This is a genomic window from Pseudomonas sp. NBRC 111130, assembly GCF_001320485.1.
GTDB lineage: Bacteria > Pseudomonadota > Gammaproteobacteria > Pseudomonadales > Pseudomonadaceae > Aquipseudomonas > Aquipseudomonas vlassakiae.
This window is the reverse complement of sequence record NZ_BCBG01000025.1, coordinates 1-57671: the sequence shown is the minus strand read 5'-3', so window position 1 is coordinate 57671 and position 57671 is coordinate 1. Positions and strand designations below refer to the sequence as shown.

Below are 57671 nucleotides of genomic sequence, written 5' to 3'. Positions count from 1 at the left end.
GTGGGTGAAGTCATGGCCATCGGCCGCACCTTCCAGGAGTCCCTGCAGAAAGCCCTGCGCGGTCTGGAAGTCGGCGCCTGCGGCCTCGACCCTAAAGTCGACCTGGCCAGCCCGGAAGCCGCCGGCATCCTCAAGCGCGAACTGACCGTGCCGGGTGCCGAGCGCATCTGGTACGTGGCTGACGCCATGCGTTCGGGGATGACCTGTGAAGAGATCTTCGCACTGACCGGCATCGACATGTGGTTCCTGGTGCAGATGGAAGACCTGATCAAGGAAGAAGAGAAGGTCAAGACCCTGGCGCTGTCGTCGATCGACAAAGACTACATGCTGCGCCTCAAGCGCAAGGGCTTCTCGGACCAGCGCCTGGCCAAGCTGCTCGGCATCACCGACAAGAACCTGCGTCGTCACCGCCACAAGCTGGAAGTGTTCCCGGTGTACAAGCGCGTCGACACCTGCGCCGCCGAATTTGCCACCGACACCGCCTACCTGTACTCGACCTACGAGGAAGAGTGCGAGGCCAACCCGTCGACCCGCGACAAGATCATGATCCTGGGTGGCGGCCCGAACCGTATCGGCCAAGGTATCGAGTTCGACTACTGCTGCGTACACGCTGCACTGGCGCTGCGTGAAGACGGTTACGAGACCATCATGGTCAACTGCAACCCGGAAACCGTCTCCACCGACTACGACACCTCCGACCGCCTGTACTTCGAGCCGCTGACCCTGGAAGACGTGCTGGAAGTCTGCCGCGTCGAGAAGCCGAAGGGTGTCATCGTTCACTACGGCGGCCAGACCCCGCTGAAACTGGCTCGCGCCCTGGAAGAAGCCGGCGTACCGATCATCGGTACCAGCCCTGACGCCATTGACCGTGCCGAAGACCGTGAGCGCTTCCAGCAGATGGTTCAGCGCCTGAGCCTGCTGCAGCCGCCAAACGCCACCGTGCGCAGCGAAGAAGAAGCCATCAGCGCTGCTGGCGGCATCGGTTACCCGCTGGTCGTGCGCCCATCCTACGTACTGGGTGGCCGCGCCATGGAAATCGTCTACGAGCTGGACGAGCTCAAGCGCTACCTGCGTGAAGCCGTACAGGTTTCCAACGACAGTCCAGTGCTGCTCGACCACTTCCTCAACTGCGCCATCGAGATGGACGTGGATGCGGTTTGCGACGGCACCGACGTGGTGATCGGCGCGATCATGCAGCACATCGAACAGGCCGGCGTTCACTCCGGTGACTCGGCGTGCTCGCTGCCACCTTACTCGCTGAGCAAGGAAGTGCAGGACGAAGTCCGCGTACAGGTCAAGAAAATGGCCCTGGAACTGGGTGTTGTCGGCCTGATGAACGTGCAGCTGGCCCTGCAGGGCGACAAGATCTACGTGATCGAAGTCAACCCGCGTGCGTCGCGTACCGTACCGTTCGTGTCCAAGTGCATCGGCACCTCCCTGGCCATGATCGCTGCCCGCGTGATGGCTGGCAAAACCCTGAAAGAGCTGGGCTTCACCCAGGAAATCATCCCGAACTTCTACAGCGTCAAGGAAGCCGTCTTCCCGTTCGCCAAGTTCCCAGGGGTTGACCCGATCCTCGGCCCTGAGATGAAATCGACCGGTGAAGTCATGGGCGTCGGCGACAGCTTCGGTGAAGCGTTCGCCAAGGCCCAGATGGGGGCCAGCGAAGTGCTGCCGACCGGCGGTACCGCGTTCATCAGCGTGCGTGACGACGACAAGCCGCAAGTGGCTGGCGTTGCCCGCGATCTGATCGCCCTGGGCTTCGAAGTGGTTGCAACTGCAGGCACCGCCAAGGTCATCGAAGCGGCAGGCCTGAAAGTGCGCCGTGTGAACAAGGTGACCGAAGGTCGTCCGCACGTGGTCGACATGATCAAGAACGACGAAGTGTCGTTGATCATCAACACCACCGAAGGTCGCCAGTCGATCGCCGATTCCTACTCGATTCGTCGCAATGCGCTGCAGCACAAGATCTACTGCACCACTACCATTGCGGCTGGTGAAGCCATCTGCGAGGCGCTGAAATTCGGTCCCGAGAAGACTGTTCGTCGCCTGCAGGATCTGCATGCAGGACTCAAAGCATGAGCATTACCAAGTACCCGATGACCGTCCAGGGCGCCCGCGCCCTGGAAGAGGAGCTGGCCTTCCTGAGCAAGACCGAGCGCCCACGCCTGAGCCAGGCCATTGGCGAAGCGCGTGAGCTGGGCGACCTCAAGGAAAACGCTGAATACCATGCTGCCCGTGAAGAGCAGGGCATGGTCGAAGCGCGCATCCGCGATATCGAAGGCCGTCTGCAGAACTCGGTGGTGATCGATGTCACCACCATCGCCCACACCGGCAAAGTGATTTTCGGCACCACCGTGGTGCTGGCCAACACCGAGACCGATGACGAAGTGACCTACCAGATCGTTGGCGAAGATGAAGCTGACGTGAAAATAGGCAAGCTTTCGAGCAGTGCACCGATTGCCCGTGCCATCATTGGCAAGGAAGAAGGTGACACCGTGGTGGTGAAGACGCCAAGCGGTACGGTCGAGTACGAGATTGTCGAAGTCAAACACATCTGACCGGCGCCTGCGGGCGCCATCCCTAGAGGGGATTCTCTGGCAACTGGCCCAGGTTTTCTGGGTCGGTGGCTTATGGGTGTTCCATGTAGGGCTGGTGCCGGCGCTGAAAGTCAGTGGCCTGGCACCTTTGCTGGTGCAGGACGTCGCCGGGCAGATCGACCGCTGGTTGATCGGTGTGGCGTTGCTTGGCTTGTTGACCCAGCTGGCGGTGCTGGCGAGGGTGGACGGCCTGGTGGCCTGGTGGCGGCAGTTTCGCGGTCAGATGCTGCTGTTGGGCTTCGCAGCCTGTGTAGGGTATTACACCTTGCGCTACGGCATCTCGGTCGGCGAGCGCTGGCAGATGTTCTGTTTTCTCGTGTTGGGCTTCTCCGGCATCGTGCTGGTGGCCCAACCGGTCCCGGTCAGGGCGCGCCGCTAGCCAGTACGGAGCCTTGTGGGAGCGGCCTTGTGTCGCGAAAGGGTCGCAAAGCGACCCCAGGATGTCAGCTTTATCGCAAATACCGCTGGGGCTGCTTTGCAGCCCTTTCGCGACGCAAGGCCGCTCCCACACCCGTCACTTGTAACGGTGGATGTTGGACAGCTGCTTGTTCGGCTGCGGATTCTTGCGATAGATCAGTGCCTTCTTGCCGATGGTCTGTACCAGTTCGGCGCGGCCGGCCTTGCACAGTTCGGCAATGACGACGGCGCGCTCTTCGCGATCTTCCGAGCGGATTTCGACCTTGATCAGTTCGTGATCGACCAGCGCGCGCTCCAGTTCGGCGATAACGCCTTCGTTCAAGCCGTTGCCAGCGACGATCAGGACCGGCTTCAGGTCATGACCAATGGACTTGTATTGCTTCTTCTGCTCGTTATTGAGCGGCATAATCTGACCCTTTCCGTCTGATTCTGTAAAATTGACCGGCATTTTACCCGAGGGCCACCGGCTCCGCCCAGTCAATCACGACGCATATCATCGAGGTGCCCCGTGGTACAACGTTCCAAAAGCAGCGCAAACTGGCTGCGAGAGCATTTCAACGATCCTTTTGTGAAGCAAGCGCAGAAGGATGGCTACCGTTCGCGTGCGAGCTACAAACTGCTGGAGATTCAGGAGAAAGACCGCCTGATCCGGCCTGGCATGAGTGTGATCGACCTCGGCGCGGCCCCCGGAGGCTGGTCGCAGGTGACCAGTCGTCTGATTGGTGGTCAGGGTCGCTTGATCGCCTCCGATATCCTGGAGATGGACTCGATCCCCGACGTGACCTTCATTCAGGGCGACTTCACTCAGGATGAAGTGCTGCAGCAGATCCTGCAGGCGGTCGGTGATTCGCACGTAGACCTTGTGATTTCCGACATGGCCCCCAATATGAGTGGTACGCCTGCGGTGGATATGCCGCGAGCCATGTTTCTCTGCGAGCTGGCCCTGGACCTGGCGACCCGCGTGCTCAAGCCGGGCGGGGACTTCCTGATCAAGATCTTCCAGGGTGAAGGTTTCGACATGTACCTCAAGGACGTGCGCAGCAAATTCGACAAGGTGCAGATGCGCAAGCCGTCGTCTTCGCGGGACCGCTCCCGCGAACAGTACCTGCTGGGCAGGGGTTTCAAGGGAGCATGAGGCGTATTGCGGGGTGGCTGATAGTTAATTCCAATCGGCTGCCCCGTCTGGATTGTCCGAACTTCGTGTAGTCTAGGTTTCACAAAGGGTTACAGACGGTGCCTGCGGATGCGTAGGTAATGTAGTAAGTTAGGGCGATGAATATCATGCGAGGCACGGCTGCGTCGTGCGCCGGCCTCAGAGGGTAGCGAATTGAACGACATGGCAAAGAATCTGATCCTGTGGTTGATCATCGCAGCTGTCCTGGTGACGGTGATGAACAACTTCTCCAGCCCTAACGAGCCGCAGACCCTCAACTATTCCGACTTCATCCAGCAGGTCAAGGATGGCAAGGTCGAGCGTGTGACCGTCGATGGCTACATCATTACCGGCAAGCGCGCCGACGGTGACAACTTCAAGACCGTGCGCCCGGCCATTACCGACAATGGCCTGATCGGCGACCTGGTCGACAACCATGTAGTCATCGAAGGCAAGCAGCCGGAACAGCAGAGCATCTGGACTCAGCTGTTGGTGGCAAGCTTCCCGATCCTCGTGATCATCGCCGTGTTCATGTTCTTCATGCGCCAGATGCAAGGTGGTGCGGGGGGCAAGGGCGGGCCGATGAGCTTCGGCAAGAGCAAGGCGCGCCTGCTTTCCGAAGACCAGGTCAAGACCACCCTGGCTGACGTCGCCGGTTGCGACGAGGCCAAGGAAGAGGTCGGCGAACTGGTCGAATTCCTGCGCGACCCGGGCAAGTTCCAGCGCCTGGGTGGTCGTATCCCGCGCGGCGTGCTGATGGTCGGCCCGCCTGGTACCGGTAAGACCCTGCTGGCCAAAGCCATTGCCGGTGAAGCCAAGGTCCCATTCTTCACCATCTCCGGTTCCGACTTCGTCGAGATGTTCGTCGGTGTAGGTGCAAGCCGGGTGCGTGACATGTTCGAGCAGGCCAAGAAGCATGCTCCGTGCATCATCTTCATTGATGAGATCGACGCTGTTGGTCGCCACCGTGGCGCCGGCATGGGCGGTGGTCACGACGAGCGCGAGCAGACCCTCAACCAGTTGCTGGTTGAAATGGACGGCTTCGAAATGAACGATGGGATCATCGTCATTGCTGCCACCAACCGCCCGGACGTGCTCGACCCTGCGCTGCTGCGCCCTGGTCGCTTCGACCGTCAGGTCGTCGTCGGTCTGCCGGATATTCGTGGCCGTGAGCAAATTCTCAAGGTGCACATGCGCAAGGTGCCGATCGGCGAAAACGTCAATCCGGCCGTCATTGCCCGTGGTACCCCAGGCTTCTCCGGTGCCGACCTGGCCAACCTGGTCAACGAGGCTTCGCTGTTTGCCGCTCGCGCCAACAAGCGCCTTGTCGAAATGAAAGAGTTCGAACTGGCCAAGGACAAGATCATGATGGGTGCCGAGCGCAAGACCATGGTCATGTCCGAGAAGGAGAAGAAGAACACCGCCTATCACGAGGCCGGTCACGCCATTGTCGGTCGCCTGGTGCCTGAGCACGATCCGGTCTACAAGGTTTCGATCATCCCCCGTGGTCGTGCCTTGGGTGTCACCATGTTCCTGCCGGAAGAAGACCGCTACAGCCTGTCCAAGCGTGCGCTGATCAGCCAGATCTGCTCGCTGTACGGCGGTCGGATCGCCGAGGAGATGACCTTGGGCTTCGATGGCGTTACCACGGGTGCGTCCAACGACATCATGCGAGCCAGCCAGATCGCTCGCAACATGGTTACCAAGTGGGGTCTGTCGGAAAAACTCGGTCCGCTGATGTACGCCGAAGAGGAGGGTGAGGTATTCCTCGGTCGCAGTGCCGCCAGCCAGCACGCCAGCGTTTCTGGCGAGACGGCCAAGCTGATCGACTCTGAAGTGCGTAGCATCATCGACCAGTGCTATGCCACGGCCAAGCAGTTGCTGATCGACAACCGCGACAAGCTGGAGGTGATGACCGAAGCCTTGATGAAGTACGAGACCATTGATGCCGATCAGATCGATGACATCATGGCAGGTCGTACGCCGCGTGAGCCCCGTGACTGGGATGATGACAAGGATTCGGGCGCGCCGACTGCCCAGAATGATCGCCCGGAATCGCCGATCGGCGGCCCCGCAGCTCAACACTAAGGGCATCTATGAGCTCAGTGCAGTACCCGACCCGGTTGCCTTGTGGCAACCGGGTTCTTGATCTTTCCCGTACCCATGTCATGGGTATCCTCAATGTCACTCCCGACTCCTTCTCCGATGGCGGGCGCTTCAGTCAGCGCGACGAAGCGTTGCGCCATGCCGAGGCGATGATCGCGGCAGGGGCCACGCTGATCGACATTGGTGGAGAATCGACCCGCCCCGGTGCGCGTGCGGTTTCGGTCACCGAAGAGATCGAGCGCGTGGCGCCGATGGTCGAGGCCATCAACAGTCGCTTCGACGTGGTCATTTCGGTCGATACTTCAACGCCTGCGGTCATTCGCGAGTCGGCGCGGTTGGGTGCCGGCCTGATCAACGACGTGCGTGCGCTGGAGCGCGATGGCGCTCTGGATGCGGCGGCGGACACCGGCTTGCCGGTTTGCCTGATGCACATGCGCGGCGAGCCCGGGAACATGCAGGACGATCCGCATTACGACGATGTGACTGCCGATGTAACGCGCTATCTTGAACAGCGGATGGCCGCTTGCGCGGCGGTGGGTATCCCTGCCGAACGCATCATTCTTGACCCAGGCTTCGGTTTCGCCAAGACACTCGCGCACAACCTCAGCTTGTTCAAACACATGGAAGCGCTCTATCGCCTGGGGCGCCCGCTGCTGGTGGGCGTTTCGCGCAAGAGCATGATCGGCCTGACGCTGAATCGTCCGGTCGGTGAGCGACTGTATGGCAGCCTCGCGCTGGCGGCTCTGGCCATGACCAAGGGGGCCAGCATCCTGCGCGTCCATGACGTGGCCGAGACCGTCGACGTGGTGCGCATGATTGCCGCAGTACAGAACGCCGAATAAGAACATTGGAGTCCCTATGAGCAGAAAATATTTTGGTACCGACGGTATTCGTGGCCGCGTCGGCGAGTATCCGATCACGCCGGATTTCATGCTGAAGCTGGGCTGGGCGGCTGGCATGGCCTTCCGCAAGCAAGGCAATTGCCGAGTACTGGTGGGCAAGGACACGCGTATTTCCGGTTACATGTTTGAATCCGCGCTCGAGGCCGGCTTGTCTGCAGCCGGTGCTGACGTCATGCTGCTCGGGCCTATGCCGACGCCGGCCATCGCTTACCTGACCCGCACTTTCCATGCTGAAGCGGGCATTGTCATCAGTGCCTCGCACAACCCGCATGACGACAACGGCATCAAGTTCTTCTCCGGGCAGGGCACCAAGCTGCCCGACGAAGTCGAACTGATGATCGAAGAGTTGCTCGATCAGCCAATGACCGTGGTCGAATCGAGCAAGCTGGGCAAGGTTTCCCGTATCAACGATGCGGCCGGCCGCTATATCGAATTCTGCAAGAGCAGCGTGCCGAGCAGCACCAGCTTCGAAGGCCTCAAGCTGGTGGTCGACTGCGCTCACGGTGCCACCTACAAGGTTGCCCCGAGCGTGTTCCGTGAATTGGGTGCCGACGTGACCGTGCTGCATGCGCAGCCGGACGGCCTGAACATCAACGAGGGCTGCGGCTCGACCCACATCGAGTCGCTGCAGGCTGCCGTACTGGTAGGGCATGCCGACCTGGGCATTGCCTTCGACGGCGATGGCGACCGGGTACTGATGGTCGACCACACCGGCGCCATCGTCGACGGCGATGAGTTGCTGTTCATCATCGCTCGTGACTTGCAGGAGCGTGGCAAGCTGCAAGGCGGCGTGGTCGGCACACTGATGAGCAACCTGGGCCTTGAGCTTGCCCTCAAGGATCTGGATATTCCTTTCGTGCGGGCCAAGGTCGGCGATCGCTACGTAATGGCAGAACTGCTCGAGCGCGATTGGCTGCTCGGGGGCGAAAACTCCGGGCACGTGGTGTGCTGCAACCACACCACCACCGGTGACGCGATCATTGCTGCCCTGCAGGTGCTGATGGCGCTCAAGCGCCGCGGCGAAACCCTGGCGCAGGCGCGTCAAGCCCTGCGCAAATGCCCGCAGGTCCTGATCAATGTGCGTTTCGGGGCGAGCAAGGTCGACCCGCTGGAGCATCCGGCGGTCAAGGAAGCCAGCGCCAAGGTCACCGAAGCCATGGCGGGGCGTGGGCGTGTGCTGCTGCGCAAATCCGGTACCGAGCCCTTGGTGCGGGTAATGGTCGAAGGCGACGACGAAAACCAGGTGCGTGGGCATGCCGAAGCCTTGGCCAAGCTGGTCGCAGAAGTTTGTGCCTGAAAGAGGCTTGCCAGCGCAGATCGGGTTGGGTAAGATCTGCGCCCACTTTGACCGACGAGGTAAAGCATGCGTCGCCCCATGGTAGCTGGTAACTGGAAGATGCACGGTACCCGCGCCAGCGTCGCTGAGCTGATCCTGGGCCTGGGCAATATGTCCGTGCCAAGCGGTGTTGAAGTCGCGGTGTTTCCGCCGACGCTGTTCATCAATCAAGTGGTTGATGGTCTGCAGGGTAGCGGGATCGCTGTCGGAGCACAGAATTCTGCGATAAAGCCCGAGCAGGGCGCGCTGACCGGTGAAGTTGCACCGAGTCAGTTGGTTGAAGCAGGTTGCAAGTTGGTCTTGATTGGTCACTCGGAGCGTCGCCAGATCATTGGCGAAAGTGATGAAGTACTGAAAGAGAAGTTTGCAGCCGCTCAACTTAGTGGTTTAATGCCGGTGCTCTGCGTAGGGGAAACTCTTGAAGAGCGCGAGGCAGGCAAGACACTCGAAGTTGTCGGGCGTCAACTAAGCAGTATCATCGACGCGTTCGGTGTTAAGGCTTTTGCCAAGGCTGTAATTGCCTACGAGCCGGTTTGGGCTATTGGCACAGGTTTGACGGCTTCGCCTCAACAGGCTCAGGATGTGCATGCAGCCATCCGTGCCCAGTTGGCGGCCGAAGACGCCGAAGTTGCCGCAAGCGTGCAGCTTCTCTACGGCGGCAGCGTGAAGGCGGCCAATGCGGCCGAACTGTTCGGCATGCCGGATATCGATGGGGGGCTCATTGGTGGAGCGTCCCTGAACGCAGACGAATTCGGTGCAATTTGTCGCGCCGCAGGAAACTGAACAAATGCTGGAAACAGTTATCGTTGTTTTTCATCTGTTGGCAGCGCTGTCGCTTGTAGTGCTGGTTTTGCTGCAACAGGGTAAGGGTGCGGAAGCAGGTGCATCTTTCGGCGCAGGTGCCTCAAACACTGTGTTCGGAAGCCAAGGTTCTGCTACCTTCCTGAGTAAATTGACTGCTATACTCGCTGCCACTTTCTTTTTGACAGCACTTGGGTTAGGATACTTCGCGAAGCAACAAGCTCACCAGCTTAGCCAAGCAGGTCTTCCAGATCCAGCGGTGCTAGAAGTGAAAGAGCCGCAGAAACCGGCAGTTAATGATGATGTACCGGTGCTCCAGGAACAGAAGAGTGACACCACCACTAAAGGTGATGTGCCTCCTCCGGCCGAAGAGCAGAAGTAACGGGTTTCAAGTTGTAGTATTGCCGAGGTGGTGGAATTGGTAGACACGCAACCTTGAGGTGGTTGTGCCCATAGGGTGTAGGGGTTCGAGTCCCCTTCTCGGTACCAATTAAAGCTTGAGAGCCCGCTTTAGCGGGCTTTCTTGCAGGTGAAGGTTTGGGTTTGACCCATCAGCAGGTTAAGACTTATACTTTCGCCCCAGCTTTGTCGCGGGGTGGAGCAGCTTGGTAGCTCGTCGGGCTCATAACCCGAAGGTCGTTGGTTCAAATCCAGCCCCCGCAACCAGCTTCAGCGGAGCCCCTTTTCAGGGGCTTTTTGCTAGCTGAACGAAATTTACGGCGTCGTTGTCCTACGGCGCTTTCAGGGATGGGCGCTTCGCCCATTTTTTATTTGCACAGCATGCACGAGGGGGTTCAGGTGTCGAGCAAGCTAGAACAGTTGCAGGCCTTGTTGGCCCCGGTGGTCGAGGGTCTGGGCTATCAGTGCTGGGGGATCGAATTCGTATCCCAGGGTAAGCATTCGGTACTGCGCATCTATATCGACAAGGAAGACGGCATCCTGGTGGACGACTGCGAAGCGGTCAGCCGTCAGGCCAGCGCGATCCTCGATGTGGAAGATCCGATCAGCAGCGAATATACCCTTGAGGTCTCCTCTCCAGGCATGGATCGCCCACTGTTCACTCTGGAACAGTTTGCCTCGCATGCCGGCGAACAAGTGAAGATCAAGCTGCGTTCACCCTTCGAGGGGCGTCGTAACTTCCAGGGCCTTCTCCGCGGTGTGGAGGATCAGGACGTGGTGGTCCAGGTGGACAACCAGGAGTTCCTGCTGCCGATCGACTCGATCGACAAGGCCAATATTATTCCCAGTTTTGACTGAGACGTGCCGGGCCCGGCGGACTATCCGGGCCTAATGGCTTGCGCAAGGCGAGGCGTACGATGAGCAAAGAAGTACTGCTGGTTGTTGAATCGGTATCCAACGAAAAAGGTGTACCGCCCGGCGTCATTTTCGAAGCGCTGGAAGTGGCCCTGGCTACTGCAACCAAAAAACGTTTTGAGGACGAAGTCGATCTGCGTGTGGAAATCAACCGCCACACCGGTAGCTATGAGACGTTCCGTCGCTGGACCGTGGTCGACGAGAACGACCTGGACGATCCGGCGATCGAAACCTGGCTCGACAAGATCAAGGACACTCACCCTGAAGCGAAAGTCGGTGACGTGATCGAAGAAAAGATCGAGTCCATCGAATTCGGCCGTATCGCCGCGCAGACCGCCAAGCAGGTCATCGTGCAGAAGGTTCGTGAAGCCGAGCGCGCCCAGGTGGTTGACGCCTACCGCGAGCGGGTCAACGAGATCATCTCCGGCACCGTCAAGAAAGTCACCCGTGACAACGTCATCGTTGATCTGGGTAACAACGCCGAGGCCCTGCTGGCCCGCGAAGACATCATTCCACGTGAGACCTTCCGTGTTGGCGTGCGCCTGCGTGCGCTGCTCAAGGAAATCCGCACCGAGAACCGCGGTCCTCAGCTGATCCTGTCGCGCACCGCGCCGCAGATGCTGATCGAGCTGTTCCGCATCGAAGTGCCGGAAATCGCCGAAGGCCTCATCGAAGTCATGGCTGCATCCCGTGATCCGGGGTCGCGTGCCAAGATCGCCGTCCGCTCCAAGGACAAGCGCATCGACCCGCAAGGTGCCTGTATCGGCATGCGCGGTTCGCGCGTCCAGGCCGTATCCGGCGAGCTGGGTGGTGAGCGCGTGGATATCGTCCTGTGGGACGAGAACCCGGCGCAATTCGTCATCAACGCCATGTCGCCGGCTGAAGTCGCGGCGATCATCGTTGATGAAGATGCCCATGCAATGGACATCGCCGTTGCCGAAGACAACCTGGCACAAGCCATTGGCCGTGGTGGTCAGAACGTTCGCCTGGCCAGTCAGCTGACTGGCTGGACCCTGAACGTGATGACCGAAAAGGACATCCAGGCCAAGCAACAGGCTGAAACCGGCGACATCCTGCGTAATTTCATCGAAGAGCTGGAAGTCGACGAGGAGCTGGCCCAAGTGCTGGTCGACGAAGGCTTCACCAGCCTCGAAGAGATTGCCTACGTACCGTTGGAAGAAATGCTCAACATCGATGGCTTTGACGAAGAAATCGTCAATGAGCTGCGCGCTCGTGCCAAGGACCGTTTGTTGACCAAGGCCATCGCTACCGAAGAAAAACTGGCAGACGCCCATCCGTCCGACGACTTGCTCTCCCTTGAGGGCATGGACAAGGACCTGGCAGCGGAACTGGCGGTGCGCGGCGTGGTTAACCGCGAAGACCTGGCCGAGCAGTCGATTGACGACCTGCTCGACATCGACGGCATCGACGAAGAGCGTGCCGGCAAGTTGATCATGGCCGCCCGAGCCCACTGGTTCGAGTAATTAGGCGCGGCCTGAGGAGAGAAGTGCATGACGCAAGTCACGGTGAAAGAACTGGCCCAAGAGGTCGAGGCACCGGTAGAGCGCCTGCTGCAGCAGATGCGTGAGGCAGGTCTGCCGCACACCGACGCCGGTCAGGTAGTGACCGACAATGAAAAGCAGACTCTGCTGACCCATTTGAAGAGCAGCCACAAGAGCAAGGCGGAAGAGCCGCGCAAGATTACCTTGCAGCGCAAGACCACCAGCACCCTGCGTGTCGCCGGTAGCAAGAGCATCAGCGTAGAAGTACGCAAGAAGAAAGTTTTCGTTCAGCGCAGCCCGGAAGAAATCCAGGCCGAGCAGAAGCGTGAGCTGGATGAGCGCCGCGCGGCTGAAAATGCCGCTCGCGAAAAGGTCGAGGCCGAAGTTCGCCAGCGCAACGAAGAGCAGGCTCGCCGTCAGGCGGCCGATGCTGCTGCTGCAGCGCCAGCTCCGGCGCCTGTGGCAAAGGCCGAACCAGCGCCTGCTCCGGCCCCGGTAGTCGCCGACGCCCCAGCGTCCGAAGACGCCGCCGCCCGTGCTGCCGAGCGCAAGAAGGACGAAGCCCGTCGCAACGAAGGCCGCACCCGTGACGAAGACCGTCGTGGTGGCGAACGTCGTGGCGAAGCGCCGCGCGTGTCGATCAAGGTCAAGGTCAAGGAGAAGGAAAAGGCTCCGACTCCTCGTGCCGCACCGCGCACCACCGACGAAGAGAGCGATGGCGCTCGTCGTGGCCGTGGTGGCAAGAGCAAGCTGAAGAAACGTAACCAGCACGGCTTCCAGAACCCGACCGGCCCCGTCATTCGTGACGTGACCATCGGCGAGACCATCACCGTCTCCGAGCTGGCCAACCAGATGTCCGTCAAGGGCGCCGAAGTGGTCAAGTTCATGTTCAAGCTGGGTACCCCGGTTACCATCAACCAGGTGCTCGACCAGGAAACCGCTCAGCTGGTCGCAGAAGAGCTGGGTCACAAGGTCACCCTGATCAGCGATACCGCTCTGGAAGACTCCCTGGCCGAATCGCTGAAGTTCGAAGGGCAGACCGAGTCGCGTGCGCCGGTAGTTACCGTCATGGGTCACGTCGACCACGGTAAGACCTCGCTGCTCGACTACATCCGTCGTGCCAAGGTTGCTGCTGGCGAAGCCGGTGGTATTACCCAGCACATCGGTGCCTACCACGTGGAAACCGACCGCGGCATGGTCACCTTCCTCGATACCCCGGGCCACGCTGCGTTTACCGCCATGCGTGCCCGTGGTGCCAAGGCCACCGACATCGTCATCCTGGTGGTGGCGGCGGACGACGGCGTGATGCCGCAAACCCGCGAAGCCGTTCAGCATGCCAAGGCTGCTGGCGTTCCGCTGGTGGTTGCAGTGAACAAGATCGACAAGCCGGGTGCCGACCTCGATCGCATCCGCAACGAACTGGCCGTCGAAGGCGTAACCTCCGAGGACTGGGGTGGTGACACGCCGTTCGTCAAGGTTTCGGCGAAGATGGGTACCGGTGTCGACGAATTGCTCGAAGCCGTTCTGCTGCAGGCCGAGATCCTCGAGCTGACCGCCACCCCGACCGCTCCAGGTCGTGGCGTCGTGGTCGAATCGCGCCTGGACAAGGGCCGTGGCCCGGTGGCGACCATCCTGGTTCAGGACGGTACCCTGCGTCAGGGCGACATGGTCCTGTGCGGCTCCAACTATGGCCGCGTGCGTGCCATGCTCGACGAGAACGGCAAGCCTGTGAAGGAAGCCGGCCCGTCGATCCCGGTCGAGATCCTCGGCCTGGACGGTACCCCGGAAGCCGGTGACGAGCTGTCCGTGGTTGCCGACGAGAAGAAGGCCCGTGAAGTTGCCCTGTTCCGTCAAGGCAAATACCGCGAGGTCAAGCTCGCCCGTGCTCACGCCGGCAAGCTGGAAAACATCTTCGAGACCATGGGTCAGGAAGAGAAGAAGACCCTCAACATCGTCCTCAAGACCGACGTGCGGGGCTCCCTGGAAGCACTGCAGGGCTCGCTGTCTGGTCTGGGCAACGACGAAGTTCAGGTGCGCGTGATTGGTGGCGGCGTCGGTGGTATCACCGAAAGCGACGCCAACCTGGCGCTGGCTTCGAATGCAGTACTGTTCGGCTTCAACGTGCGTGCCGATGCCGGCGCGCGCAAGATCGTCGAGCAGGAAGGTCTGGATATGCGTTACTACAACGTGATCTACGACATCATCGAAGACGTCAAGAAAGCCCTGACCGGCATGCTCGGCAGCGATGTTCGCGAGAACATCCTGGGCGTCGCTGAAGTCCGTGACGTGTTCCGTTCGCCGAAGTTCGGCGCCATCGCTGGCTGTATGGTCATCGAAGGTACCGTGTACCGCAACCGTCCGATCCGCGTACTGCGCGAAGACGTTGTGATCTTCGAAGGTGAACTGGAATCGCTGCGTCGCTTCAAGGACGACGCTTCCGAAGTGCGTTCGGGCATGGAGTGCGGTATTGGCGTCAAGAGCTACAACGACGTCAAGGTCGGCGACAAGATCGAAGTCTTCGAGAAAGTCCAGGTTGCTCGTACCCTTTAAGGGTGAGCAGGGCGCCAGCCCCCGCCGCAGGGCGGTGGGCAGCGCCTCAGTAGGTAGCGCCCGGTCAGGCTTAAGCCTCACCGGGCGTTTGCCGCTTTAAGTTACAGGTAGCAAGAATGGCCAAAGAATACAGCCGTACCCAACGTATCGGTGATCAGATGCAGCGTGAGCTGGCCGAGCTGATCCGCCGTGAAGTCAAGGACCCACGCGTCGGTCTGGTGACCATCACCGCTGTGGATGTCAGCCGCGACCTGGGCCATGCCAAGGTCTTCATCACCGTCATGGGCGAAGAAGCGCCAGACGCCGTCCAGCAGTCGCTCAAGGCCCTGAACAGCGCCGCAAGCTTCCTGCGCCTGCACCTGGGCCGCTCGATGCAGCTGCGCAGCGTGCCGCAGTTGCACTTCCACTTCGATGAAAGTGTCAGCCGTGGTGTCCACCTCTCGGCGCTGATCGAGCGTGCAGTGGCCGAAGACCGCCTGCACAAGGATGCCGACGAGTCGGACGCCAAGGAGTAAGCGGTGGCCCAGGTCAAACGTATCCGCCGCAACGTCAGCGGCATCATCCTGCTCGACAAGCCGCTTGGTTTCACCTCCAACGCCGCGCTGCAGAAGGTCCGTTGGTTGCTCAATGCCGAGAAGGCCGGCCACACCGGCAGCCTCGACCCGCTGGCCACCGGCGTGCTGCCGCTGTGCTTTGGTGAGGCGACCAAGTTTTCGCAGTACCTGCTCGATTCCGACAAGGGCTACGAAACGGTCATGCAGCTGGGGCAGACTACCAGCACCGCAGACGCTGAAGGTGAAGTCCTGCAGACCCGCGAGGTGACCGTTGGTCGCGCCGATATCGAAGCGGTGATCCCGCGTTTTCGCGGTGAAATCCTTCAGGTACCGCCGATGTACTCAGCGCTCAAGCGTGACGGCCAGCCGCTGTATAAACTGGCGCGTGCAGGAGAGGTAGTGGAGCGCGAGGCGCGTTCTGTTACTATTGGCCGCTTGGAGTTGCTCGAGTGCGAAGGCGCCCGTGCACGGTTGTCGGTTGGCTGCAGCAAAGGCACCTATATCCGCACCCTGGTGGAGGATATCGGCGAGGCCCTTGGCTGTGGCGCCTATGTCGCCGAGTTGCGCCGGACCCAGGCCGGGCCTTTTGCCCTGGCCCAGACGGTGACCCTCGAGGAACTCGAGCAGGCCCATGCCGAAGGCGGCAACGAAGCGCTCGATCGCTTCCTGATGCCGTCCGACAGCGGGCTGCAGGACTGGCCACTGGTGTGCCTGTCCGAGCACAGCGCGTTTTACTGGCTGCATGGCCAGGCAGTGCGTGCGCCGGATGCACCGCAGTTTGGCATGGTCCGCGTACAGGATCACAATGGCCGCTTCATCGGTATCGGTGAAGTGAGCGAAGACGGGCGCATTGCGCCGCGTCGATTGATTCGGTCGGAATGACCGAAACCACAGGTCGAGGCTTTGGCTGAAACCGGTGGAACGAGGGTGGCTGTCAGTAGGCACGGTCACAGCTCATTTTATTAATACAGGGTTTTGTCCCTGGCCTATTGGAACCCGCTTGCGGGATCCGTTTGATTTGGAGAAGCCTCATGGCCCTCAGCGTTGAAGAAAAAGCTCAGATCGTTGCCGAATACCAGCAAGCCGCCGGCGATACCGGTAGCCCGGAAGTGCAGGTTGCTCTGCTGACCGCCAACATCAACAAGCTGCAAGGCCACTTCAAGGCCAACGATAAAGACCACCACTCCCGTCGTGGTCTGATCCGTATGGTCAACCAGCGTCGTAAGCTGCTGGACTACCTGAAGGGCAAAGACACCACTCGTTACAGCGCCCTGATCGGTCGCCTGGGCCTGCGTCGCTAATAGCGGCCTGGTCAGTGGTGTGCATGGCGTGTCGCAAGCTTCGGCTATGCTGCTTTGCAGCATCGTCGTCGGGCACGCCACGCGTATCTCCGAGGTTGGCAGCCTGGTTTTGCTGAGCGGTTTACCGCGCAGCAGCCAGGCTCCCAACCTCGTGTTGTATCTGGACGGTCAACGGGGCCGATTCCCCGTTCTGCCCAAGAATTCGCAAGAAACCAGTTCCCCCAGAGCCACTGAAAAAAGGTAGGAAACCGTGAACCCGGTAATCAAGAAATTCCAGTTCGGTCAATCGACCGTTACTCTCGAAACGGGCCGTATCGCCCGTCAGGCAACCGGCGCCGTGCTGGTGACCGTCGACAACGACGTCACCGTGCTGGTAACCGTGGTCGGTGCCAAGCAGGCCGACCCAGGCAAGGGGTTCTTCCCGCTGTCGGTCCACTACCAGGAAAAGACCTACGCCGCCGGCAAGATCCCGGGTGGCTTCTTCAAGCGTGAAGGCCGTCCTTCCGAGAAAGAGACGCTGACCTCGCGCCTGATCGACCGTCCGATCCGCCCGCTGTTCCCAGAAGGGTTCATGAACGAAGTGCAGGTTGTCTGCACCGTGGTTTCCACCAGCAAGAAGACCGATCCGGACATCGCTGCGATGATCGGTACCTCGGCTGCCCTGGCCATCTCCGGCATTCCGTTCGAAGGCCCGATTGGCGCTGCCCGTGTTGCCTTCCACGAAAGCACCGGCTACCTGCTGAACCCGACCTACGAGCAGCTGGCTGCTTCGAGCCTGGACATGGTCGTTGCCGGTACCTCCGACGCCGTTCTGATGGTTGAGTCGGAAGCTCAAGAGCTGACCGAAGACCAGATGCTGGGCGCCGTGCTGTTCGCCCACGACGAGTTCCAGGCTGTCATCCAGGCTGTCAAAGAGCTGGCCGCCGAAGCGGGCAAGCCGACCTGGGACTGGAAACCTGCCGTTGCCAATACCGAACTGTTCAACGCCATCCGTGCAGAGTTCGGCGAAGCCATTTCCCAGGGCTACACCATCACCGTCAAGGCCGACCGCTACGCGCGCCTGGGCGAGCTGCGCGATCAGGCCGTTGCCAAGTTCTCTGGTGAAGAAGGCCAACCTTCGCCTGCTGAAGTCAAAGAAATCTTCGGCGAAATCGAATACCGCACCGTTCGCGAAAACATCGTCAATGGCAAGCCACGTATCGATGGTCGCGACACCAAGACCGTACGTCCGCTGAACATCGAAGTCGGTGTGCTGCCCAAGACCCACGGCTCGGCCCTGTTCACCCGTGGCGAAACCCAGGCCCTGGTCGTCGCGACCCTCGGTACTGCGCGTGATGCCCAGCTGCTGGACACCCTCGAAGGCGAGAAGAAAGACCCGTTCATGCTGCACTACAACTTCCCGCCGTTCTCGGTGGGCGAGTGTGGTCGCATGGGGGGTGCCGGTCGCCGCGAAATCGGCCACGGCCGTCTGGCCCGTCGTTCGGTTCAGGCCATGCTGCCAGCCGCTGACGTGTTCCCGTACACCATCCGTGTGGTTTCGGAAATCACCGAATCCAACGGTTCCAGCTCGATGGCTTCGGTCTGCGGTGCTTCCCTGGCACTGATGGACGCTGGCGTACCGATGAAGGCGCCCGTTGCCGGTATCGCCATGGGCCTGGTCAAGGAAGGCGAGAAATTCGCAGTCCTGACCGACATCCTCGGTGACGAAGACCACCTCGGCGACATGGACTTCAAGGTTGCGGGTACCGCCAAAGGTGTTACCGCGCTGCAGATGGACATCAAGATCAACGGCATCACCGAAGAGATCATGGAAATCGCCCTGGGCCAGGCCCTGGAAGCGCGCCTGAACATCCTCGGCCAGATGAACCAGATCATTGGCGAGTCGCGTACCGAGCTGTCGGCCAACGCCCCGACCATGATCGCGATGAAGATCGACACCGACAAGATCCGTGATGTCATCGGCAAAGGCGGCGCTACCATTCGCGCCATCTGCGAAGAAACCAAGGCTTCGATCGACATCGAAGACGACGGCTCGATCAAGATCTTCGGCGAAACCAAGGACGCGGCAGACGCAGCCAAGCAGCGCATCCTGGGCATCACTGCCGAAGCCGAGATCGGCAAGATCTACGTCGGCAAGGTCGAGCGAATCGTCGACTTCGGCGCCTTCGTCAACATTCTGCCTGGCAAGGACGGCCTGGTTCACATCTCGATGCTGAGCGACGCTCGCGTAGAGAAGGTGACCGACGTACTGAAAGAAGGTCAGGAAGTCGAAGTGCTGGTACTGGACGTGGACAACCGCGGCCGTATCAAGCTGTCGATCAAAGACGTTGCCGCTGCCAAGGCTTCGGGCGTCTAAGCGACTGAAATGCGACAGGAAAAAGGGCCCCTCCGGGGCCTTTTTTTTATGGGTTGGGGAACCTTTTGCGGACTTGCATCTTGCATGCAGGTTTTTCGCACTGATTGCAAAATGCACGAATGTCGGTTGCTGCCTTGTTCTTTAAGTTGTTGATTTATAAGGAAACAAGCGAAGCGGAAAAACTGGCACAGCGCATGCAACTACAGTGTTACCTGCCGCCAGGACATACGGCGCAGACCTTTCGACAAACAGGAGTGACCCAAATGAAGAAGTTCGCCATTGCTGCCGCTACTGCTACCGCTCTGACCCTGACCATGGCCAACGGTGCCTTCGCTGCCCAGCCAACTCAGGCTCCGGTCATGTTGGCTGCCAATACCGTGGACAACGCCAAGCAGGAAGGCTCTGACACCTGGATCACCACCAAGGTCAAAGCTGACCTGATGACCGAGAAAGGCGTACCGGGTAGCGATATCAAGGTGGAAACCAGCCACGGTGTTGTTTCGCTGTCGTCTGACGTGAAGGTGACTGAATCGCAGAAGGCTGAAGCTGTTCGCATCACCAAAAATATCAAAGGCGTGAAAAGCGTGATGGCTGATGGCTTGAAAGCCGAATAAGGAATGTCCCGTCGGCCAAACGGATTTGGCCACCTCTATCAAAGCCCCGGCTACTGCCGGGGCTTTTTCATGTTGGCCTCAGTGCACAGGGTTACGAGCGATCACATTACTTTCAAAGCACTCCTGCTCTACGATCAGCGGTTCGACCAGCGGGCGACTATCGCGAAAGTGGGCGGTCTGGGTATGTGCCTCGTACGCATTATCGTCGCGGTAGATCTCGTACAAGTAGATCACGTCTGGATCCATGCGGTCCTGGGATACATCGAACACCAGGCAGCCGGGCTCGGTAGCGACAGAGGCAGCGGCATTGACCTTGATGGCAGCGAGAAATGCTTCGGCGCAGCCGGCTTTGACGCGGGTCTTGATGAACAGGCTATACACAGGGCGTTCCTTTTGTTTTAAATTCAGCTATGAATTGTATACAAAAATGGAGTTACACCAATGTCCGAATTGCCTGCCCGTCCTGGCCGCCTGAATGGTCTGCGCCATATCGCCTTGCTGGTGCCCAACCTCGAAGAGTGTGAACGTTTCTATGTCGATGTGATGGGCATGGAGGTGCTGAACCGGGCTAATGAGGACCTGGTTTATCTGACCTGTGGTAATGACAACCTGTCGCTGGGGCGTGGGGCAGGGGCGGCCAATGGCCTGCAGACCCTGGATCATTACGGGTTCATCGTGGACAGCGTCGAGGAGCTGGAGGCCTGGTACCAGTACTTCAAGGCGCGGGGCGTGACCTTGCTCGATAAACCGTTCAACCATGGGGATGGTGCGCGCAGCTTCCACCTCCTGGACCCGGCCGGGAACAAGGTGCAGCCGCTGTATCACCCATCGGTATCAGGGCAGCGGCTGGTGTAGGAGCGGCCTTGTGTCGCGAAAGGGCCGCAACGCGGCCCCTCGATCTCCGCACCAACATTGAATACCAGGGGCCGCTGTGCGGCCCTTTCGCGACACAAGGCCGCTCCTACAGGGCGCACGCAGGTTTGTTGACTACTCGGCATCCAGGTGCATCGGCGTAATCACCCGCCCATCGCTCTCGGCCTGCCCAAGGTTGGTATCGATGAAGTACACCCGGTCATCCTCGAGCTTGCCCTTGTCGACCAGGTAGTCCTTGATGCTGCTGGCCCGCTCCTGGCCAAGGGTACGCAGCAATGCAGTGCTTTCAGCCCAGGACTTGATCACCGCCTCGCGCAGCTTGGCGGTGCGCTCGTCACGGCCCAACTGCTCCCACTCGGCGGGAGGTTGTTGCTTCAGGCGGGTCCGGTAGATGCCTTCGAGCATCGCCGGCTTGTCGCGCTCATCGACCTGCAGCATCGAGGCATTGGCCGGTACCTTGTCGCCACGGCGTTGCAGGATCTTGTACCAGTTCGCCTGGTATTCACGTTCCAGACGTTGCTGGGCGATCAATGGGCCGTCGCTGCTCTGGGCACTGGTGCCTTCGATCTCCAGGCGCAGCTCCGGGCGTTCCTTGAGGGCGGACGCGAGCTTGTCCAGTGTCGACTGCGCATCGCCACTAAGTTCACTTGAGCCTGGGGCGAACGCCACGGTACCGAGGTCTTCCGAGCCACCACCGGAAATCAGCCCACCGATGAACTTGAACGGCGCCTGCGCCGCACGCAGTACCAGGTTGCGCAGGGTCTGCCAGACGATCGGCATGACGCTGAACTGCGGGTTGTTCAGGTCACCGGAAACTGGCAGTTCGATGGAGATCCGCCCCTCAGTGTCTTTCAGCAGCGCGATCGCCAGGCGGATCGGCAGGTCCACGGCATCCGGGCTGTCGACCTTCTCACCCAGTTGCAGCTGCTCGACCACCACCTTGTTCTCGGCCTTGAGCTGACCGTTGGTGATCAGGTAATGCAGGTCAAGGTTCAGCCGCCCCTTGCGGATGCGGAAGCCGGCGAACTTGCCGGAGTAGGGCGTCAAGGTGGTCAGTTCGACGCGCTTGAAGCTGGTGGCGATATCCAGGCTGGCCAGCGGGTTGAACGGGTTGAGTGCACCCTTGATGGTGACCGGGGCATAACGGTCGACCTTGCCTTTGACGTCGACCTTGGCCGGGGTCGGCTTGCGGTTGTCGATGGTGCCTATCTGGCCGTTGAGCTGCTGGATGGCGGTGGCAAAGTTCGGGGTGAGGGTCAGGTCGGCGAAGTTGGCCGAGCCATCGTTGATGTCGATCTGGCCGATGCGGATGCCCAGTGGCTTGCCGGCAGTGGCACTGGCCGGCTTGGCCGGGCTGCTGGCAGGCGCGCCGGCCGGTTGCGGGATCAGCAGGTCGTCGACGCTGGTGGTGCGGTCTTCGTTGATGATGAAGCGTGCGTAGGGCTGCAGCAGGGTCACCTTGTCGATCGATAGGGCATCACCGTGCACGTATGACAGGCCATCTACGTTCACTTGCTGCCATTTGACGAAGTCACGGCCCTTGATGGTGTCCAGGGTGTGCAGCTGGTTGACCTGAGCCTTGCCTGCAACGCTGAAGGCCAATGGCTCGGTGCTCGTGAGGTTGACCTTGAGGTCGCTGGCGAGCATGCCACTGCGCAGCTCAAGGCGAATGAACGGGCTGATGTAGGCTTGGGCGACGCGCAGGTCGATGTCACGGGTGCTGACATCGAGCTTGGCCGTGACCGGCGCCAGATTCACTTCACCTGCGGCCTGCAGCTTGCCTTGCTTGCCAATGCCGGTGTCGAGCTTGAGGGTGAAAGGCGACTGGTTGAGGCTGTCGAAACCTTGCATATCGAGGTTCAGCGGGCCCACGTCCAGCGCCACCGGCTCCTTCTGGCTGCGGTCGGCGAGGTGAGCCTGATAGTTGCGCAGCTGCACGTCCTTGAGCAGTACCTGCCAGGGCTTGCTCGGCGCTTTCGCGGCCTTTTCATCTGCGCTGGGCTCGGCAGTCGCCGGCTCGGCTTTTTCTTTCGGGGTGGGCTTGGCCGGCTGGCTGGCGAACAGCTTCTGCCAGTCGAGCTGGCCGTCCTTTTCCAGGGCTGCCCAGGTTTCCAGTTTTTCGCTGCGGACTTTGCCGACGGTGACCAGCTGCCTGGCCAGGTCGATGGACGTCTCACTCACCTCCAGGTTGGCCAGGCGCACCAATGGCCGGCCATCGGGTGCCTTGATGGCGAACGGCGCGACTTTGACCGAGGTGTTGTCCAGCAACAGCTCGGTTTCCTTGGACAGGTTGAGCGTGTAGTGGGTATCGAGGTTGACCACGCCGTCTTCGAGAACAAGGGGCAGGGCATCGCGGACATAGGGCCAGAACAGCTTCATCTTGCCGTCGGTGACTTTCAGCGTGCCTTTCGAGGCGATCGGCGCCAGGCTGAGGGTGCCGTTCCAGTCGACGCGGCCACCATTGGGACCGAGCGCCACCAAGGTCATGTCGGCGTTGTCGTCGGGCAGGGTACTGAGATTCTTCAGCTCCAGGTTCATGTCGTCGTAGAGGAACTCGATCGGTTCGCTCGGGCGCACGTCCTCGAAATGCAGGTAGCCGCCGCTGATCCTGATGCTGTCGATACGCAGCGGGAAGGGATCGCCGGCGGGAGTGTCCGGTCTGGGCTCGCTGGCTGGCAACTTGAACAGTTGGGTCAGGTTGAGCGTGCCGTCCTTGGCGAATAGCACCTCGTTGCGGGGCTTGTCGAGTTCGATCGCCTGCAGGTGCAGTGCACGTTTCCACAGGCTGTCGAGTGCCAGGTTCGCGTATAGCCGTTCGAAGCCGACCTGCTCCTTGCCGGGCTCGCCGAGTTGCAGTCCCCACAAGGTCAGCTCGAGGCTGAAGGGGTTGAGTTCGATGCGTTGCAGATGCGCGGGCACGGTAGCGTATTGCGCCAGCTGCTGGTTGGCGATCCGCAGGGCGACACCAGGGAGGATGAGGAAGCCGAGCAGGCTGTAGAGGGCCACGAGAGCCAACAGGGCGCCGAGGGCGCGAGTCAATCCTTTGTACATGTGTCGCTTCGTCTGTCTAAGCAGGAGTGCTTGGAGTATGGCACGTTAAATCGGTTCCGCTGAGGCGACCAGTTTCCCCTCACTCGATACCCATGCGCCGCCTGGCCCGGTGCGCCGAACCGTCACGCATGGCCCAGCGCAGGATCGGTGCCGTGCGCTGCAGGCCAAGGCGGATCATGTGTCGTTGCAGCGGCCCCTGTTGAAGGCCGAGCAGGGCCTGGGCCCAATCCGGCAGCAGGTCGATACCCGCCTGCAGCATCAACTTGCCCACTGGCTCGGCAAGGCGACTGGGTGCGGGGGCTTCGAGCAGGATCCCGACCACTTCCAGGCTACGGGCGCTGCATTGCAGCTGTGGGCGCATCTGCTGCAGATAGTCCTCGACCTGTTGGCAGGAGCGTGGCACTCCACGGGCACCGAGGCGTTCGGCAATGAGGGCGATTTCGGCGTAGTAAGCGTCCTGACCGGCGCGTGACAGTTGCGGATCACGGTAGCGCAGGTGGGCAGCAAGGAAGCTGCTGACTTCGGCCACATGCACCCAAGTCAGCAGGTCGGGGTCGCTTGCAGCGTAGGGACGGCCGTCCGGTGCAGTCCCGGTCACCTGCACGTGGATGGTCCGCACCTTGTCGATCAACCACTCGGCATCCCGGGTGGAGCCGAACGTGGTGCCGGAGATGAACTGGCTGGTGCGACGCAGGCGACCGAGCAGGTCTTCGCGAAAATTGGAATGGTCCCACACTCCGGCCAGGGCCAGCGGGTGCAACAGTTGCAGCATCAGGGCGCTGATCCCGCCAACCAGCATGCTCGGAAAGTCGCCATGCACCCGCCAGCTGATGCTGTGGGGGCCGAACAGGCCGGGGTCACCCTTGGGGGATTCAAGGTCGAGCTGGCCGAGGGCCAGCCCGGTGAGGCTCATGAGCTGGGTTTCGATGCGTCGGCGTAGGGCTTCCATGGCGTCCTGTGGGTCAGGACGGCCAGGGAAAGTGGCCGCCCGCTATTGATTGAGGCGTTTGTCGATCAGTCCCTGGACTACGCTCGGGTCGGCCAGGGTCGAGGTGTCGCCGAGATTGTCCAGTTCGTTGCAGGCGATCTTGCGCAGTATACGCCGCATGATCTTGCCCGAGCGGGTCTTGGGCAAGGCCGGGGCCCACTGAATCAGCTCTGGCTTGGCGAAACTGCCGATCTCCTTGCTGACCAGCGCCAGCAACTCGGCCTTGAGCGTATCGTCCGGGGTAATGCCATTCATGGGCGTAACGAAGGCATACACGCCCTGGCCCTTGAGGTCATGGGGATAGCCGACCACGGCAGCCTCGGCGACGCTGTCGTGCAGCACCAGCGCGCTTTCCACCTCGGCGGTGCCGATGCGGTGCCCGGAGACGTTGATGACATCATCGATGCGGCCGGTGATCCAGTAGTCACCGTCGGCATCGCGGCGGGCGCCGTCACCGGTGAAATAGTAGCCGGGCATGGGTTTGAAGTAGGTGTCGACCATGCGCTGGTGGTCGCCGTAGACGCTGCGTATCTGCCCTGGCCAACTGGCCTTGATCACCAGCAGCCCGGCGCCGGGGCCTTCTACCAGTTTGCCTTGTTCATCCAGCAGCGCAGGTTGCACGCCGAACATCGGCTGGGTGGCGCAGCCGGGCTTGAGCCGTTGTGCCCCGGGCAGCGGCGTGAGCATGATGCCGCCGGTCTCGGTCTGCCACCAGGTGTCGACGATGGGGCAACGCTTTTGTCCGACCTCTTCGAAATACCACTCCCAGGCTTCCGGATTGATCGGCTCGCCTACGCTGCCGAGCAGGCGCAGGCTTTTGCGCGAGGTTCCCTGCAGCGGCGCCGAGCCTTCGCGCATCAACGCGCGCAGCGCAGTGGGCGCGGTGTAGAAGATGTTCACCTGATGCTTGTCCACCACCTGCCAGAAGCGCGAGGTGTCTGGGTAGTTGGGGACGCCTTCGAACATCAGCGAAATCGCGCCGTTGGCCAGCGGCCCGTAGACGATGTAACTGTGACCGGTGACCCATCCAACGTCTGCCGTGCACCAGAACACCTCGCCGTCGCGGTAATCGAACACCACCTTGAAGGTCATCGCCGCCTGCAACAGGTAGCCAGCGGTGCCATGCAGCACCCCTTTGGGTTTTCCGGTACTGCCGGAGGTATACAGGATGAACAATGGGGCTTCGGCGTCCATCGGTTCGGGCTGGCAGTCGTCGCCGGCCTTTTCGGTCACTTCGTGATACCAGAGGTCGCGGCCTTCGCTCCAGGCGACATCGCCACCGGTACGACGTACCACGAACACGCTGCTGACCGCAGGGCAACTGCTCAGGGCCTTGTCGACGTTCTGCTTGAGCGGGATGCGTTTGCCGCCGCGTACGCCTTCGTCGGCGGTGATCACGGTGCGGCAGTCGGCATCGAGAATGCGGTCGCGCAGGGCATCCGGCGAGAAGCCGCCGAACACCACCGAGTGGATGGCACCGATGCGTGTGCAAGCGAGCATGGCATACGCGGCTTCTGGAATCATCGGCATGTAGATGCACACCCGGTCGCCCTTGTGCACACCTCTTGCCTTCAGCGCATTGGCCAGGCGGCAGACCTAGCGGTGCAGCTCACGGTAGCTGATGGCCTTGGAGTCCTTGGGGTCGTCACCCTCCCACAGCAGGGCGGTTTGCTCGCCGCGCTGGGCCAGGTGACGATCGATGCAGTTGAAGCTGACGTTGAGCTGGGCACCGTCGAACCAGCGGGCGCTGCCGGTCTTCAGGTCGCATTGCTGCACGCTCGACCAGGGTTTGATCCAGTCCAGGCGTTTGGCCTGTTCGGCCCAGAAGGTGTCGGGATCATCGACCGACTGGCGGTAGAGGCGCTGGTAGTCGTCGGGGGAAAGGCTGGCGGACTGGCTGACGGCCAGGGCCTGGGGATACTGCTTGATATCGAACATGGCGGGTGGTCCTGCTCTTGTCGGAGGGACGGCAACGGCTATTCGATGGACAGTGTAGCTGGGGAGAGTGTTCAACCTGCCCCGGCCTCTTCGCGGGTAAACCCGTTCCCACAGGTTTTGCACACATTTCAAGTATTGTGCAGTACCTGTGGGAGCGGGTTTACCCGCGAAGAGGCCGGGGCAGGTTAAAGGTCAACCGCGGTGACGGCCGCGGAAGTAGTTGATCAGGCCTTGGGTGGAGCCATCTTCGGCGCTGTCTTCGAGGCTTCCCACAAGACGCTGGTAAACACCTTTGCCCAGCTCCTTGCCCAGTTCCACGCCCCACTGGTCGAAGGCGTTGATGCCCCAGATCACGCTTTGCACGAACACCTTGTGTTCGTACATCGCCACCAGAGCGCCCAGGCGGCGCGGGCTGATGCGTTCGACTACCAGGGTGTTGCTCGGGCGGTTGCCCGGAATCACCTTGTGCGGCGCGAGCTTTTCGATGTCCGCGTCGTTCAGGCCCTTCTGTCGCAGTTCGGCTTCGGCTTCTTCACGGGTCTTGCCGAGCATCAGCGCCTGGCTCTGCGACAGGCAGTTGGCGTACAGCCACTGATGGTGGTCCGCCACCGGGTTGAAGCTGACCACTGGCACGATGAAGTCGGCCGGAATCAGCTGGGTGCCCTGGTGCAGCAACTGGTGGTAGGCATGCTGGCCGTTGCAGCCGACGCCGCCCCAGATCACCGGACCGGTATCGGTCTTCACCGGGGTGCCGTCCTGCAGCACGCTCTTGCCGTTGGACTCCATGTCCAGCTGCTGCAGGTGCTTGGTGATGTTGCGCAGGTAATGGTCGTACGGCAGGATCGCGTGGCTGCTGGCGCCCCAGAAGTTGCCGTACCAGATGCCCAGCAGGGCCAGCAGCACGGGCATGTTCTTGTCGAACGGCGCGGTCTGGAAGTGCTGGTCCATGGTGTAGGCACCGGACAGCAGTTCCTTGAAGTTGGCGGTCCCGATGGCCAAGGCGATCGGCAGGCCGATAGCGGACCACAGCGAGTAGCGCCCGCCTACCCAGTCCCACATCGGGAAGATGTTCTCTTCACGCATGCCGAAGGCCACGGCAGCGGCCTTGTTGCTGGAAACCGCGATGAAGTGGCGGTACAGCTCGGCTTCCGAGCCGCCTTGAGCAAGGTACCAGGTGCGCGCGGCCGTCGCATTCTTCAGGGTCTCGAGGGTGTTGAACGACTTCGACGAGACGATGAACAGCGTGGTTTCGGCGCGCAGGTTGGCCGATAGCTCATGGAACTCGCTGCCGTCGATATTGGCCAGGTAATGGCAACGCACGCCGCGCTGGGCGTAAGGCAGCAAGGCTTCAGAGACCAGCTCGGGGCCTAGGAATGAGCCACCGATGCCGATGTTGACCACATCAGTGATCGGCTTTTCGCTGTAGCCACGCCACAGGCCGTCATGGATTCGGCCGACCAGCTCGGTAATCTGGTTGAGTACCTTGTGGACTTCCGGCATCACGTTGACACCGTTGACGTTGAGCTTGTCGCCTACCGGACGGCGCAGTGCAGTGTGCAGCACCGGACGGCCTTCCGAGGCGTTGATGATCTCGCCGCTGAACATCGACTTGATTGCATCCTGCAGGCCAACCTGTTCGGCCAGGCTGACCAGAAGTCCACGGGTTTCGTCGGTAATCAGGTTTTTCGAATAGTCGAGGAACAGCCCGCAGCTGCTCAGGGAGAACTGGTCGAAGCGCTTGGCGTCGGCGGCAAAGGCTTCGCGCATGCTGAAGCCTTGCATGGCGTCGCGGTGTGTTTGCAGGGCCTGCCAGGCTGGCAGGGCCGTAACATCGTGGGGTGTACGGTAATACGCCATTGCGCGGAATTCCTTGATGCGAGATGTGCCTTGGACAGGGCAGTCATTGCCGGGTTCAGGCTGGCCATCATTATAGGCAAAGGCCGCGGGCAGGGAATGGGTATGCAGGGGGAATTTGGGGCTGCGAAGCAGCCCCGGAAGGTTATGCGGTCTTCTCGTCCAGATGCAGATACAGGTTGTCGATCAACCGGGTATTACCCAAGTAAGCAGCAACCAGAATCACCAGGTCCCGGTCACCGAACGCTGCCGGGCGCAGGTTCACAGCATGGCGCACTTCCAGATAATCCGGGCGCAGGCCGGCAGCGCTCAGCTGTGCCTTGCCTTGCTCGATCAATGCTGCGAAATCCACCTGGCCGCGGCCGAGCGCCTCACCGATCTGCTGCAGGGTGCGATACACCACTGGCGCCGTGGCGCGTTGCTCAGGGGTCAGGTAACCGTTGCGTGAAGACAGCGCCAGGCCATCTTCGGCGCGCACGGTCGGCTCACCGATGATCTGGATCGGCATGTTCAGGTCGCGCACCATGGCGCGGATTACCGCCAGTTGCTGGTAGTCCTTTTCGCCAAACACGGCCAAGTCTGGCTGGACCATGTTGAACAGCTTGCTGACCACGGTCGCCACGCCTTCGAAATGCCCAGGGCGGCTGGCACCGCACAGGCCTTCGGACAGGTTGGGCACGCTGACTCGTGTCTGCACGCTCATGCCGTCCGGGTACATCTCTTCCACGGTGGGTGCGAACAGCAGATTGCAACCGGCCTGCAGCAGGCGCTCCTGGTCGGCGGCGAGGGTGCGCGGGTATTTGTCGAGGTCTTCGTTGGCACCGAACTGCAAGGGGTTGACGAAGATGCTGGCGACCACGAAATCGGCACGTTGGGCAGCCTTGGTCACCAGCGCGGCATGGCCGCTGTGCAGGTTGCCCATGGTCGGCACGAAGCCGATGCGCTTGCCTTCGCCGCGTGCACGAGCGACGGCGGCACGCAGTTCGCGGACGGTCTTGACTGTGTTCATGCGCTGAATCCGTGTTCGGCAGCGGGGAAGGCAACGTCTTTGACGGCCTTGACGTAGGCGGTGAGCGCGCTCTGGATATCGGGCTGGCCTTGCATGAAATTCTTCACGAACTTCGGCACCCGGCCACTCAGCGACAGGCCGAGCATGTCGTGCAGGACCAATACCTGGCCATCGGTAGCGCTACCGGCACCGATGCCGATCACCGGAATGCTCACTGCCTGGGTGATTTCTGCGGCCAGTTCGCTCGGTACGCATTCGAGCAACAGCATCGCCGCGCCGGCTTGCTCCAGCGCAATGGCGTCGGCGCGCATCTGCCGGGCTTGCGCTTCCTGACGGCCTTGGACCTTGTATCCGCCGAGGACGTTGACGGTCTGCGGCGTCAGGCCCATGTGCGCGCACACTGGCACGCCGCGTTCGGCCAGCAGGCGAATGGTTTCGGCCAGCCAGGCGGCGCCTTCGAGCTTGATCATGTGGGCGCCGGCCTGCATCAGCGTGGCGCAGTTGGCAAACGCCTGCTCGGGAGTGGCATGGGCCATGAACGGCAGGTCCGCCAGGATCAGCGCGCCATCATTGCCGCGTTTGACGCAGGCGGTGTGGTAGGCCATCTCTGCAGTGGTGACGGGCAGTGTGCTGTCATGGCCCTGCAGGACCATGCCCAGGGAGTCGCCCACCAGCAACACGTCGACGCCAGCCTGGCTGCAGGCCTTGGCGAAGGTTGCATCGTAGCAGGTCAGCATGGTGATCTTTTCACCCTTGGCCTTGAGGCCATGCAGGGTGGTCAGGGTTACTTCAGGCATGTAGGAAAATCCTCGTTCAGGCGCTGTGAAAAACGACTGCATACAACGCGTGTAGTCATCTTCCGGAGCGGCACATCATCGCGCGTGATGTTCGGGCACAGGTCCGTCCGGGCCTAAATACGGGTATGCGGCACTTTGGTGCCACACGGGACGCCTATAGTCGTGAGCGAGGTGGGGGAAGTCAATCACCCTGTTACCGCATTGTTACTAACAGGGTGTTACTTGCGTTACCGTGCCTGAGTGACTATCTCAAACGCCCGGTTTACAGGCGTTCCAGGCCGACGAATGGGCAGGCTTGGAGCAGTTCGGCGAGGGCGCGGCCATCGGCCAGACAGAAGTCGTCTGCCACCAGCTCGGCCAAGGGGTACAGCACGAAGGGGCGCGCATGCATGTGGTAGTGCGGCACCTGCAGGCGTGGCAGATCGATGACCTGGTCGCCGAACAGCAGGATATCCAGGTCGAGGGTGCGCGGGCCCCAGCGTTCCTTGCGCACGCGGCCCTGGTCGTTCTCGATGGCTTGCAGGGCGTCGAGCAGTTGCAGTGGTGCCAGGGTGGTGTCGAGGGCGGCTACCGCGTTGGTGTAACGCGGCTGGCCGGGCAGCAGCGAGTCGCTGGTGTACAGCGCCGAAGCGCCCGCCAGGCGGCTGTCGGCAATCTGGTCGAGCGCCTGCAGGGCGCTGCGCAGTTGTTCTGCGGGGGCGTCCAGATTGCTGCCGAGGCCGATGAAGGCGCGCGTGGTCACTCGAACGCCTCGTCACCACCGCTGCGCTTGCGCTTGCCGCCACTGCGCTTGCGTTTGCGCGGGCCGGCAGCAGCGCCTTCGTCACGGCTGCCAAGCTCACGGATCATCTCGCGGCGCTCGCTGTCATTGGCATCCTGATAGTCGGTCCACCACTGGCCCAGATCGTCGGTTTCTTCGCCGGCGCTTTCGCGCAGCAGCAGGAAGTCGTAACCGGCACGGAAGCGCGGGTTGTCGAGCAGCAGGTCGGCGCGCTTGCCACTGCGGCGCGGCAGGCGTTCCTGCATGTCCCAGATCTCGCGGATGGGCAGGGTGAAGCGTTTCGGAATGGCGATGCGTGCGCACTGCTCGGCGATCAGGTCGTGGGCTGCGCCGTTCATGGCCGGAATCGGCGGCACGCCTTGGCTCTGCAGGTGCAGTACACGGCTTGGCAGGGCTGGCCAGAGCAGGGCGGCGAACAGGAAGGCCGGGGTTACCGGCTTGCCCTGCTTGACGCGCAGGTCGGTGTTGTTCAGCGCCTGGCTGATCAGGGTATGGGTGTAGGTCGGACGCTCTTCCAGGGCATGGGCACTGGCCGGGAACAGCGGTTCGAACAGCTCCAGGTCGACCAGCATCTCGAATGCGATGGCCCCTTGGCCGGAGAGGAACAGCTTGAGGCATTCCTCGAACAGGCGTGCGGGCGGGATCTCGCGCAGCAGCGGGGCCAGTTTGCGGATCGGCTGGAAAGTGTGCTTCTCGATACCGAAGTCCAGCTTGGCGGCAAAGCGCACTGCGCGCAGCATGCGCACCGGGTCTTCCTGGTAGCGGTGGGTCGGGTCGCCGATCAGACGCAACAGACGGTTGCGGATGTCGTGCACGCCATTGGCGTAGTCGAGAATGCGCTCGCTGACCGGATCGTAGTACAGGGCGTTGATGGTGAAATCGCGGCGCTGCGCGTCTTCTTCCAAAGTGCCGTATACGTTGTCACGCAGGATGCGACCGCTGGCGTTGTGGGACGAACGGTGGCTGTCACCCTGGTCGTCTTCGGAGTGGGGCGCACGGAAGGTGGCGACTTCGATGATCTCACGGCCGAAATGCACGTGGACCAGCTTGAAGCGCCGACCAATGATGCGCGCGTTGCGGAACTCGGCACGCACCTGCTCGGGCGTGGCGCTGGTGGCGACGTCGAAGTCCTTGGGCGTGATGCCCAGCATCAGGTCGCGGACGCAGCCACCGACCAGATATGCCTGGTAGCCCGCGCTCTGCAGGCGCTCGACGATGTTCACCGCGTGGCGGCTGAACTGGTGGCGCTGCAACGAGTGTTGGCTCTTGTTGATCACCTCAGGCGTGGTGCGCCTGTGGTGCTGGCCCGGTACGGGAGGGCGGAACGACTGGAACAGCTTCTTCAGCATGGGATGCACTGTTTGAAGGAATGTTCGGCCAAGAATAGGAGAATGGCCGCATGATGGGCGGGGATTCTAGCATTTACTCGGGGAATGGTGTAGGCGGTAGCAGGAGGCCCTGCCGAGGGGGAGAAACGACAAGGGGAGCCTAAGCTCCCCAAGAAGTCGTTGCGTGCTCTTATTGTTTTTTTACTGGGCTTCTTGTTTTTGTTGAGTGCCCTGTCCACAAATCTCGAAGCTTGTGGACGACCCCCAATCCAGGGGTAAAGAGCAAACGGATTGCTTTGGTCGCTGACGTCATGTTGATCGTTCGATCCAACCAGTTCAGGCGCTGCTTTGAAGTGCAGTTTTTGTTGTTCTCTGCCTGGTCGTGGGGCAAGCCCCAAACACGCATCCTCTCCAAAAGAATCAGTTAGCTGCGCCTCCGCCGTCTTGTTCTTATTGTGCGTGAGCCGTTTCGTCTTGTTCTTATTCTGAGTTGCTGTGCTTGTTATTGTTCTTGTACCAGACATATAGCAGGTGCCGTGCCAACTTTTCAAAACCCAGTGAAATCAAGGGTTTGGCGAAATTTTGCGTTTGGCGGCGGGCTGGAAATGTGGATTTTTCGTTACCGTACGCCTCGTGAACTGTTACGGCGGAAAGGTTGGGTAACAGATTTGTGCGGGGACTGAGGTGTTACCCGGTGTGTGTGCATTGGCTTTGCCGGCCCATTCGCGGGCAAGCCCGCTTCCACAGGATCACGCAGTGTCAGAGACTGTGTAAATCCTGTGGGAGCGGGCTTGCCCGCGAAGAGGCCGGTAAGGCCAACGGAGATCTGAATCAGTTGTCGCTGGTCGCGTTGCTCTTGCGCCGTGGGATGCCCAGGCGCTGGCGCCGTTCCCACAGGCACTTGCGGCTGACCCCGAGCTTGCGTGCCAGCTCGGTCTCGGTCATGTGGTCCTGGTGCTCAAGTACGAAGTGCTGGAAGTAGTCCTCCAGCGACAGGTCCTCGGTCGGTTCATGGCTGGCACTGCTGGCGCTGGCCGCGACCAGAGCATTGTCGAGGATGTCATCCTCCTCGAGGTCGCTCAGCTCGATGTCGATGCCCAGCATGTCGGCGGAAATTTCCGCACTCTCGCTAAGGATCACCGCACGCTCCACGGCGTTTTCCAGTTCGCGCACGTTGCCCGGCCAGCTGTAATGACGAATGGCTTGCTCGGCCTCGGCCGAGAAGTGCAGGTCGTCACGACCGATGCGCGCGCTCTGGCGGGCGAGGAAGGCGTTGGCGATCTCGTTGACGTCACTGCCGCGCTCGCGCAGGGCCGGCAACTTCAGGGCGATCACGTGGAGGCGGTAATACAGGTCTTCGCGGAACTGCCCGGCCTTGGCCAGGTTCTTCAGGTCGCGGTGGGTCGCGGCGATCAGGCGCACGTCGACTTTTTGCGACTGTACCGAACCGACCCGGCGAATCTCGCCTTCCTGCAGCACGCGCAGCAGGCGTGCCTGGGCTTCGAGCGGGAGTTCACCGATTTCGTCGAGGAACAATGTGCCACCGTCGGCGGCTTCTACCAGGCCAGCACGGCCGGCACTGGCGCCGGTGAATGCCCCTTTTTCATGGCCGAACAGTTCCGATTCGATGAGGGTCTCCGGAATGGCCGCACAGTTCACCGAAATCATCGGCGCCTTGGCGCGCCGTGACAGGTTGTGCAGGGCGCGGGCGACCAGTTCTTTGCCGGTGCCCGACTCACCCTGGATCAGCACGTTGGAGTCGGTCGGTGCCACCTTGCGGATCTTGCTGTACATGTCCTGCATGGGCGGGCACGAACCGATGATGCCGATCTCGCCATTGGCGGCGGCACCTTTGTCGGCTGGCGCGGCCTTGCCGTTGGCCCGCGGTTCGGCGGCCGGGGCCGGCGCGGCTGCCGGCGCGTTCTGGCGGTCACGCAAGATGCGCGCCACGGCCTGAAGCATTTCATCGTGATCGAAGGGTTTGGCGATGTAGTCCACCGCGCCCATCTTCATCGAGTCCACCGCCGATCGCAGGCTGGCGTAGCTGGTCATGATCAGCACCGGCGTGCCCTGGCCAAGCTTGATCAGCTCGGTGCCCGGGGCACCCGGCAGGCGCAGGTCGCTGACGATCAGGTCGAAGGTGGCAATGCTGAAGCGTTCCTGGGCTTCCTGTACCGAGCCGGCTTCGCTGACCTGGTACTGATTGCGTTCGAGCAGCCGACGCAGGGCCGAGCGGATGATGGTTTCGTCTTCGACGATCAGAATGTGCGGCATTGATTCAATTCTCTCGACGGTCTCGAATTTCAGGGGACGTCGCTACGACATGCCGGGGCAGGGTCACGCGGATCCGGGTGCCACGTTGCCGTTCGATATCGGCCGGGCTGTCGATGGTGATTTGCCCATAATGCTCTTCCACGATGGAATAGACCAGAGCGAGCCCCAGTCCGGTTCCTTCGCCCGGGTCCTTGGTGGTGAAGAACGGTTCGAACAGGCGGTCCATGATGTTCTTCGGGATCCCGCTGCCTTCGTCCTCGACGATCAGGTCGACGGTGTGCTCGCTGACTTCGCTGCGCACCCGCACGGCGCTGCCAGGCGGCGAGGCGTCGCGGGCATTGGACAGCAGGTTGATCAACACCTGGGCGAGGCGCTGCGGATCACCCTCGGCCCAATGGTCCGGGTCGCAGAGATTGAAGAACTGTACTTCGAAGTTGCGCCGGTTCAACGCCAGCAGACCGATGGCGTCTTGTGCCACCTCGGCCAGGCATACCGGCTCTTCACTGTTCTGATGGCTGCCGCCGGCGTGGGCGAAGCTCATCAGCGACTGGACGATGCGCGACACGCGCTTGGTCTGCTCGAGGATCTGGCTGGACAGCTCGATGATTTCCCCATCGCCTTCACGCTCCTCGCGCAGGTTCTGCGCCAGGCAGGCAATGCCGGTAATCGGGTTGCCGATTTCGTGGGCCACGCCAGCGGCCAGGCGGCCGATGCTGGCCAGGCGCTCGGAATGCACCAGTTTGTCTTCCAGGGCCTGGGTTTCGGTGAGGTCCTCGACCAGCAGCACCAGGCCGCTGTTGCCGGGCGCCAGGGGCTCGTCGATGGCCGCCTTGTGCAGGTTCAGCCAGCGCGGTTGACCGTCCAGCGCCAGGCGCTGCTTGTGCAAATGTTCGTCGGGCACGTTGATGAAGCCCTGCAGCAGGCCGCGCCAGGGTTCGCTGATGGTCACCAGGCGCGAGCCGACCACATGCTTGGCGGCAATGCCGGTCAGCTCTTCCATGGCCTTGTTCCACATCAGGATTTCCTGGTCCTTGGCCAGCGAGCAGACGCCCATGGGCAGCTCTTGCAGGGTCTGGCGGTGGTAGCGGCGCAGGGCGTCGAGTTCGGCGGCAAGGCCGGTAAGGCGCGAGTGGTAGTCTTCCAGGCGGCTCTCGATGAAATGGATGTCCTCGGTGACGTAGTTCTCGTTACCGGACTTGTACGGCAGGAAGGTCTCGACCATGTCCTGCGCCACGCTTGGCCCCATCAGGCCCGAGAGGTTGGCCTCGATACGGTCGCGCAGGCGGCGCAAGGCATAGGGGCGGCGCTCATCGAACGGCAGATAAAGGTCTCGCAGGGCCTGTTCGACCTCCTTCTGCGCCGCCTTGGCGCCAAGTGGTTTGGCCAGTTGGGTGGCGAATTCCTGTGGCGATGCGGCGTGCAGCTCGCGGCGCTGCGGCCGGCGCACGTTGTCCACGGCGCAGGCCTCGGCGGCGCTGACTTCCTCAGTGCTGGCGTTGGTGAACAACGAAATCAGCGTGAACAGCAGCACGTTGGCCGCCAGCGAGGCAATGGCCGCCATGTGCCAGCTGGTGTCGTCTAGCACATAAATCATGTCCAGCAGCGGGATATAGAAGCCCTGCAGGTTGCCCAGCAGCGGCAGCAGCATGGTCACCAGCCACACCACGGTCCCGGCCAGCAGACCGGCGATGAAGCCGCGGCGGTTGGCGGTCGGCCAGTACAGCACCGACAGCACGCCTGGCAGGAACTGCAGGGTGGCGACGAAGGCTACGATGCCCAGGTTGGCCAGGCTCTGGTGGTTGTTCTGGGTCAGGTAGAAGACGAAGCCGGCAGTGATGATGGCGACGATCAGCGCCCGGCGGGTCCACTTCAGCCAGCGGTAGATATTGCCTTCGGCAGGCGGCTGGTAAAGCGGCAGCACCAAGTGGTTGAGGGCCATGCCCGACAACGCCAGCGTGGTGACGATGATCAGCCCGCTGGCGGACGCGAGCCCGCCAACGTAGGCCAGCAAAGCCAGCGCCTGGTTGTTGGCGGCGATCCCCAGGCCCAGGGTGAAGTACTCGGGGTTGGTGCTGGCGCCCAGGCGCAGGCCGGCCCACAGCACCAGCGGCACGGCCAGGCTCATCAGCAGCAGGAACAGCGGCAGGCCCCAGCTGGCGCTGACCAGCGAGCGCGGGTTGAGGTTTTCGGTGAAGGCCATGTGGTACATGTGCGGCATGACGATGGCCGAGGCGAAGAACACCAGCAGCAGGGTGCGCCATGGGCCTTCCTGCAAGGGGGTGTGCAAGGCTGCCAGGGCCGTCTGGTTCTGCAGCAGCCACACTTCCAGTTGGTGCGGCCCGCCAAACACACCATACAGCGCATACAGGCCGATGCCGCCCAGGGCCAGCAGCTTGATCACCGACTCGAAGGCGATGGCGAACACCAGGCCTTCGTGTTTCTCACGGGTGGCGATATGGCGCGAGCCGAAGAAGATGGTGAACAGGATGATCAGCGCACAGAAGGCAAAGGCCACCCGGGCCTTGACCGGTTCGCCGGTAAGGATGCTGATCGAGTCGGCCACTGCCTGGATCTGCAGGGCAAGCAGGGGCAGCACGCCGATCAGCATGATGAGGGTGGTCAGCGCGCCGGCCCAGGTGCTGCGAAAACGGAACGCCAGCAGGTCGGCCAGTGACGATAACTGGTAGGTGCGGGTGATCTTGAGGATCGGGTAGAGCAGCACCGGCGCCAGCAGGAATGCACCGGATACCCCCAGGTAACAGGCGAGGAAGCCGTAGCCATACTGATAGGCCAGGCCTACCGAACCATAAAAGGCCCAGGCACTGGCGTAGACGCCCAGCGACAAGGTGTAGGTCAGCGGGTGGCGAATGATGGAGCGCGGGATCAGCCCTCGCTCGCTGATCCAGGCCACGCCGAACAGCACCATCAGGTACGCGGCGCTGATCAGGATCATCTGGGTCAGGCTAAAGCTCATCGGCATCTCGTTGGCTCTGCAGGATGAAGGTGACGACGATCAGGATCAGCCAGAGCAGGTAGGGGCGGTACCAGGCACCGGTCGGTTCGATCCACCAGTCCATGATGGCCGGGGAGAACAGGTAGATCCCCACGACCAGAAGCAGGACCAAACGATAGATGTACATGCTGGCCTCGATGGTTGGGCGCTGCGGGCTTGGACTTATTATTGGCGCAATTGACTGTGGCGATGCTAGCGGTAATCCATGGGGTTCGCCAAGAGTCTGAATTTATTACGCTTTTGAATTTGAGCGGTATTTGCCTGTGCCGTCCTCTTCGCGGGTGAACCCGCTCCCACAGGTACTGCACAGGTCTTGGGCATTGCACCGCTCCTGTGGGCGCGGGTTTACCCACGAACAGGCCATGCCTGCTTCAGTGCAAATCAGCCTCTGGCACCGTCAACTGCCGGGCAATGGCTTCTGGTCGCCACTGCTCGCGTGCTACCGCCAGCACTTCGGCGGGTGTTGCCAGCAGCAGTTCGGCATCGGTTTCCTGCCCCAGCGCCCGCAACGCGCGCAGCAGCAAAGGCGTCGCCTGCTGCGCCTGCAACGGCGGCGAACGATAGGACTTGCCCAGCTTGTGCCCGTCAGGCTGGACGATCAGTGGAATGTGCAGATAGCGCGGTTGCGAAAAGCCCAGCAACTCCTGCAGGTACAGTTGGCGCGGCGTGTTGTCGAGCAGGTCGGCCCCGCGCACGATATCGGTGATGCCTTGCCAGGCATCGTCCAGCACCACCGCCAGTTGATAGGCATAGAGCCCATCGCGTCGCTGGATGATGAAGTCGCCCACTTCGCGCCCAAGATGCTGCTGGAACTCGCCTTGCACCCGGTCGCTGAAGCGGTAGATCAGTTCGGGTACCCGCAGGCGGATCGCCGCGCCTTCCCGGGCATGCCCCGCGTTACGGCAATAGCCTGGGTAGATGCCATTGTGCCCCTCCAGCTGCTTGCGCGAGCAGGTACAGGCGTAGGCCAGGCCCATGCTGAACAGGCGGTCGACCACGGCGGCATAGGCTTCGTGGCGCTGGCTTTGATAAACCACTTCGCCATCCCACTCCAGGCCGTAGCGCTCGAGGGTCTGCAGTATCGCGTCGCGGGCCCCTGGCATTTCCCTGGGTGGGTCGGTGTCTTCCATGCGCAACAGCCAGCGGCCGTCCACGGCGCGGGCATCGAGCCAGGAGGCCAGGGCGGCAACCAGCGAGCCGAAGTGCAGGAAGCCGCTTGGGGTGGGGGCGAAGCGTCCGATATAACGGGAGTCTTTCATGGCATTGCCGGGCATATAAATGAAACGGGGCGCATGATGCGCCCCGTTCGGATGGAAGACGTGTCAGCCTTTGCCGACGGTCTTTTCCTTTTTCTCCGCGATTTCCTTGCAGTCGAAGCACAGGTCGGCGGTAGGACGGGCTTCAAGGCGGCGCAGGCCGATCTCGATGCCGCACGATTCGCACCAGCCGTATTCTTCGTCCTGGATCTTCTGCAAGGTCTTGTCGATCTTCTTGATCAGCTTGCGCTCGCGGTCGCGGTTACGAAGCTCCAGGGCAAATTCTTCTTCCTGGCTGGCGCGGTCGGCCGGATCGGGGAAGTTCGCAGCTTCATCCTTCATGTGGTCTACGGTGCGGTCGACACTCTGCATGAGCTCGCTTTTCCAAGCATTGAGTAGCTTGGTGAAGTGATCCCTCATGCGGTCGTCCATGTAATCTTCGCCCGTGCCCTCTTGATAGGGCGCGACACCGTACATGGTCTGACCGGTTTTTTGCTTTTCTACGGTGGACATGAATAGACCGCCTCTCACTCATCTGATCCAATGCGCAGGCTGCTCCATCTCCGGCACCCGCCGGCCCTGCGACTGCGAGCCGCCGAACTTACCAGATAGATCGGGGGTTGCGCTAGCCCGCCCGATCCTAGGTGTTGACCGCAGCGCGCGGCGCACGTTCGGTGCGCTGCAAAGGTAGAATCAACAGTTTAGACCCAATTGAGAGAAGGTCATGGCCCACCCCTACAGCGCGCGCAGCCGCGGCATCGAACCCTTCCACGTCATGGCGTTGCTGGCGCGGGCCAACGAGCTGCAAGCAGCCGGCCATGACGTGATCCACCTTGAAATCGGCGAGCCGGACTTCACCACCGCCGCACCGATCGTCGCTGCCGGCCAGGCCGCGTTGGCCGCCGGGCATACCCGCTATACCGCCGCCCGTGGCCTGCCAGCGCTGCGCGAGGCCATCGCCGGTTTCTATGGCCAGCGTTATGGCCTGCAGATCGACCCTGAGCGGATTCTCGTCACGCCGGGCGGCTCCGGGGCGTTGCTGCTGGCCAGCAGCTTGTTGGTCGACCCCGGCAAGCACTGGCTGCTGGCTGACCCGGGTTACCCGTGCAACCGCCACTTCCTGCGCCTGGTCGAAGGCGGCGCGCAGCTGGTCCCAGTCGGGCCAGAGGTCAACTACCAGCTCACCGCCGACCTGGTCGAGCGTTACTGGGACAAGGACAGCGTCGGCGCCCTGGTCGCCTCGCCAGCCAACCCGACGGGCACCGTGCTGGGCCGCGAGGAGCTGGCCAGCCTGTCCAAGGCCACCCGTGAACGCCATGGTCACCTGGTCGTGGACGAGATCTACCACGGCCTGACCTACGGCATGGATGCGCCGAGCGTGCTGGAAGTGGATGACTCGGCGTTTGTCCTCAATAGTTTTTCCAAGTATTTCGGCATGACCGGCTGGCGGCTCGGCTGGCTGGTGGCCCCGCCCAATGCCGTGGCCGATCTGGAGAAGCTGGCGCAGAACCTCTACATCAGTGCACCGAGCATGGCCCAGCATGCGGCGTTGGCCTGCTTCCAGCCGGAAACGCTGGCGATTTTCGAAGCGCGTCGCGCCGAATTCGCCCGTCGCCGCGACTATCTGTTGCCGGCCCTGCGTGAATTGGGCTTCCGCATTGCCGTCGAGCCGCAGGGCGCGTTCTACCTGTATGCCGATATCAGCGCGTTCGGTGGCGATGCCTTTGCTTTCTGCCAGCATTTCCTTGAAACCGAGCACCTGGCCTTTACCCCAGGCCTGGACTTCGGCCGCCATTTGGCCGGCCACCATGTACGGTTTGCCTATACCCAGGGCCTGCCGCGCCTGGAGCAGGCGGTCGAGCGCATCGCCCGTGGGTTGCGGAGCTGGCAAGGCTGAATGGTGTTCTTTCCTCCACTTGAACAAGGGCGCCTGCTGCGTCGCTACAAGCGCTTCCTGGCCGATATCGAATCGGCCAGTGGCGAGCAACTGACCATCCACTGCCCGAACACCGGTTCCATGCTTAATTGCATGCGCGAAGGCGGGCAGGTGTGGTTCAGCCGCTCCAACGACCCCAAGCGCAAATTGCCAGGCACCTGGGAAATCAGCGAAACGCCCCAGGGCCGCCTGGCTTGCATCAACACCGGGCGCGCCAATGCGCTGGTTGAGGAGGCGTTGCGTGCCGGAGTGATCCACGAGCTGGCCGGGTTTACCGCGCTGAAACGTGAGGTGGCTTACGGCGAAGAACGCAGCCGGGTGGATTTTCGCCTGGAGTTTGCAGCCGGGCCAGCCTATATCGAGGTCAAGAGCGTGACCCTGGGTTACCCGGATACTGCCGTGGCGGCGTTCCCGGATGCCGTGACCCAGCGCGGTGCCAAGCACTTGCGCGAGCTGGCGGCTTTGGCCCGCCAGGGCATTCGTGCGGTGCAGCTGTACTGCGTGAACCTGACCGGCATCGAGGCGGTACGCCCAGCCGATGAAATCGACCTTGCCTATGCCAACGCCCTGCGCGCTGCGGTGGCCGACGGGGTCGAGGTGTTGGCCTACGGGGTACGCCTGGATGACGAGCAGATCATCATCGACCGCCGGCTACCGGTGTTGCTCAACCCCTGAGCCAGATGCCCTGGCTGTCCTCATGGCAGTCCAGGGCCTGCAGCATTTCGCCTTCGCAGGGGCCGGCCACGCATTCACCACTCTCGATCAGAAACAGCGCGCCATGATGGGCACAGTGGATCAGGCTGGCACTGTCGTCAAGAAAGGCATCTTGCGCCCAGTTCAGCGGGATGCCGCGGTGAGGGCAGCGGTTGCGGTACAGGTACACCTGGCCCTGACGGCGCACGCCGAACAGGTCGATGCCGTCTACGCTGAAGGCGCGGCTATGGCCCTCGGCCAGGGCCGTGGAAGGACAAAGAAAATGCATTGCAGGGAAGGCTCGTGAAACAAAGTGATGGCTTGACGCGTCAATGCGAATAATTATCAAATTGCCCGCATTTGCTGCGCCGGCTGCCTATGGTGCGCAGTTCCGCTGCCCGCCACAAGGCGTGCGGCCCGCCTTCAGAAGGAATCCGATGATGCGCCGTCCCGCTGGCTTGCTCGCCCTGTGCGTAGTTTTCGTTGCTTCCACTCAGGCCTTGGCCGCCGAATTGCCGCAGCGCTGGGTCAGCGCCGGCGGGGCGCTGAGCGAGTGGATCAGTGAACTGGGTGGCGAGCCACGCCTGGTGGGCGTCGATACCACCAGCCAGCACCCCGCGTCGCTGAAGGCCTTGCCGAGTGTTGGTTATCAGCGGCAGTTGTCGGCCGAGGGCATTCTCAGCCTGCATCCGGATGTGCTGGTGGGTACCGAGGAGATGGGGCCGCCGCCGGTGCTGGCGCAGGTGCGCAAAGCAGGCGTGCCGGTCGAGTTGTTTTCCAGTCAGGCCGATCTGGCTGCCGTTGACCAGAATCTCAAGCACTTGGGCACCTTGCTCGGTGCCGAGGACAAAGCCGCACAGTTGGCGGCGGGCTATCATCAGCAACTCGAAGCGCTGCAATCGCAGGTCAGGCAGGCTCAGCAGCATCATCAGGCGCCAGGTGTGCTGCTGCTGGTTGGGCATGCCGGCGCCCGGCCGCTGATTGCCGGGCAGGGCACTGCAGGTGACTGGGTGCTCCGCCAGGCGGGGGGGCGCAACCTTGCCGAACACCAGGGCTACAGGAATTTCTCCAGTGAGGCGCTGGCAGCGCTCGACCCGGATGTCGTAGTGTTTTCCGATCGTGCGTTGAGCGGTGAGCAGGCCTTGCAGGCGTTGGTCAAAGAGAACCCTGCGTTGGCCGCTTCCCGAGCAGTGCGCGACAAGCGCCTGGTATCGCTCGACCCGACCTTGCTGGTGGGAGGTCTCGGCCCCCGCCTGCCAACCGCCATGCAGGAGCTGGCGACAGCGTTCTACCCGGCAAGCGCTGCCAAATGAAACAGCGTATCCCGCCGCGAACGCTTTTTGTTTGCCTGGCTTTGCTGTGCCTGCTGGCCATCTGGCTGTCGCTGGCCCTTGGGCCGGTCAGCCTGCCGCCAGGGGATACCTTGCGCGCCGGCCTGCGTTTGCTCGGGCTGCCAATTGCCGCTGACGGCCTGGAACAGGCAGACATGATCCTTGGCCAGATCCGCATGCCCCGGACGCTGCTGGGGCTGGCCGTGGGCGCTGTGCTGGCGCTTTCCGGAGTGGCCATGCAGGGCCTGTTCCGCAACCCGTTGGCCGACCCCGGCCTGGTCGGTGTCGCCAGTGGTGCGGCGCTGGGGGCGGCGGTGGCGATTGTCGGCGGCAGCTGGCTAGGGGGTGTCCCGGAAGGGCTTGCCCCGTACCTGCTGTCGGCCTGCGCTTTCATCGGCGGGCTGGGCGTCACGGCGCTGGTGTACCGATTGGGACGGCGTGAGGGGCAGACCAACGTCGCCACGATGATGCTGGCCGGCATTGCGCTGACAGCGCTCGGCGGCTCGGCGGTGGGGCTGTTTACCTACCTGGCCGATGACGCCACGCTGCGCACGCTGACCTTCTGGAATCTGGGCAGCCTCAATGGAGCCAGTTACGAGCGGCTCTGGCCTTTGTTGCTGATCACTGCGGGGGTGGCGCTCTGGCTGCCGCGCCGGGCTCAGGCGCTCAATGCGTTATTGCTCGGTGAATCGGAAGCGCGGCATCTGGGCATCGAAGTGGAGCGGCTCAAGCGCGAGCTGGTGTGCTGCACGGCTTTAGGGGTTGGCGCTGCAGTCGCCGCAGCGGGGCTGATCGGCTTCGTTGGCCTGGTGGTGCCACATCTGGTGCGGTTGCTGGCTGGCCCCGACCATAGGGTATTGTTGCCAGCCTCGCTGTTGGCCGGTGGGGCCTTGCTGTTGTTTGCCGACCTGGTGGCGCGCTTGGCGTTGGCCCCGGCTGAATTGCCCATTGGTATCGTGACCGCATTCATCGGTGCCCCGTTCTTCCTGTTTTTGCTGGTTCGAGGGCGTAATTGATGCTTGAGGTCCAAAACCTGCATCTGCGCCGAGGCAGCAATGAAGTGCTGCATGACATCAATCTGCAGCTGGAGCCTGGGCAGGTGCTGGGCGTGCTGGGGCCTAATGGCGCGGGTAAGAGCAGCCTGCTGGGGGCATTGTGCGGCGAGCTCACGCCAAGCCACGGGCAGGTGACCCTGCAGGGTAGAGCCCTGGCTCAATGGCCGGGCCAGGCTCGGGCACAGCGCCTGGCGGTGCTGCCACAGGTATCCAGCCTGGGCTTCGCCTTCCGTGTCGAGGAGGTAGTCGGCATGGGGCGGCTGCCCCACGGCAGTGGTCGGCAGCGTGACCGGGAGATCGTCGAGGCAGCGTTGCGTGCCGCGGATGCCTGGCACCTGGTTGAGCGCAGTTACCTGGCGCTGTCCGGTGGTGAGCGCCAACGTGTGCACCTGGCACGGGTTCTGGCCCAGCTCTGGCCGGGGGAAAAGGGGACCACGCTGTTGCTCGACGAACCGACTTCCATGCTCGATCCTTTGCATCAGCATACGACGCTGGAAACCGTACGCAGCTTCGCCGACCGTGGTGCAGCAGTGCTGGTGATCCTGCATGACCTCAACCTGGCTGCACGCTACTGCGATCGTGTCCTGCTTCTCGAAAGCGGCCGCTGCCATGCCCTGGCCAGTCCGCGGGAGGTGCTGACACCTGTGTCACTCAAGGCCGTGTTCGGCATCGACGTGCTGGTGCAGGCGCACCCGGAACGTGGCCACCCGCTGATCATTACCCGCTAGGAGGCACTGCCCATGGGTCATCCTTTGCTGTGCGTTTCATTGCTGTGCCTGGCGCTGGCGCTGGGTGGCTGTCAGGCCAACCTGCCGCCGTTGCCGGCCTGGCAAAGCAGCGAGGGGCGGGATAACGCCGAACTGGGGCAGATTCACGATCTGGCCAGTGGACAGGTGATCAGCCCCGAACAGCTGGTCGAGCGCCTGGCCCATGCGCCACGGGTGTTGATCGGCGAGAAGCATGACAACCCGGATCATCACGCCTTGCAGCTGTGGTTGATGCGTGCGCTGCAGCTGCGCCGGGCGCAGGGCAGCCTGTTGCTGGAAATGCTGCAGCCCGAGCAGCAGGCCGGCGTCGATGCGCTCGCCGGGCGAGCGCAACTGCCACAGGACCTGCCCAAGGCCCTGGCCTGGGACGACGGCTGGGACTGGCAATTGTACGGCCCTATTGTGCGAGAAGCCTTGCAACACCATGTGCCGCTGTTGGCGGCCAACCTGTCACCCACAGAGATGCGCCAGGCCTATCGGCACCCTGCGGTTATGTCGGGAACCCATTCCAATGCGCCAGCGGTACGGGCGGCACTGCTCGAACAGGTGAAGCAGGGGCATTGTGGCCTGTTACCGGAAAGCCAGCTGCCAGCGATGCTGGCTGTGCAGCAACAGCGGGATCGGCGTATCGCCGAACGGCTGCTGGCGGCGCCGCAGCCAGCGTTGCTGTTGGCCGGGTCGTTCCATGCGCGCAAGGACTTGGGGGTGCCTTTGCACCTTGCCGATCTTGGCGCGACGGGCGAGAGCAAAGTGGTGCTGCTGGCCGAAGCGGGTGAGCAGGTCAAAAGCGGGATGGCCGACTTTGTCTGGTACACGGCGGCGATGCCCGGGCAGGACTACTGCGCGCAGTTGCGCCAATAGCTAAGACGCCTCTGGGCGGGGTGAACCTGCGGGCAAAAAAAGACCCGGCAAAATGCCGGGTCAATAACCGTGATTAGCCTGATGAGGAGATAATCTGAGAGTCCGAACCAGGGGCTCTTAGTTTATCCAACCAGTCTCGCGACCAGTTGTGATAATCATAACGATTCTCATTTAATCGTCAACACCCTTCTCGCGTTTATTTCAGTTTTTTTTGGCGATAGGGCATTTCGCATCCAGTTGTTGATTGAGCGCTTCCTTGCGTTCGGCTGGCAAATCGTTCCAGTGCATGTCCAGCAATGCACCTTCAATGGCGTACAACAGCACCTTCGACGCCCTGAACCCTCGCGTTTTCACGGCCTGATAGGCGCCCACCGCGCCGAGCCGGCGCAAGTCCGACGCGCTGTGGATACCCGCCGCATGCAACCACTGTGCAGAGGTCTTGCCAAGATTCTTCAGGTGCTGCAATTCATCGTTCATCGAGCCTCCTTGCGATGGCTGAACGGGTCTAGGGGATAAATCGCGAGCAGGTCAGAGAGGAGTGTAGCGGGGGTTGGAAAATGCGCGGCCTTTTGCCATCGGGGACGACGAGCTGACAGGGGCAGCCTGTGCCGGCCTCTTCGCGGGTGAACCCGCTCCCACAGGTACTACGCCAATCTCGATGTCGGCAGAGAACCTTGTGGGAGCGGGTTTACCCGCGAAGGGGCCAGTACACAAAAGCGGAGGACTTACAGGCCTGGCAGACGCTGGCGAATCTGGTCGATCACCTGGTCCATGCCGCTGGCTTCCTGGGTATCGATGCGGGTGCTGTTTGCCAGCTCCTGGGCATCCAGTGGCTCACGGCTGGCCTGCTGGGCCTTGACCACTTCAAGCGTGGCATCCGACGGGTCGCTGTTCTCGGCCTGGCGCTGCTCCAGCCAGCTGGCGATCACCGCTTCCGGTGCATGGCAGTCGAGGATCAGGAATGGCACGCCAGTCTCGTTGGCCACTGCTGCTGCGGCCTGGCGCTGTTCAGCCTTGAGGTAGGTGGCATCGAGCACCACCGGGAAGCCGGCACGCAAGATCGTCGCCGCCAGCGCGTGCAGGCGCTGGTAGGTGGCCACGCTGGCGTCCTGGTCATAGATCCCGGCCGCGAGTTGGCCGGCGTTCTGCGCCTGCTGTTCGCCGAACAGGCGCTTGCGCTCCACATCCGAACGCAGGCGAACCGCGCCCAGCGCCTCGACCAGGCGCATGGCCACGTGGCTCTTGCCCACTGCCGACACGCCATGGGTGATAGCAAGCAGGCGGGAAGGAATGGCGCTGTAGCTTTCCGCCAGGTTGGCGTAGTTGCGGTAGGTGCGCAGGGTCGTGGCGCGCTGCACGGCGTCGGCATCGGCCGACAGGCTGAACAGGGCGACCTTGGCCCGTACCAGTGCGCGGTAGGCCTTGTAGAAGTTCAGCAGTTCCAGGCCGGCGTAGTCGCCGGTCAGCTCCAGGTACTGGCTGATGAAGCGGCGGGCCAGGCACTTGAGGCCACGGTCTTCCAGGTCCATGGCCAGGAAACCGATGTCGGCGTAGACGTCAGTCAGGCGGAACGGCTCGTTGAACTCGATGCAGTCGAAGATCACCACCTTGCCATCGATCAGGGTCGCGTTGCCCAGGTGAATGTCACCGTGGCACTCGCGGATGAAACCATTGGCCTTGCGCGCCTGGAGCAGGCCATGCAGGCGCTCGAAGCTGCTGCGCGCCCAGGCCTGGAGGTTGTCCAGTTGCTGCAGGTCGGCTTTGTCGCTGAGGAACGGGCGGATCTGCTCGAAGTTCTGCTCGACCGGAGCCATCACGCTTTCCGGGGTGCCCAGCGGATGCTCCGGCGACACTTTCGGTGCCTGCAGGTGGAATTCGGCAATCTGCCGGGCCATCTGGTCGATGTGGCTGGTATTCAGCTCGCCATTGGCCTGCAGGGTGTTGAGCATCTGGCCTTGGGGGAACTGGCGCATCTTCAGTACATATTCGATCGCTTCACCTTCACCACCGATCTGTGGCGCTTCGGCGCTGCCGGTGATTGGCAGGACCTCAAGGTACAGGCCGTCGGTCAGGCGCTGGTTCAGGCGCAGCTCTTCGTTACAGAAATGCTGGCGCTGGCCCAGGCTGGTGAAGTCGAGGAAGCCGAAGTTCATCGGCTTCTTGATCTTGTAGGCGTACTCGCCGGTGAGCAGGACCCAGGAGATGTGCGTCTCGATGAGCTGGAACCCGTCCACGGGATGAGGGTACAGGGCAGGGTTCTGCAACGCGTTGATCAAGGCTTGGCTCACGGGAAATCCTTCCGGGGACAGGGAATTCGAAAGCGCCATTATGGTCAATGGTGCCGTCCCTGCCTACCGCCAGAGGGCGCCTGCCTACCCTTCATAAAGTGCGTATAATCCGCCGCCATGACTCGAACCCGAAATCCCCGTACCCCTCAGAAACGCCCGACCGGCCGCTCGCGCGCCTGGCTGGGCTGGGCCTTGAAGCTCAGCCTGGTCGGCCTGGTGATCGTCGCCGGCTTCGCGGTTTACCTTGATGCCATCGTTCAGGAGAAGTTCTCCGGCAAGCGCTGGACCATCCCGGCCAAGGTGTATGCCCGGCCGCTGGAGCTGTTCAGCGGCCAGAAACTGAGCAAGAACGACTTCCTCACCGAACTCGACGCCCTCGGTTACCGGCGTGAAAGCGCGGCCAACGGCCCGGGCGCGGCGGCGGTCAACGGCAATACCGTCGACCTCAATACACGTGGCTTCCAGTTCTACGAGGGTATGGAGCCTGCGCAGTTCGTGCGTGTGCGCTTCTCCGGCGACTATGTGGCAGACCTCGCCGGTGCCAACGGCAAGAAACTCGACGTGGTACGCCTTGAGCCGCTGATGATCGGCGGCATCTACCCGAAGAACCTCGAAGATCGCATCCTGATCAAGATCGACCAGGTGCCGCCATACCTGCTCGAAACCCTGGTAGCCACCGAGGACCGGGACTTCTACAGCCACTTCGGCGTGTCGCCCAAGTCCATCGCCCGGGCCATGTGGGTCAACACTTCGGCCGGTTCGATGCGCCAGGGCGGCAGTACCCTGACCCAGCAGCTGGTGAAAAACTTCTACCTGACCAGCGAGCGTAGCCTCACCCGTAAGCTGACTGAAGCGATGATGGCCGTGCTGCTGGAAATGCATTACGACAAGCGCGAGATCCTCGAGGCCTACCTCAACGAAGTATTCGTCGGCCAGGATGGCCAGCGCGCCGTGCATGGCTTCGGCCTGGCCAGCCAGTTCTTCTTCAGCCAGCCGCTGTCGGAGCTGAAACTGCACCAGATCGCCTTGCTGGTTGGCATGGTCAAGGGGCCGTCTTATTACAACCCGCGGCGTTACCCTGACCGTGCGCTGGCGCGGCGTAACCTGGTCCTCGACCTGGTCGCCGAGCAAGGCGTGGCCAGCCAGGCGGAGGTCGATGCGGCGAAGAAGATGCCGTTGGGCGTAACCAAGCGCGGCAGCCTGGCCGACAGTTCGTTCCCGGCATTCCTTGACCTGGTCAAGCGCCAGTTGCGCCAGGACTACCGTGACGAAGACTTGACCGAGGAAGGCCTGCGCATCTTCACCAGCTTCGACCCGATCCTGCAGATGAAGGCTGAAACCTCCATGGCCGAAACCTTCAAGCGCCTGGCCGGGCGTAAAGGTGCCGACGAGGTGGAATCGGCGATGGTCGTGACCAACCCGGAAACCGGCGAGGTGCAGGCATTGATCGGCAGCCGCCAGTCCGGGTTTGCGGGCTTCAACCGTGCCATCGACGCCGTGCGGCCGATCGGCTCGCTGGTCAAGCCGGCGGTGTACCTGACCGCGCTGGAGCAGCCAAGCAAGTACACCCTGACCTCCTGGGTGCAGGACGAACCGTTCTCGGTAAAAGGAGCCGATGGCCAGGTATGGCGCCCGCAAAACTATGACCGGCGTTCGCACGGTACGATCTACCTGTACCAGGGCCTGGCCAACTCGCTGAACCTGTCGACTGCCAAGCTCGGCCTGGAAGTCGGTGTGCCGAATGTGATCAAGACCATTGGCCGCCTCGGCGTCAACGTCGATTGGCCAGCCTTCCCGGCAATGCTGCTGGGTGCTGGCGGCATGTCGCCCATGCAAGTCGCGACGATGTACCAGACCATCGCCAACGGTGGCTTCAACACGCCGATGCGCGGCATCCGCAGCGTGCTCACGGCCGAGGGCGAGCCGCTCAAGCGCTACCCGTTCCAGATCCAGCAGACCTTCGACCCAGGTGCTATCTACCTGGTACAGAACGCCATGCAACGGGTGATGCGTGAAGGTACCGGTCGCTCGGTCTACAACGTGCTGCCAAGCTCGCTGACCCTGGCGGGCAAGACCGGCACCAGTAACGATTCACGCGACAGCTGGTTCTCTGGCTTCAGCCAGGACCTGCTGGCAGTGGTGTGGATGGGCCGAGACGACAACGGCAAGACGCCATTTACCGGTGCCACCGGCGCCCTGCAGGTGTGGACCAGCTTCATGAAGAAGGCCGACCCGCTGCCATTGGACATGCCACAGCCAGACAATGTGGTGCAGGCCTGGATCGATCCGTACAGCGGCCATGGTTCTGACAGAAGCTGTCCGGGCGCCGTGCAGATGCCGTATATTCGCGGCAGTGAACCGCCCGCCGGAGCGACCTGCGGCGGTGAGCAGAATCCCGTAGAGTCGGTCATGGACTGGGTCAAGGGCTGGATGAACTGAGCCCAACGCAGCATTGATGAGGTGTGAATTGAAAAAGTGGCTGTTTCCTGCCGTGACGGCGCTGGTAGTGCTCCAGGGTTGCTCCAGCGTGCCGCGAGGCAACATTCCGGTGGTGGACTCGAGCACCCGGGTGTCCAATAGTGAGCGCGTCCAGGCCCACCGTTCGGCGGGCATGAGCAACGGCACCGCGCAGGCACAGTCGCTGCCAGAGGACTCGGGCGTGACCGTGATGATTCCGCAAGGCGCGGGGGCCGCAGGCATCCAGACCTTCCCGGCGGGCAGTAGCGCGGCGCCAATCAGCACCGGCCCTATCACGCCAGGCCCTGTGACTTCGGCGCCGATCACGACAAACCCTAACCCGATCGCTGACGAACCCTTCGATATCGCATCGATGAACAGCGCGCCGGCCGCATCCAGCGCGCCGACCGGCATCCCGCGCAGCAGTGCCGCTTCCGGTGGTCTCTCGGCCGATGAACAGCTTGATGGCCCGGTACTGGCGCTGCTGACCACCGCTCAGTCGCAGCAGGGCAGCGGTGACTTCAACGGTGCCGCCTCGAGCCTGGAGCGCGCCCAGCGCATTGCCCCGCGCGAGCCTCAGGTGCTGTTCCGCCTGGCCCAGGTGCGCCTGTCGCAGGGCGACGCGCCACAGGCCGAGCAACTGGCCCGCCGTGCGTTGACCTACGCCAATGGCCGCCCCGACCTGCAGGCCGAGCTGTGGAACACCATCGCCCAGGCCCGCGATAAGCAGGGTGACAGCGCCGGTGCCGCCTTGGCGCGGCAGAAAGCGCGGGTCAGCTCGTGATGATCGAGCAACGCGTTCTCGATATCGCCGACCACCTGCTGCTCATCGAGCGTGAGCTGCAGGTGCAAGGCTGGTGGGATGATGAGCCGCCGAGCGACGACGCGCTGGCCAGTACCGTTCCTTTCGCGGTCGACACGCTGAGCTTCGAGCAGTGGTTGCAGTGGATCTTCCTGCCACGCATGAAGATCATCATCGAACTCGGCCACCCCCTGCCCAATGCCTCGAGCATCCTGGTGATGGCGGAAACCGTGTTCACCGATCGTCCGGAAGAAAGTCGCGAGCTGCGCCGCCTGTTGGCAGCATTCGATCAATTGATCGCTCCTTCCGCCTGATTTCTTCAGTTTTTCCTTCAAGGGCCGCAGATTGTGGCCCTTTTTTATTAAATTCTTATTTTTTCTGCTGCTGACTCGGTTTTTAGTGGTGGCAGGAATTCATCTTCGGGAAAAATTGGCAATAATTTTTCTTGACTTGTAGGCGCCAAATCACAAGAATCCAGATTCCGCTGTAGAGGGACTGCCAGAAGCAGACCCGCTAGGCAGATCATGAGGCGCACACCCGCGCCGCCTGTTACACCCCGCAACGCGTTACCTCGCGCTGGGTGGGAAACCCCCGCAACATCTGGGGAGCTCCCAATACTTGCTCAGTCAGTGCTGACGTTCGCTCATGCTCTGCTTGGCAGTAAACCTATTAAGACCCGTCCACTAGGGACGGTATTCTGGCGTTTTAGAGGTGAACAACGTGGAGCTTTTATCTGGCGCTGAGATGGTCGTCCGCTTCTTGCGTGACGAAGGCGTTAAGCACATCTACGGGTACCCTGGTGGTGCTCTCCTTCATGTTTATGACGCGCTGTTCAAAGAGCCGGAAGTGGAACACATCCTGGTTCGTCACGAGCAGGCGGCAACCCATATGGCGGACGGCTACGCCCGCGCCACCGGCAAGGCCGGCGTGGTGCTGGTAACCTCCGGTCCGGGCGCGACCAATGCCATTACCGGCATTGCCACCGCCTACATGGATTCGATTCCGATGGTCATCCTGTCCGGCCAGGTGCCTAGCACCATGGTAGGTACCGATGCCTTCCAGGAAACCGACATGATCGGTATCTCGCGGCCGATCGTGAAGCACAGCTTCATGATCAAGAACCCGACCGAGATCCCTGAAGTACTCAAGAAAGCCTTCTACCTGGCGCAATCCGGTCGCCCGGGCCCGGTCGTGGTCGACATTCCAAAAGATATGACCAACCCGGCCGAGAAGTTCGAGTACGTCTATCCGAAGAAGGTCAAGCTGCGCTCTTACAGCCCGGCTGTGCGCGGTCATTCCGGCCAGATCCGCAAGGCTGCCGAAATGCTCCTGGCGGCCAAGCGCCCGATCGTCTATGCCGGTGGCGGCGTGATCCTCGGCGGTGGCTCCGAAGCCCTGACCGAAATCGCCAAGTCACTGAATCTGCCGGTCACCAACACCCTGATGGGGTTGGGTGGCTTCCCGGGGACCGACCGTCAGTTCCTCGGCATGCTCGGCATGCACGGCAGCTTCACTGCCAACATGGCCATGCACAATGCCGACGTGATCTTTGCTGTCGGCGCGCGTTTCGACGACCGCGTGGTCAATGGCCCGGCCAAGTTCTGCCCGAATGCCAAGATCATCCATGTCGACATCGACCCGGCGTCGATTTCCAAGATGATCAAAGCCGACGTGCCGATCGTTGGCCCGGTCGACAGCGTGCTCGGCGAAATGCTTGGCATCCTCAAGGAAATCGGCGAGCAGCCTGACAAGGTGGCGCTGGATGCCTGGTGGAAGCAGATCGACGAATGGCGTGGCAATGGCGAGCTGTTCCCTTATGACAAGGGCGACGGCAACGTCATCAAACCGCAAAAAGTCATCGAGACCCTGTGCGAAGTGACCCATGGCGATGCTTTCGTCACCTCGGACGTTGGCCAGCACCAGATGTTCGCGGCGCAGTACTACCGCTTCAACAAGCCGAACCGCTGGATCAACTCCGGTGGCCTGGGCACCATGGGCTTCGGCTTCCCGGCAGCGATGGGCGTCAAGCTCAACTTCCCGGATCAGGACGTTGCCTGCGTGACTGGTGAAGGCAGCATCCAGATGAACATCCAGGAGCTGTCCACCTGCATGCAGTACGGCTTGCCGGTGAAGATCGTCAACCTTAACAACGGTGTATTGGGCATGGTCCGCCAATGGCAGGACATGGCCTACAACGGTCGTCATTCGCACTCGTACGTCGAGTCGCTGCCTGACTTCATCAAGCTGGCCGAGGCCTACGGCCATGTGGGTATCCGCATCACCAGCCTGAAAGATCTCAAGCCGAAGCTGGAAGAAGCGTTTGCGATGAAGGACCGCCTGGTGTTCATCGACATCGCGGTCGACCGCAGCGAGCACGTCTATCCGATGCAGATCAAGGATGGCTCGATGCGTGACATGTGGCTGAGCAAGACGGAGCGTACCTGATATGCGGCACATCATTTCCCTGCTGCTGGAAAACGAACCCGGTGCTCTGTCCCGTGTGGTCGGCCTGTTCTCCCAGCGCAACTACAACATTGAAAGCCTGACCGTGGCGCCGACCGAAGACCCGACCCTGTCGCGTCTGACGCTGACCACCGTTGGCCATGACGAAGTGATTGAACAAATCACCAAGAACCTGAACAAGCTGGTCGAAGTGGTAAAACTGGTCGACCTGTCGGAAAGCGCCCACATCGAGCGTGAACTGATGCTGGTCAAGGTCAAGGCCACCGGTGCCCAGCGCGCCGAGATCAAGCGCACCACGGATATCTTCCGTGGCCAGATCGTCGATGTGACCGCCAGCGTGTACACCGTGCAGCTGAGCGGCACCAGCGACAAGCTGGACAGCTTCATCCAGGCGATCGGCACCGCATCGATTCTCGAAACCGTGCGCAGTGGCGTTACCGGCATCGCCCGTGGCGACAAAGTGCTCAGCATCTAAATTCAAAAATTAGCGATGGCTCCGCAGGGGCCGAGATATAACCAGGGGTATTTTCATGAAAGTTTTCTACGATAAAGACTGCGACCTTTCCATCATCCAGGGTAAGAAAGTCGCCATCATCGGTTACGGTTCTCAGGGCCACGCTCAGGCGTGCAACCTGAAGGACTCCGGTGTAGATGTCACCATCGGTCTGCGTAAAGGTTCGGCCACCGTTGCCAAGGCTGAAGCCCATGGCCTGAAAGTGACCGACGTTGCCTCCGCTGTCGCTGCCGCCGACCTGGTCATGATCCTGACCCCGGACGAGTTCCAGGGCCAGCTGTACAAGCAGGAAATCGAGCCGAACATCAAGAAGGGCGCTACCCTGGCCTTCTCCCACGGCTTCGCCATCCACTACAACCAGGTTGTTCCACGTGCCGACCTCGACGTGATCATGATCGCGCCAAAAGCACCGGGCCACACCGTGCGTTCCGAGTTCGTCAAAGGTGGCGGTATCCCTGACCTGATCGCTATTTACCAGGACGCCTCCGGCAATGCCAAGAACGTCGCCCTGTCGTACGCTTCGGGCGTAGGCGGCGGCCGTACCGGTATCATCGAAACCACCTTCAAGGACGAGACCGAAACCGACCTGTTCGGTGAGCAGGCTGTTCTGTGTGGTGGTACCGTCGAGCTGGTCAAAGCCGGCTTCGAAACCCTGGTTGAAGCAGGCTACGCGCCAGAAATGGCCTACTTCGAGTGCCTGCACGAGCTGAAGCTGATCGTTGACCTCATGTACGAAGGCGGCATCGCCAACATGAACTACTCGATCTCCAACAACGCCGAGTACGGTGAGTACGTCACCGGTCCGGAAGTCATCAACGAAGAATCCCGCAAGGCCATGCGTAACGCTCTGAAGCGCATCCAGGACGGTGAGTACGCGAAGATGTTCATCTCCGAAGGTGCTACCAACTACCCATCGATGACCGCCAAGCGCCGCAACAACGCCGCTCACGGCATCGAGATCATCGGCGAGCAGCTGCGTTCGATGATGCCTTGGATCTCGGCTAACAAAATCGTCGACAAGACCAAGAACTAAGTCTTATCGAAAGATGAAAAACGCGGCTTCGGCCGCGTTTTTTCGTTCTGGCAGTCAGCTTCTGGTATAAAGCAGACCAGTGGCTCGCCGTCAGAACCAGTTTTGCGGGCCCGTGTCGAACATTTTCCATCCTGTTGCAAGGTACCCTCCATGAGCGAACGTCCCGAAGAGCCGAACAAGCCCTCCGACGCCGAAAGCCTGCTACCTGTCGATGAGCACGTTGAAGAAGGGCATGACGCCGAAGGGCGCAAGGTGCGCCATCGCGGCATCTATCTGCTGCCCAACCTTTTCACCACCGCCAACCTGTTTGCCGGTTTCTATTCCATCATCAGCTCGATGAGTGCGCAGAGCGCTGGCGATCCACGCGAGGCGAGCAAGTATTTCGCCTTTGCCGCCATTGCGATCTTCGTGGCCATGGTGCTCGACGGCCTCGATGGTCGTGTGGCGCGCATGACCAATACCCAGAGCGCCTTCGGTGCCGAGTACGACTCGCTATCGGACATGGTCGCCTTCGGTGTGGCCCCGGCCCTGCTGGCCTTCGGCTGGGCGCTGGGTGACATGGGCAAGGTCGGCTGGATGGTCGCCTTCATCTATGTAGCGGGTGCGGCGTTGCGTCTGGCGCGTTTCAATACCCAGGTTGGCACTGCCGACAAGCGCTACTTCATCGGCCTGGCCAGTCCGGCCGCCGCCGGTGTGGTCGCCGGTACCGTCTGGGCATTCAGCGACTATGGCATTCAGGGCTCCAAGCTGTCGTTCCTGGTGGCACTGCTGGTTGCCGCTGCGGGCATGCTGATGGTCAGCAACATCAAGTACAACAGCTTCAAGGAGCTGGACCTCAAGGGGCGCGTGCCGTTCGTGGCGATCCTCGCGGTGGTGCTGGTGTTTGCCGTGGTGTTCAGCGACCCGCCGCGCATCCTGCTGCTGATCTTCCTCGCCTATGCGGCATCGGGGCCGATCCAGTTCCTGCTGCGCGGGCGTCGGCGCAAAGCGTGATAATTCCTTAACGCTGGAATAACCCTCCGGCTCCATAGTCTTACTGGTACATCCGTTATCCAGTGGTGTGGAGCCGACCATGCTCATCAAGCTTCCCAAGTCTTCCGACTGCAAGGCAGCGGAGATCACTCCTGAAGGTATCTACCTTTCCCGTCGTACTCTGCTCGGTGGCTCGCTGGCCGGTCTGGCCTTGGGCGCATTGCCCGGCGGGGCGAGCGCAGCTGATGTGTCGCGCTATGCCGATGTGGCGCCCGGCGCCGCGCCCCGCTGGTTTACCGACAAGCTCGCTGCTGCACGTTGGCAGGCTGTGACGGTCAAGGATGAGGCGATCACGCCATTCAAGGACGCCACCCATTACAACAACTTCTATGAGTTCGGCCCGGACAAGGGCGACCCGGCCGCCAATGGCGACAGCCTGAAGACCGAACCCTGGTCGGTGGTGGTGGATGGTGAGGTGGGCAAGCCGGGGCGCTATGCGCTGGAAGACTTCGTCAAACCCTACCAGCTGGAAGAGCGCATTTATCGGTTGCGTTGCGTCGAGGCGTGGTCGATGGTCATTCCGTGGCTGGGGTTCCCCTTGGCACAGGTGCTCAAGCAGGTCGAGCCTACGTCGAAGGCGCGCTATGTCCGTTTCGAGACGTTGAAGGATCCCGAGCACATGGCGGGGCAGCGTTCGGGGTTTGCCTTGATCGACTGGCCATACAGAGAAGGTTTGCGTCTGGATGAGGCGATGCATCCTTTGGCGATTCTGGCGGTAGGCATGTATGGCCGGGAGCTACCCAATCAGAACGGTGCGCCGTTACGCCTGGTAGTACCTTGGAAGTACGGCTTCAAAAGTATCAAGTCGATCGTGCGCATCAGCCTGGTGGCCGAGCAGCCAGGAACAACCTGGCAGGGGTTGGCGCCGGATGAGTATGGCTTCTATGCCAATGTGAATCCGACCGTTGATCATCCGCGCTGGACTCAGGCGCGGGAGCGCCGTTTGCCCAGTGGGCTGTTCAGTCCGAATGTGCGGCAGACACAGATGTTCAATGGTTACGCCGATGAAGTGGCGTCACTGTATAGCGGGCTCGATCTGCGGAAGAACTATTGATGCGCTATCCCTGGTTGCGACTGGGTATCTTTGTCGTGGGGTGCCTGTTTCCCGTGTGGTGGTTGTACGAGGCCGCGATGGGCCTGCTTGGCCCGGACCCTGGGAAAATCTTCATGGACCGCCTTGGGCTTGGAGCGCTGACCTTCCTGCTGGTGACTTTGAGCATGACGCCGCTGCAGAAGCTTTCGGGCTGGTCGGGCTGGATCGTGGTGCGGCGGCAGCTGGGGTTATGGGTATTTGCCTATATCGTGCTGCACATCCTGGCCTATCTGTTCTTTATTCTGGGACTGGATTGGGGGCAGTTGGCGGTCGAGCTACGTAAGCGGCCTTACATTATTGTCGGGGCGCTCGGCTTTCTTGGCCTGCTGGTGCTGGCGATTACCTCGAATCGGTATAGCCAGCGGCGACTGGGGGCGCGTTGGAAGAAGCTGCACAAGCTGGTGTACGGGGTGCTTGGACTGGGGTTGTTGCACTTCCTGTGGATCGTTCGGTCGGATCTGAGGGAGTGGGCTATTTATGCAGGCATTGGTGCTCTGCTCATGTTCATGCGGGTTCCTGCTGTTGCGCGGATCCTTACGAGGATTTTCCGTAGGCAGGGGAGGGTGCTCTGAGATGTTTTTGAAAGAAAAGGTTGACGGGGGTTCGAATCCCCTTATAATGCGCCCCACTTCCAGCGACATCGGGACGACAAACTCCTTGAAATTCAACGAGTTAGGC

At 61.7% G+C, this 57671-nt stretch carries 50 protein-coding genes, 2 tRNA genes and 1 pseudogene (1 of these 53 running past the window's edge); 35 read left to right on the top strand and 18 right to left on the bottom strand.

The window, feature by feature from the left end; all coding sequences use genetic code 11:
* The 3 genes in view from carB to APH33_RS13590 are tightly spaced (each overlapping or abutting the next) and all read left to right on the top strand, a layout consistent with a single transcriptional unit that may run on beyond the window.
* Positions 1-2082 carry the 3' portion of a carbamoyl-phosphate synthase large subunit gene (gene carB / locus APH33_RS13600; protein ID WP_054885645.1) on the top strand. The gene continues 1140 nt to the left of window position 1, outside the view, so the window shows 2082 of its 3222 coding nt (coding positions 1141-3222); the start codon falls outside the window, past its left edge; its stop codon occupies positions 2080-2082.
* Positions 2079-2561 (top strand): transcription elongation factor GreA, encoded by a 483-nt coding sequence (gene greA, locus APH33_RS13595; protein ID WP_082433603.1) that lies wholly within the window; start codon positions 2079-2081, stop codon positions 2559-2561. Before carB ends, greA begins: the two co-directional genes overlap by 4 nt.
* Positions 2539-2979 carry a hypothetical protein gene (locus APH33_RS13590; protein ID WP_054885644.1) on the top strand — a complete coding sequence of 147 codons (441 nt, stop codon included), beginning with the start codon at positions 2539-2541 and terminating at the stop codon, positions 2977-2979. The genes greA and APH33_RS13590 overlap by 23 nt, the downstream gene beginning before the upstream one ends.
* 135 nt (positions 2980-3114) lie before the next feature.
* Here the strand turns inward: APH33_RS13590 and yhbY are convergent, their stop codons facing one another.
* The gene (yhbY, locus tag APH33_RS13585) at positions 3115-3423 is read right to left on the bottom strand and encodes a ribosome assembly RNA-binding protein YhbY (protein ID WP_054885643.1); all 309 of its coding nucleotides are present in this window, start codon (positions 3421-3423) and stop codon (positions 3115-3117) included.
* Between the two features lie 102 nt (positions 3424-3525).
* On the opposite strand from yhbY, the gene rlmE reads away from it, so the two are divergent.
* From rlmE to APH33_RS13505, 16 genes are all read left to right on the top strand, one after another.
* The gene (gene rlmE / locus APH33_RS13580; protein WP_054885642.1) at positions 3526-4152 is read left to right on the top strand and encodes a 23S rRNA (uridine(2552)-2'-O)-methyltransferase RlmE; all 627 of its coding nucleotides are present in this window, start codon (positions 3526-3528) and stop codon (positions 4150-4152) included.
* A gap of 201 nt (positions 4153-4353) precedes the next feature.
* Positions 4354-6258: an ATP-dependent zinc metalloprotease FtsH gene (ftsH, locus tag APH33_RS13575; RefSeq protein WP_054885641.1), complete on the top strand. Its 1905-nt coding sequence runs from the start codon at positions 4354-4356 to the stop codon at positions 6256-6258.
* Between the two features lie 8 nt (positions 6259-6266).
* Positions 6267-7118, top strand: a complete 852-nt coding sequence (folP, locus tag APH33_RS13570; protein ID WP_054885640.1) for a dihydropteroate synthase — start codon at positions 6267-6269, stop codon at positions 7116-7118.
* Positions 7119-7134: 16 nt separating this feature from the next.
* On the top strand, positions 7135-8475 hold the full coding sequence (glmM, locus tag APH33_RS13565; protein ID WP_054885639.1) for a phosphoglucosamine mutase: 1341 nt from the start codon (positions 7135-7137) through the stop codon (positions 8473-8475).
* A gap of 66 nt (positions 8476-8541) precedes the next feature.
* The gene (tpiA, locus tag APH33_RS13560) at positions 8542-9297 is read left to right on the top strand and encodes a triose-phosphate isomerase (protein WP_054885638.1); all 756 of its coding nucleotides are present in this window, start codon (positions 8542-8544) and stop codon (positions 9295-9297) included.
* A 4-nt stretch (positions 9298-9301) separates the two neighbouring features.
* A complete protein-coding gene (secG, locus tag APH33_RS13555) occupies positions 9302-9697 on the top strand; it encodes a preprotein translocase subunit SecG (RefSeq protein ID WP_054885637.1) in 396 nt (131 codons plus the stop codon).
* Positions 9698-9718: 21 nt separating this feature from the next.
* Positions 9719-9804 (top strand) — tRNA-Leu (locus APH33_RS13550).
* 100 nt (positions 9805-9904) lie between these two features.
* Positions 9905-9981, top strand: a tRNA-Met gene (locus APH33_RS13545).
* A 132-nt stretch (positions 9982-10113) separates the two neighbouring features.
* Entirely contained in the window at positions 10114-10572 is a 459-nt protein-coding gene (rimP, locus tag APH33_RS13540; RefSeq protein WP_054885662.1) for a ribosome maturation factor RimP, read from the top strand.
* Between the two features lie 59 nt (positions 10573-10631).
* On the top strand, positions 10632-12113 hold the full coding sequence (nusA, locus tag APH33_RS13535; RefSeq protein WP_054885636.1) for a transcription termination factor NusA: 1482 nt from the start codon (positions 10632-10634) through the stop codon (positions 12111-12113).
* Positions 12114-12140: 27 nt separating this feature from the next.
* On the top strand, positions 12141-14681 hold the full coding sequence (gene infB / locus APH33_RS13530) for a translation initiation factor IF-2 (RefSeq protein ID WP_054885635.1): 2541 nt from the start codon (positions 12141-12143) through the stop codon (positions 14679-14681).
* Between the two features lie 116 nt (positions 14682-14797).
* Complete coding sequence (gene rbfA / locus APH33_RS13525; RefSeq protein WP_054885634.1) at positions 14798-15196, top strand: 30S ribosome-binding factor RbfA; 399 nt, start codon at positions 14798-14800, stop codon at positions 15194-15196.
* Positions 15197-15199: 3 nt separating this feature from the next.
* Complete coding sequence (truB, locus tag APH33_RS13520; RefSeq protein WP_054885633.1) at positions 15200-16117, top strand: tRNA pseudouridine(55) synthase TruB; 918 nt, start codon at positions 15200-15202, stop codon at positions 16115-16117.
* A 149-nt stretch (positions 16118-16266) separates the two neighbouring features.
* Positions 16267-16536: a 30S ribosomal protein S15 gene (gene rpsO, locus APH33_RS13515; RefSeq protein ID WP_003249971.1), complete on the top strand. Its 270-nt coding sequence runs from the start codon at positions 16267-16269 to the stop codon at positions 16534-16536.
* 250 nt (positions 16537-16786) lie between these two features.
* On the top strand, positions 16787-18892 hold the full coding sequence (gene pnp, locus APH33_RS13510) for a polyribonucleotide nucleotidyltransferase (protein ID WP_054885632.1): 2106 nt from the start codon (positions 16787-16789) through the stop codon (positions 18890-18892).
* A 263-nt stretch (positions 18893-19155) separates the two neighbouring features.
* Positions 19156-19506, top strand: coding sequence for a BON domain-containing protein (locus tag APH33_RS13505; protein WP_054885631.1), 351 nt, complete (start codon positions 19156-19158; stop codon positions 19504-19506).
* Positions 19507-19584: 78 nt separating this feature from the next.
* Here APH33_RS13505 and APH33_RS13500 read toward each other — a convergent pair whose 3' ends face one another.
* Complete coding sequence (locus APH33_RS13500) at positions 19585-19887, bottom strand: putative quinol monooxygenase (protein WP_054885630.1); 303 nt, start codon at positions 19885-19887, stop codon at positions 19585-19587.
* A gap of 60 nt (positions 19888-19947) precedes the next feature.
* Here APH33_RS13500 and APH33_RS13495 point away from each other — a divergent pair, with 60 nt between their 5' ends.
* Positions 19948-20361: a VOC family protein gene (locus APH33_RS13495; protein ID WP_054885629.1), complete on the top strand. Its 414-nt coding sequence runs from the start codon at positions 19948-19950 to the stop codon at positions 20359-20361.
* Positions 20362-20493: 132 nt separating this feature from the next.
* Here APH33_RS13495 and APH33_RS13490 read toward each other — a convergent pair whose 3' ends face one another.
* From APH33_RS13490 to dksA, 13 genes and pseudogenes are all read right to left on the bottom strand, one after another.
* Positions 20494-23430, bottom strand: coding sequence for a DUF748 domain-containing protein (locus tag APH33_RS13490; RefSeq protein ID WP_054885628.1), 2937 nt, complete (start codon positions 23428-23430; stop codon positions 20494-20496).
* Between the two features lie 79 nt (positions 23431-23509).
* Positions 23510-24379 carry an oxygenase MpaB family protein gene (locus APH33_RS13485; RefSeq protein ID WP_054885627.1) on the bottom strand — a complete coding sequence of 290 codons (870 nt, stop codon included), beginning with the start codon at positions 24377-24379 and terminating at the stop codon, positions 23510-23512.
* A 42-nt stretch (positions 24380-24421) separates the two neighbouring features.
* Positions 24422-26356: pseudogene (gene acs, locus APH33_RS13480) on the bottom strand (acetate--CoA ligase).
* Positions 26357-26548: 192 nt separating this feature from the next.
* Positions 26549-28213: a glucose-6-phosphate isomerase gene (gene pgi / locus APH33_RS13475; RefSeq protein ID WP_054885626.1), complete on the bottom strand. Its 1665-nt coding sequence runs from the start codon at positions 28211-28213 to the stop codon at positions 26549-26551.
* A gap of 142 nt (positions 28214-28355) precedes the next feature.
* On the bottom strand, positions 28356-29219 hold the full coding sequence (gene panC / locus APH33_RS13470) for a pantoate--beta-alanine ligase (protein WP_054885625.1): 864 nt from the start codon (positions 29217-29219) through the stop codon (positions 28356-28358).
* Positions 29216-30016: a 3-methyl-2-oxobutanoate hydroxymethyltransferase gene (gene panB / locus APH33_RS13465; RefSeq protein WP_054885624.1), complete on the bottom strand. Its 801-nt coding sequence runs from the start codon at positions 30014-30016 to the stop codon at positions 29216-29218. Before panB ends, panC begins: the two co-directional genes overlap by 4 nt.
* A 262-nt stretch (positions 30017-30278) precedes the next feature.
* A complete protein-coding gene (gene folK, locus APH33_RS13460) occupies positions 30279-30758 on the bottom strand; it encodes a 2-amino-4-hydroxy-6-hydroxymethyldihydropteridine diphosphokinase (protein WP_054885623.1) in 480 nt (159 codons plus the stop codon).
* Positions 30755-32146 carry a polynucleotide adenylyltransferase PcnB gene (locus APH33_RS13455; RefSeq protein WP_054885622.1) on the bottom strand — a complete coding sequence of 464 codons (1392 nt, stop codon included), beginning with the start codon at positions 32144-32146 and terminating at the stop codon, positions 30755-30757. The genes folK and APH33_RS13455 overlap by 4 nt, the downstream gene beginning before the upstream one ends.
* Before the next feature lie 810 nt (positions 32147-32956).
* The gene (locus tag APH33_RS13450; protein WP_054885621.1) at positions 32957-34399 is read right to left on the bottom strand and encodes a sigma-54 dependent transcriptional regulator; all 1443 of its coding nucleotides are present in this window, start codon (positions 34397-34399) and stop codon (positions 32957-32959) included.
* A 4-nt stretch (positions 34400-34403) separates the two neighbouring features.
* Entirely contained in the window at positions 34404-37379 is a 2976-nt protein-coding gene (locus tag APH33_RS13445; protein ID WP_176509684.1) for a sensor histidine kinase, read from the bottom strand.
* Positions 37363-37539 (bottom strand): hypothetical protein, encoded by a 177-nt coding sequence (locus tag APH33_RS27210; protein ID WP_003250005.1) that lies wholly within the window; start codon positions 37537-37539, stop codon positions 37363-37365. Before APH33_RS27210 ends, APH33_RS13445 begins: the two co-directional genes overlap by 17 nt.
* A 244-nt stretch (positions 37540-37783) precedes the next feature.
* Positions 37784-38671 carry a tRNA glutamyl-Q(34) synthetase GluQRS gene (gene gluQRS / locus APH33_RS13435; protein ID WP_054885661.1) on the bottom strand — a complete coding sequence of 296 codons (888 nt, stop codon included), beginning with the start codon at positions 38669-38671 and terminating at the stop codon, positions 37784-37786.
* Positions 38672-38734: 63 nt separating this feature from the next.
* Positions 38735-39181: an RNA polymerase-binding protein DksA gene (dksA, locus tag APH33_RS13430; RefSeq protein ID WP_054885619.1), complete on the bottom strand. Its 447-nt coding sequence runs from the start codon at positions 39179-39181 to the stop codon at positions 38735-38737.
* 211 nt (positions 39182-39392) lie between these two features.
* On the opposite strand from dksA, the gene APH33_RS13425 reads away from it, so the two are divergent.
* Together APH33_RS13425 and sfsA are read left to right on the top strand one after the other, a co-directional pair.
* Complete coding sequence (locus APH33_RS13425; RefSeq protein ID WP_054885618.1) at positions 39393-40565, top strand: pyridoxal phosphate-dependent aminotransferase; 1173 nt, start codon at positions 39393-39395, stop codon at positions 40563-40565.
* Complete coding sequence (gene sfsA, locus APH33_RS13420) at positions 40566-41279, top strand: DNA/RNA nuclease SfsA (protein ID WP_054885617.1); 714 nt, start codon at positions 40566-40568, stop codon at positions 41277-41279. It abuts the gene before it with no gap.
* On the opposite strand, the gene APH33_RS13415 is transcribed toward sfsA, so the two are convergent.
* Positions 41269-41586: a Rieske (2Fe-2S) protein gene (locus tag APH33_RS13415; protein WP_054885616.1), complete on the bottom strand. Its 318-nt coding sequence runs from the start codon at positions 41584-41586 to the stop codon at positions 41269-41271. The two genes, sfsA and APH33_RS13415, sit on opposite strands and share 11 nt — an antisense overlap.
* A 148-nt stretch (positions 41587-41734) precedes the next feature.
* On the opposite strand from APH33_RS13415, the gene APH33_RS13410 reads away from it, so the two are divergent.
* The 4 genes from APH33_RS13410 to APH33_RS13395 are packed head-to-tail and all read left to right on the top strand — an operon-like array spanning position 41735 to position 45311.
* A complete protein-coding gene (locus APH33_RS13410) occupies positions 41735-42610 on the top strand; it encodes a hemin ABC transporter substrate-binding protein (RefSeq protein ID WP_054885615.1) in 876 nt (291 codons plus the stop codon).
* Between the two features lie 50 nt (positions 42611-42660).
* Positions 42661-43644, top strand: a complete 984-nt coding sequence (locus APH33_RS13405) for an iron ABC transporter permease (RefSeq protein WP_177332392.1) — start codon at positions 42661-42663, stop codon at positions 43642-43644.
* Positions 43644-44411 carry a heme ABC transporter ATP-binding protein gene (locus APH33_RS13400; RefSeq protein WP_054885613.1) on the top strand — a complete coding sequence of 256 codons (768 nt, stop codon included), beginning with the start codon at positions 43644-43646 and terminating at the stop codon, positions 44409-44411. The genes APH33_RS13405 and APH33_RS13400 overlap by 1 nt, the downstream gene beginning before the upstream one ends.
* Before the next feature lie 12 nt (positions 44412-44423).
* Positions 44424-45311, top strand: coding sequence for a ChaN family lipoprotein (locus APH33_RS13395; RefSeq protein ID WP_054885612.1), 888 nt, complete (start codon positions 44424-44426; stop codon positions 45309-45311).
* 201 nt (positions 45312-45512) lie between these two features.
* Here APH33_RS13395 and APH33_RS13390 read toward each other — a convergent pair whose 3' ends face one another.
* Complete coding sequence (locus APH33_RS13390) at positions 45513-45788, bottom strand: TfoX/Sxy family protein (RefSeq protein WP_054885611.1); 276 nt, start codon at positions 45786-45788, stop codon at positions 45513-45515.
* A gap of 248 nt (positions 45789-46036) precedes the next feature.
* Positions 46037-47599 carry a bifunctional aminoglycoside phosphotransferase/ATP-binding protein gene (locus APH33_RS13385; RefSeq protein WP_054885610.1) on the bottom strand — a complete coding sequence of 521 codons (1563 nt, stop codon included), beginning with the start codon at positions 47597-47599 and terminating at the stop codon, positions 46037-46039.
* 117 nt (positions 47600-47716) lie between these two features.
* On the opposite strand from APH33_RS13385, the gene mrcB reads away from it, so the two are divergent.
* The 9 genes from mrcB (at position 47717) to msrQ (ending at position 57565) form a co-directional block, all read left to right on the top strand.
* On the top strand, positions 47717-50038 hold the full coding sequence (gene mrcB, locus APH33_RS13380) for a penicillin-binding protein 1B (RefSeq protein WP_054885609.1): 2322 nt from the start codon (positions 47717-47719) through the stop codon (positions 50036-50038).
* A 16-nt stretch (positions 50039-50054) separates the two neighbouring features.
* Positions 50055-50840, top strand: coding sequence for a tetratricopeptide repeat protein (locus tag APH33_RS13375; protein WP_054885608.1), 786 nt, complete (start codon positions 50055-50057; stop codon positions 50838-50840).
* Entirely contained in the window at positions 50840-51172 is a 333-nt protein-coding gene (locus APH33_RS13370) for a YqcC family protein (RefSeq protein ID WP_054885607.1), read from the top strand. The genes APH33_RS13375 and APH33_RS13370 overlap by 1 nt, the downstream gene beginning before the upstream one ends.
* A gap of 406 nt (positions 51173-51578) precedes the next feature.
* A complete protein-coding gene (locus APH33_RS13365; RefSeq protein ID WP_054885660.1) occupies positions 51579-53303 on the top strand; it encodes an acetolactate synthase 3 large subunit in 1725 nt (574 codons plus the stop codon).
* 1 nt (position 53304) lies between these two features.
* On the top strand, positions 53305-53796 hold the full coding sequence (gene ilvN / locus APH33_RS13360; RefSeq protein ID WP_003250040.1) for an acetolactate synthase small subunit: 492 nt from the start codon (positions 53305-53307) through the stop codon (positions 53794-53796).
* A gap of 55 nt (positions 53797-53851) precedes the next feature.
* Entirely contained in the window at positions 53852-54868 is a 1017-nt protein-coding gene (gene ilvC, locus APH33_RS13355) for a ketol-acid reductoisomerase (protein ID WP_054885606.1), read from the top strand.
* 150 nt (positions 54869-55018) lie between these two features.
* Positions 55019-55861, top strand: a complete 843-nt coding sequence (pssA, locus tag APH33_RS13350) for a CDP-diacylglycerol--serine O-phosphatidyltransferase (RefSeq protein WP_027917652.1) — start codon at positions 55019-55021, stop codon at positions 55859-55861.
* Between the two features lie 79 nt (positions 55862-55940).
* A complete protein-coding gene (msrP, locus tag APH33_RS13345) occupies positions 55941-56954 on the top strand; it encodes a protein-methionine-sulfoxide reductase catalytic subunit MsrP (protein WP_054885605.1) in 1014 nt (337 codons plus the stop codon).
* Positions 56954-57565: a protein-methionine-sulfoxide reductase heme-binding subunit MsrQ gene (gene msrQ, locus APH33_RS13340; protein WP_054885604.1), complete on the top strand. Its 612-nt coding sequence runs from the start codon at positions 56954-56956 to the stop codon at positions 57563-57565. Before msrP ends, msrQ begins: the two co-directional genes overlap by 1 nt.
* The last annotated feature ends 106 nt before the right edge of the window (positions 57566-57671 follow it).

Bases quoted from the DNA above. Each gene is read 5' to 3' on its own strand.
- greA (WP_082433603.1), top strand. From the start codon at position 2,079: ATGAGCATTACCAAGTACCCGATGACCGTCCAGGGCGCCCGCGCCCTG.
- yhbY (WP_054885643.1), bottom strand. From the start codon at position 3,423: ATGCCGCTCAATAACGAGCAGAAGAAGCAATACAAGTCCATTGGTCAT.
- ftsH (WP_054885641.1), top strand. From the start codon at position 4,354: ATGGCAAAGAATCTGATCCTGTGGTTGATCATCGCAGCTGTCCTGGTG.
- folP (WP_054885640.1), top strand. From the start codon at position 6,267: ATGAGCTCAGTGCAGTACCCGACCCGGTTGCCTTGTGGCAACCGGGTT.
- glmM (WP_054885639.1), top strand. From the start codon at position 7,135: ATGAGCAGAAAATATTTTGGTACCGACGGTATTCGTGGCCGCGTCGGC.
- tpiA (WP_054885638.1), top strand. From the start codon at position 8,542: ATGCGTCGCCCCATGGTAGCTGGTAACTGGAAGATGCACGGTACCCGC.
- secG (WP_054885637.1), top strand. From the start codon at position 9,302: ATGCTGGAAACAGTTATCGTTGTTTTTCATCTGTTGGCAGCGCTGTCG.
- nusA (WP_054885636.1), top strand. From the start codon at position 10,632: ATGAGCAAAGAAGTACTGCTGGTTGTTGAATCGGTATCCAACGAAAAA.
- infB (WP_054885635.1), top strand. From the start codon at position 12,141: ATGACGCAAGTCACGGTGAAAGAACTGGCCCAAGAGGTCGAGGCACCG.
- rbfA (WP_054885634.1), top strand. From the start codon at position 14,798: ATGGCCAAAGAATACAGCCGTACCCAACGTATCGGTGATCAGATGCAG.
- rpsO (WP_003249971.1), top strand. From the start codon at position 16,267: ATGGCCCTCAGCGTTGAAGAAAAAGCTCAGATCGTTGCCGAATACCAG.
- APH33_RS13505 (WP_054885631.1), top strand. From the start codon at position 19,156: ATGAAGAAGTTCGCCATTGCTGCCGCTACTGCTACCGCTCTGACCCTG.
- APH33_RS13495 (WP_054885629.1), top strand. From the start codon at position 19,948: ATGTCCGAATTGCCTGCCCGTCCTGGCCGCCTGAATGGTCTGCGCCAT.
- APH33_RS13490 (WP_054885628.1), bottom strand. From the start codon at position 23,430: ATGTACAAAGGATTGACTCGCGCCCTCGGCGCCCTGTTGGCTCTCGTG.
- APH33_RS13485 (WP_054885627.1), bottom strand. From the start codon at position 24,379: ATGGAAGCCCTACGCCGACGCATCGAAACCCAGCTCATGAGCCTCACC.
- pgi (WP_054885626.1), bottom strand. From the start codon at position 28,213: ATGGCGTATTACCGTACACCCCACGATGTTACGGCCCTGCCAGCCTGG.
- panC (WP_054885625.1), bottom strand. From the start codon at position 29,219: ATGAACACAGTCAAGACCGTCCGCGAACTGCGTGCCGCCGTCGCTCGT.
- panB (WP_054885624.1), bottom strand. From the start codon at position 30,016: ATGCCTGAAGTAACCCTGACCACCCTGCATGGCCTCAAGGCCAAGGGT.
- APH33_RS13455 (WP_054885622.1), bottom strand. From the start codon at position 32,146: ATGCTGAAGAAGCTGTTCCAGTCGTTCCGCCCTCCCGTACCGGGCCAG.
- APH33_RS13450 (WP_054885621.1), bottom strand. From the start codon at position 34,399: ATGCCGCACATTCTGATCGTCGAAGACGAAACCATCATCCGCTCGGCC.
- APH33_RS13445 (WP_176509684.1), bottom strand. From the start codon at position 37,379: ATGCCGATGAGCTTTAGCCTGACCCAGATGATCCTGATCAGCGCCGCG.
- APH33_RS27210 (WP_003250005.1), bottom strand. From the start codon at position 37,539: ATGTACATCTATCGTTTGGTCCTGCTTCTGGTCGTGGGGATCTACCTG.
- gluQRS (WP_054885661.1), bottom strand. From the start codon at position 38,671: ATGAAAGACTCCCGTTATATCGGACGCTTCGCCCCCACCCCAAGCGGC.
- dksA (WP_054885619.1), bottom strand. From the start codon at position 39,181: ATGTCCACCGTAGAAAAGCAAAAAACCGGTCAGACCATGTACGGTGTC.
- APH33_RS13425 (WP_054885618.1), top strand. From the start codon at position 39,393: ATGGCCCACCCCTACAGCGCGCGCAGCCGCGGCATCGAACCCTTCCAC.
- sfsA (WP_054885617.1), top strand. From the start codon at position 40,566: ATGGTGTTCTTTCCTCCACTTGAACAAGGGCGCCTGCTGCGTCGCTAC.
- APH33_RS13415 (WP_054885616.1), bottom strand. From the start codon at position 41,586: ATGCATTTTCTTTGTCCTTCCACGGCCCTGGCCGAGGGCCATAGCCGC.
- APH33_RS13410 (WP_054885615.1), top strand. From the start codon at position 41,735: ATGATGCGCCGTCCCGCTGGCTTGCTCGCCCTGTGCGTAGTTTTCGTT.
- APH33_RS13400 (WP_054885613.1), top strand. From the start codon at position 43,644: ATGCTTGAGGTCCAAAACCTGCATCTGCGCCGAGGCAGCAATGAAGTG.
- APH33_RS13395 (WP_054885612.1), top strand. From the start codon at position 44,424: ATGGGTCATCCTTTGCTGTGCGTTTCATTGCTGTGCCTGGCGCTGGCG.
- APH33_RS13390 (WP_054885611.1), bottom strand. From the start codon at position 45,788: ATGAACGATGAATTGCAGCACCTGAAGAATCTTGGCAAGACCTCTGCA.
- mrcB (WP_054885609.1), top strand. From the start codon at position 47,717: ATGACTCGAACCCGAAATCCCCGTACCCCTCAGAAACGCCCGACCGGC.
- APH33_RS13375 (WP_054885608.1), top strand. From the start codon at position 50,055: ATGAGGTGTGAATTGAAAAAGTGGCTGTTTCCTGCCGTGACGGCGCTG.
- APH33_RS13370 (WP_054885607.1), top strand. From the start codon at position 50,840: ATGATCGAGCAACGCGTTCTCGATATCGCCGACCACCTGCTGCTCATC.
- ilvN (WP_003250040.1), top strand. From the start codon at position 53,305: ATGCGGCACATCATTTCCCTGCTGCTGGAAAACGAACCCGGTGCTCTG.
- ilvC (WP_054885606.1), top strand. From the start codon at position 53,852: ATGAAAGTTTTCTACGATAAAGACTGCGACCTTTCCATCATCCAGGGT.
- pssA (WP_027917652.1), top strand. From the start codon at position 55,019: ATGAGCGAACGTCCCGAAGAGCCGAACAAGCCCTCCGACGCCGAAAGC.
- msrP (WP_054885605.1), top strand. From the start codon at position 55,941: ATGCTCATCAAGCTTCCCAAGTCTTCCGACTGCAAGGCAGCGGAGATC.
- msrQ (WP_054885604.1), top strand. From the start codon at position 56,954: ATGCGCTATCCCTGGTTGCGACTGGGTATCTTTGTCGTGGGGTGCCTG.